We start from the raw sequence: 56790 nt of genomic DNA, 5'->3' as shown, positions 1-56790 counted from the left end.
GTAACCCCTTGGTCGCGTTGAGGAGCGCCGAAAGGGTCGACGGGCCGGTATCGGTCGCGACGATGTCGTTGAGTTGGTCGATGATCCGGGTCAGCTGCCCGGCCGCGTTCAGCAGCGTCGCGCGACGTCCCTCTGTCGCCGCGGCGATGACGGCGAAGATGCCCACCGAATCGTCATCACGGCCGCGCCCGTTGGCCAGCAGGATGTCACGCAGCTTGCTGATGGTTGTCTGGAACAACACCGTGGGCAGCTCGGTCTCTTCGGCGATGACGGTTCCGTCGGTGATCGCGGCACCGGGGCCGTGATCGACCAGCTCCACCGAGGAGACCGCGAAGACGTTACTGGGGACCACGCGGGCGGTGACCGACCGCGGAACCGTTTGCGCCAAACCGGGTTTCAGGTCGATATGAACGACGTTGGGCCTGCCCCGCTGGGACGGAGTCACATCGTCCACCGCGCCGACCAGTACGCCTTGATATTTGACGTCCGATTTGGCGGGGAGGCCATCGCCGACATTGGTGAGCTCGGCGACTACCCGCACATAGTTTTCGAACCTGCCGGTCGACTTGATCACCAGAGCGGTGCCGACCAGCGCGGCCACGACGGCCATCGCCACGCCGCACAGCAGGAGTTGCCGGTCCGACGGTCCCCGGCCATCCGTCTCAAAGGAATTGGGCACGCTGGCCTGCCCTGGTGTTCCCTACGCGCGCGCCGGCACGGCGCCACTGCAGGATGTGCAACACCACCCGATCCCTTTCGTCAGCAAACAAAACCCGCCATTCAAGCGGATTCGGTCACACCAGCCCCCCGATGTGATGGCAATTACAGGAATGTACAGTACTTCTAGTTTCACGTTTCGCTCTTGACTAAACTTTTCTGAATCCAGATTCATATTTGCTATTCGGCCACACCGAACTGCTGTCGGAGCTCCGTTTTGAGCACCTTGCCGGACGGGTTGCGCGGTAGCGCATCAACGACCACGAGGTGCTTGGGATGCTTGTACCGGGCTAGTCGCTCGGTGAGGAAGCCGTCGAGATCACCGATCGTCAGTGCCTCACCGTGTATGGCCGCCACGGCGACCGGCACTTCGCCCCACTTCTCGTGCGGCCTGCCGATCACCGCGACTTCGACGATTTGTTCATGCTCGGCGAGTGCGTTCTCCACTTCCGCGCAGTAGATGTTCTCGCCGCCGGAGATGATCATGTCCTTCTTGCGGTCCACGACCCATACGAAACCGTCCGCGTCCTGGCGGACCAGGTCGCCCGAGTGGAACCAGCCACCGGTGAACGCGTCTGCGGTAGCTTCGGGGTTGTTCCAGTAGCCCTGCATCAGGGTCGGCGCCCGGTAAACGATCTCTCCGACTTCGCCAACCGGCACATCATTCATGTTGTCGTCGACCACACGGGCCGCGACGGTGGGAATAACCCGGCCGACGGATCCCATCTTGCGAACCGCGTCCTCGCCCATGAGCATGCAGGTGACCGGCGACATCTCGGTCTGCCCGAACGCGGCCAGAATCCTCGCCTCGGGAAATGTCTCGGACATGGTCCGTAACAGGACATCGGTGGCCGGCGCGGCACCCCAGGAGAGGGTCTTGAGCTTCACCCTCCGTGGGTTTGCTTGCTGAGCCGCGCAAACCGCTTGCCATTGCGCCGGAACCAGGAAGATTCCGGTGACACCCTCGGCCTCCAGAACGTCCAGTAGGGCTCCAGGATCGAAAGCACCCAGCGGATGGATGACCGTCGGCAACCCCAGCAGCAACCCCGTGATCATGTTGCCCACACCAGCGATGTGGAACATGGGAACGCCGATGAACCCGACATCCGAGCTCAGGTCGACCGTAGTGCTCAGCAGATAGGTCATCGCTTGGCCGGACAGATTGAGGTGTGTCAGCACCGCGCCCTTGGGCCGGCCCGTCGTCCCCGAGGTGTACATGATGAGCGCGGGGGTATCGCCGGGGAGATCCGCCTCGTCGTGCGCTTCGCCCTGCTCGGCGATGACCTCTTCATATCCCAGAGCACCGTCCCCGGACTCCGAGCCCGCGACAATGACCGTCTCCAGTGCGGGCGTCTGCTGACGCACCGCGGCGGTCACCGGAGCCAGGACCGTCTCGGTGATCGCCACCTTGGCCCCGCTGTTCTCGACCAGGAACGCGACCTCTGGCGGCGTCATCCGGAAGTTCACCGGGATCGCGATGGCGCCGAGTTCATTGATGGCAAGCCATGATTCGACGTACTCGGGACGGTTGAGCATGAGAATGAGGACGCGATCCCCGAATCCGACGCCGCGCCGAGACAGCGCGTCGGCCAACGACTGCACACGCTGATTCAGCTCTCCCCACGAGATACTGCGCCCCAGGTATCGGATGGCGGTGGCGTTGGGTTGCATGAGCGCATGTCGGGACAGCTGGTTACACCAGTTCTGGCGCCGAGCGCGGTACGGCTGCTCGAGGCCTGCGGATTGGACGGTCGCATCGATCGTGTCGGTCACAAACTCTCCTACTAACTGAAGTTGGGGCGTCGGCCCTCGAGGAATGCGGCGAAGCCTTCCTGGGCATCGGGCGAAATCAGCAGCTCAATCTGCCCTTCGCGCTCGCGGGCGATGGCCTCGTCGAACAGCTTGAGCGAGACCGAGTTCATGGCCTCCTTGGTCAGCTGCATCGCACGGCGGGAACCGTGGGCCAGCCTGCGCGCCGTCTTGTCGACGCGCTCGCGCAACTGGTCTCCCGGCAACACGTCGTTGACCAGTCCCGCCGCGAAAGCGTCTGTGGCATTGAGGGGTTGGGCCAAAAGCGCCATCGCGTTGGCCTTGACACGGCCGATAGAGGCAGACACCAGCGCACTCGATCCGCCGTCGGGCATGAGCCCGATGTTCGCGAAGGCCAAGAGGAAGAAGGCCGTGTCGGCGGCGTAGATCAAATCGCACGCCAGACCCACCGAGGCGCCAATACCTGCCGCCGCACCCGTGACCTCCGCGATGGTGGGCACCGGGCAATTCAGCACCGCGCGCACCAATCGCTCGGCGTTGTCCATGGTGAGTTCGGCGGCCTGCAACGGGTTCAGATCCCCGGTTCCCGCAGCCAGCTCCGCGACATCGGCGCCTGCGGTGAAGGCACTGCCCGGGGCGCCACCGCTGATGACGACAACGCGCACATCATCGCGACCGGCCACCGAATCAAGAGCCTCGATCAGTCCGGCCGTGGCCGGCCCGTTGAGCGCATTCATTCGATCAGGCCTGGTGAACGTGATCCGCATGATGCCGCCATCGACGGTTACATCGGGTGCACCGACAGGTTCATCGGGACTCAAGTCACAGCCTCCTGGATTGTCGCTTCGTCGCGTCGGCTCAAATATATTTGATATGACTTTAGATGCAAGAGCGTCACCACAAGTGGAAATGGCAGGCAGATCGGATGAAAACTCCCCGGGCGCAGACCCGCGAAATCCGTAGGCCGCAGCTGTCCGAAGAAGTTGCTGGCCGACTTCGCGCAGCGATCATGACCGGCGAACTGCGGCCCGGTGAGTACATCCGGATGGATGAAACAGCCGCCCAGCTGGGCGTCAGTGTCACCCCGGTGCGGGAGGCGCTGCTGACGCTGCGCGGCGAGGGCATGGTGGACGCAGTTCCGCATCGCGGCTACGCGGTGGCCGCGCTCAGCCGCAACGACGTCGAGGACATCTTCGCCCTGCAGTCGCATCTGGCGGTCGAGCTTGCCAAGGCCGCCGCGGCACGGATCACGCCGGAACAGGCAGACGCCCTGGCCGAGCTCAACGATGCGCTGCGGAACGCGGCCTCACCCGAGGAGATAACCTGGGCCGAGTTCGAGTTCCACCGTCTTCTCAACCATGTGGCCGACCGCCCCAAGCTGGCCTGGTTTCTGCTGCAGGCGGTGCGGTACACACCGCATCAGCTATTCGCCGAGGACGCCTCGTGGATCGGGCCCACAGTGCAATCTCACGACAAGCTCATCGCGGCACTGCGCGCGGGAGACATCACCGAGGTGATCGCCCAGACCGAGGTTCAGTTCATCGACGGCGCACGCCGATTGATCGAGTACCTAGACCGCGCCGGGATGTGGTCCGGGGGGTAGGTGCGGATCGGCCGGCTGTAGCTGACCGGAAGCGACCGCTTCGGCACGGCCCTTCAGTCCCTCAGCCAGGTGCTCGAGCACCTGGTTGGCAAGCTTCTTCACCATCGGCTTGGGTATCGGCAGCTTGGTCTCGACATCCATGTCCACCGTGAGCAGGCAAATCTGCCCCATCGGGACGATCGAGAACGTCTGTTCCTGCTTCTCGAAGATGTCGCTCTCCAGCAGCCGCGTCGCCACCTGCGAGGCATTGAGGTAGGCGATCTCGGCGACGTTCGTCGAGGACATACCGGAGGTCTCCACCTTCAGCCGCACGATGTGTGGGCGACCGTCCGGGAGGCGCTGCAGAATCTCAACGCTGGCGATCTCCTTGTTCCACTCGGGGTAGGCCTCGTAGTTGGTAACGATGGAGACGATCACCTGCGGTGGCGCGGCCACCTCGACGGTCTGACTGACGACTGGCATTGGTTCACTCTACCTTTGCAGTTGGCGGGCCTAGGAACTCACGTACAAGTTCATAGACCACATCCGGGCATTCCAGATGCACGAAATGTCCACCGCCATTGATGATTTCAACGCTGCGATGAGGCAGATCCAGGCGCGCAGAATCTACCAGTCGCTGCGTCATGCATCCATCGTTACGACCATGGAGGTACAGCACCGGCGTACGCGCCCCGTCCAGGAGGGATCGCTGGGTCCGCCAGTACTTCCGCGACGGGAACAACGCCCTCCGAATGTTTGCGCGGTAGTAGCCGATGACCGCGCGGCGATTCCCCTTCTGAAGCATCGCCTCACCGGTGTACCGCAGATCCGCTCGCGCGTCGTATCCCGGCGACCACCGGCGCCAGTACAGACGAAGAAGCCAGGGCAACAACAATTCCGGTAGCACCGGCACCTGATGAAACAGCGTGTACCAGCTCATCAGCAGTTGCCGTCCGAGTACGCCCGGCCAGCCGGTGGGCCCCATCGAAGCCAGATTTGAGCCGATCACTTCAAACGGCGGCACGGCCATGGTGACCATGCGGGCGAACGGTGACCGGCTGCTGCGGGCGAGGGCATTGCCGACCAACGCTCCCCAGTCGTGGCCGATGTATACCGAGCGTTCGTCGCCATCCAACGCCGCATGAATGTCGAGAACATCTTGCATCAGGGCGCCCAGGCCGTATTCGGCGTCGGCCGGTATCTCGCTAGGTGAGTAGCCGCGGGTGAATGGGGCCACCACGCGCCATCCCTCGGCGGCCAACCTCGGCCCCAGCAGGCGCCAGGTGTGTGCGGAGTCGGGGAAGCCGTGCCCGCAGATCACCAGCGGGCCGTCGTGGGGTCCCCAGGACAGCGCCTGCAATCTGACGTTGGGCAAGTCCAATGTCAGGATGGAGTCAGCGGCCACTACCGGTCCGCCGCTACGGGGTGCCGTCAACGGATGTTGTGGACGCGACACCCAACGGATCGTTGATCCGCGTTGCCTCGTCCCGAATCAGCCCGCGCAGCAGCGTGGTGCTGAACTCCACCGCGATCTCCTGCGCGCTGCGGCGGCCACTCGGGTTGAGCCAGCGGTACGAGCCCAGCACCATTCCGATGTAGCCGAGCGCCATGACATGGGAGTCGCATTCGACGAACTCACCGCTGGAGATACCGCGCTCGATGATGTTCTGGACCCGTTCCTGGACCATGTCCTCGCGCTTGCGGATCTCAGCCACCTGCTCGGGCGAGAGCCACTCCGAGAGGAAAGGGTTCTCCTGGAAGTAGACGGCTCCCTGCTCACGGTTGGAGAAGATGAGTGCCAGCATGCGGCTCGTGCATTGATACAGCGACTCACGCGCCGTCCAGTTCGGATCGTCCTGCAGGCAGGCCAGAGTCTCCTCGGCAGCCTTGAAGTAGATCTCGTACAGGATGAGCGCCTTGGACGCGAAGTAGTGGTACACCGTGGCCTTGTTCAGGCCAGCGACATCGGCGATATCGTCCATTCGGGTGCCGTGATATCCACGGGCCGCGAACAACTTGGACGCCACCGCCACCAATTCCTCGCGGCGACCAGCACGGCGCTGCGAGGAGCCGCCTGCCTTAGTGTCGGTCACCGGTTGCATGGTGCCTCACTATATGCGTAGGGAATCTGTTCGCGGACGGAATCCCGATCAACTGGTTGGGTTAGGCGCCCAGGAGGTTCGCCAGCTTGAGGGCGTTCTGCACGTTAAGCTGCCCACGTCCGCCGCAGTCTCGAGACCAGTAGGTAACCACATGATCGGTGGCCTGAGGGCCATGGTGTCCCGCGATCCGGCACAACCGCACCGCGCGTCCACCCCGCTTGAATTGCTGTTCGACCTCGTCTTCGTGGTCGCGGTGTCCCGCGCTTCGGGCGCTCTGCACCATTTCTGGTCCGAAGGCCATTTTGTCGACGGGCTCGTCGGGTATGCGATCGGCTTCTTCGCCATCTGGTGGGCCTGGATGAACTTCACCTGGTTCGCCAGCGCCTTCGACACCGACGACTGGCTGTACCGGGTGACGACGTTCGTTCAGATGGCCGGGGCGCTCACCATCGCGGCGGGGGTCGAGCGCGCGATGACCGAGTCAGACTTCGGCATTGCGATCGCTGGGTATGTCCTGATGCGCATCGCGGCGGGGAGCCAGTGGGTGCGCGCGGCCATCAGCGATCCCGCGATGCGCCCCACCTGCCTGCGCTACGTGGCAGGCATCTCCATCGCCCAGGCGGCCTGGGTGTGCTGGGGGCTCTTCGCGCCGGCAGACCTACGCGTACCGCTGTTCGTGGTGATCGCTCTGGTGGACATCTCGGTGCCGTGGTTAGCCGAGCAGGTGGCGCCCACAACGTGGCATCCCCAACACATCGCCGAGCGCTACGGCTTGTTCACCCTGATCGTGCTTGGTGAATCCATTCTCGCGTCGGCGAATTCAATCATCGGCGGTGCCGACGAAGCCGAGAACTACACCACCATGATCGGCATCGCGGTCTCCGCGTTGGTCATTGTCGCCGCAGTCTGGTGGATCTACTTCGACCAAGAACAAGAGTGCAAGGACGCGTCACTGCGAGCCACCCTGTTGTGGGGATACAGCCACTACTTCATCTTCGCCGCCGTGGCTGCGCTCTCGGCGGGCTTCGAAATCGCCGTCGACGAGGGGCTCGGCAAGAGCCACCTGAACCCCACGATCGCAGCACTCACGATCACGATCCCATTCGCCATCTATCTCGTGCTGGCCTGGCTGGTGCTGCTGCTGCAGCGCCGCGATGCGATCTTGAACATCGGGCTACCTGCCATTGCCGTCGCCTCGGTGGCGATTTCTCCCCTACCGCACGCGCTCTACTGGCTGGCAGCGTTGGCGGCGCTGGCCGCGGCGCTGGTGACCTGGCGCCGGGTCGAGGACACCGAAGCCCATTAGCTCGGCGGCGGAACTTCTTGTGGTTCCGGAACTTCTTGTGGTTGCACGATCGGACAGATCTGCTCCAGGGTCGCCATCGCGTTGACAGCGCGAACCATCGCGTCGTTCTGGGAAGGCAATATCTCGGTTACCGACGTGACAGCGGAGAGCTGATCCGCATACTGGTCGGCGGCAGCCGCCGCATCGGTGGCGCGAGTGCGCACCAGGTCATCGGTCGTACCCGCTGCAGCATTGCGAAGTACCTCTGCAATCGCACGGTTCCGGGTGGCGCCGACCTGACTGGCCGACTGCCCTTGGGTGTACGTCATCTGTTGGATCTGTTGACGCGCCTTATCCACCGAAGAACAGTCATGCGGTTCGGCAGCCGCCGACACCGGCACAACCACGGCGACAGCCGACATGAGAACCACCACTAGCGCACTACGCGACACGAACAAATGCTACGACGTCAACGCCGACTACGCCGAGTGGGAACCTGGCACACGGTCGTTACCGCCAGGCGGCCGTGATCGAGATACTCCAAGCCCCCGTGTTCGCCAAGAAGCCCCATAAGGTTCTAGAACAAGCCCTCAACGACGAAGTGAGGTGATGGAGGAAGCCCTCCATCACGTCACCGTCGTTGACTTGCCCTGTCAGAGCAAGGGATTCCTTACAGCGCCTTCAGCTCCTCGATGACCGCGGACACCGACTTCTTGGCATCCCCGAATAGCATCGAGGTCTGCGGCTGGAAGAACAGCGGGTTCTCGATACCGGCGTAGCCCGAGCTCATCGAGCGCTTCAGCACGATCACCGAGCGCGACTCGTCGACGTTCAGAATCGGCATGCCGTGAATCGGGCTCGACGGGTCATTGCGAGCCGCCGGGTTGGTGACGTCGTTGGCGCCGATCACGATGGTGACATCGGTCCGGTTGAACTCGCCGTTGATGTCGTCCATTTCCTTCATGGCGTCGTACTCGACATCGGCCTCGGCCAGCAGCACGTTCATGTGGCCCGGCATGCGGCCCGCGACCGGGTGAATCGCGTACTTGACCTCAACACCCTTGCTCTCCAGCAGGTCCGCCATCTCCTTGACGGTGTGCTGGGCCTGCGCGACGGCCAGACCGTAACCGGGCACCACGATGACCTGGTTGGCGTAGGCCATCTGGATCGCGGCATCGGAAGCCGATGTGGCCTTGACCGTGCCCTGCTCGGCCGAGCCACCCGCAGCCGCGGTGTCACCGCCACCGAACGAGCCGAACACGATGGCCGGAATCGACCGGTTCATCGCGACAGCCATCAAGTTGGTCAGGATCGAACCGGACGCGCCGACGATCATGCCCGCGACGATCATGGCGGTGTTGTTCAGTGCCAAACCTGCTGCGGCGGCAGACAAACCGGTCATCGCGTTGAGCAGTGAGATGACCACCGGCATATCGGCGCCACCGATCGGGAACACCACGAACAGACCCATCACACCGGCGAATGCCAGCACCGCGACGATCCACCACACGGGCAGACCCGGGTGCAGCCCGATGTAAACGGCAGCACCGACGGCGGCCAGCAGCAGCACGATGTTGGAGGCCTGGAAGAGCTTGGCGGAGGCGACGAGCCGCTTCTCGACGTTTTTCGGAATGGACTCCTGCAGCTTGGCGAAGGCCACCAGCGAGCCCCAGAACGACACCGAGCCGATGACCGCGGCGAACAGCGACCCTACTACCAGCGCGACGGTCGGCGACTGGTCCGGCTTGAACTCCGAGAAACCCTTGGTTTCAATGAATTCCGACCAGGCGATAAGTGCCACGGTGCCGCCGCCGACGCCGTTGAACAGCGCCACCAGCTGCGGCATGGCCGTCATCTTGGTCTTCAGCGCGGGCGGGATACCCAGCGCGACACCGATTCCCAGACCGGCGCCGATAAGAATCCAGTCCAGCGTGGTGGCCGTCTCGCTGACCTTGATCAGCGTGGCGAGCACCGCGATACCCATACCGACGGCGGCGATCCAGTTACCGCGCACCGCGGTCTTGGGTCCGGTCAGCCCGGACAGGCCGTAGATGAAGAGGGCGAATGCGGCGATGTAGAGAACATCGACGATGTAGTTGAGGCTCTCAGAAGTCACTTGACTGCCTCTTTCTGCTGCTCAGACTGTGCTGGCTTCTTCGACTTGAACATGCCCAGCATGCGATCGGTCACCAGGAAGCCACCAATCACGTTCAGGGTTCCGAAGATCAGCGCGACGAACGCGATGATCCGGGTACCCCAGCTGGCATCAGCGGGCAGATTGCCCAGCACGATCAACGCACCCAGCACGACGATGCCGTGAATGGCGTTGGTGCCCGACATCAGCGGGGTGTGCAAGGTGTTGGGCACCTTGGAGATAACGGCGAACCCGACGAACCCGGCAAGCACCAGGATCGCGATGTTGGCCAGCAGCTGTCCATACATGACTAGGAGACCTCCCGGGTAACGCAGGAACCCGCGACGATCTCGTCATCGAAGTCCGGCGCCAGGGCACCGTCCTTGATGAGGAGTTCGAGGACGGACGTGATGTTCTTGGCATACAGCTCGCTGGCGTGTTCGGGCATGGTGGCCGGCAGGTTCAGGGGCGAGACGATGGTGACGCCGTGCTTGACGACGGTCTGGCCCGGCTCGGTGAGCTCACAGTTGCCGCCGGTCTCGCCGGCGAGGTCGACAACCACCGAACCCGGCTTCATCCCTTGAACGGCGGCGGCGGTCACCAGGCGCGGAGCGGGGCGTCCCGGCACCAGTGCGGTGGTGATGACGACATCGAATCCCTTGATGGCATCTTCGAGTGCCTGCTGCTGCTTCTGACGCTCCTCGTCGGTCAGCTCGCGGGCGTAACCGCCCTCGCCGGCCGCATCGATCCCGAGATCAAGCCACTGGGCGCCGACCGAACGAACCTGATCGGCCACCTCGGGGCGCACGTCGTAGCCGGTGGTGCGGGCACCGAGGCGCTTGGCGGTGGCCAGAGCCTGCAGGCCGGCCACACCGACGCCGAGGACCAACAACAGCGCGGGCTTCACGGTCCCGGCGGCGGTGGTGAGCATCGGGAAGAAGCGGGTCGATTCGGAAGCCGCTACGAGCACCGACTTGTAACCGGCGACATTGGCCTGCGACGACAGCGCGTCCATCACCTGTGCGCGAGAGATACGCGGAATGGCTTCCACCGCAAAGGCTTGCACGCCGGCACTCTTCAACGCGCCGATGCTGTTATCGGCATTGCGAGGCGCCAGGAAGCCGATGAGGGTCTGCCCCTCGCGCAGGCGAGCGACCTCGGCCTCCGATGGCGGTGCCACCTTCACCACGATGTCGGCGGACCAGGCGTCACCGACCGTCGCGCCGGCTTCGGTGTAAAGCTCGTCAGGCAGTAGCGCGCGCTCTCCGGCGCCACTTTCTATGACGATGTTCACACCCTTGCCAATCAGGCCGGCGATCGACTTCGGTACCAGCGCTACGCGGCGCTCATCCTCACCCGACTCTCGGACAACTCCGATAGTGACTGGTTGATCGGTCATCTACTCGCCCTTCACCCTGTGGTGCAGCATGCCGACGGATACTAAGGAAAGGCATGCTTGTTAACAAGTCTTCCGTTTTTGTAAATGCTGCAAAGGTAGTTAACCAGGGCAATGACCGTAATCTGGCACGCGTTCCGACTCGCTCGGCGGACCCGGCGGAGTGCCATCACCGAACGGGCGACCACCCAATGCCTCGCGGTCGTGGGCGGTGCTCCAGCCACGTAAATCCGGCCCCTTGGGGACGATGCGCGTGGGATTGATATCGGTGTGCACCACGTAGTAGTGCTCCTTGATCTGACCGAAGTCGACGGTGTCTCCGAAGCCCGGTGTCTGATACACATCGCGCGCGTAAGCCCACAGCACCGGCATCTCGGTCAGCTTCTCGCGATTGCATTTGAAGTGCCCGTGGTAGACCGGATCGAACCGGACCAGTGTGGTGAACAGCCGCACATCGGCTTCTGTGATGGTGTCACCTACGAGATAGCGTTGTCCGGCAAGCCTTTCCGATAACCAATCCAGTGCCACGAACAGCCGGTCATAGGCGGCGTCATAGGCATCCTGGTCTCCGGCGAAACCGCAGCGATAGACGCCGTTGTTGACCTCGGTGTAGACGCGGCGGTTCACCTCGTCGATTTCGGAGCGCAGCGCCTCCGGGTACAGCTCAGGTGCGCCGGGCCGGTGGTATTCCGTCCATTCTGTGGAGAAGTCCAGCGTCATCTGCGCGTAGTCGTTGGTGACCACCGCGCCCGTGGCCTCTTCAACTATCGCGGGCACGGTGATACCGCGCGGATAGTCCGGGTACCGCTTGAGGTAGGCATCGCGCAAGAAATGGATGCCCAAGACGGGATCGAGCCCACCCGGGTCAAGATCGAAGGTCCAGCTGCGCTTGTCGTGCGTGGGCCCGCAGAGTCCAAGCGATAGCGCACTTTCCAGCCCAAGCAGCCGGCGGACAATGAGCGTCCGGTTGGCCCAGGGACAGGCACGTGCCGCAACAAGTCGGTATCTGCCGGGCTCTACGGAGTAGCCATCGCGGCCGTCTGCCGTGATCCGGGTGTCGATGTAGTTGGTGTCCCGCTTGAACTCGCCGGGCTCGACGTACTTGGTGTTCTCCGGGTTCTGGCTCACACACCCCAGTCTGGCACTGTCAGCGTTTGAGGCAACGTGCGTCAGCGCGCCGATCCGTCAGGTTCGCCCTTCTCGTTCAGCGGCTGTCCGAGCGACAGTCCTTCTGCAATACCGCGCGGGAAGGCCGAGGAGGTGTTCTGGCCCAATGGAGGCGCACCCGGAGTCACAAGGCACGTTGCGTCAATCGGTACATTCTGTAGATCCGGCCATCCTTTGTCCGAATGAAATTGACTGACTGCATTAATCGCGACTTCAAGTTCGTCGCTCTTGCCGCCAGAGCCATAGACAGATAGCTGTGCGAACGCCGCACGTTCAGGATCGGTCGGCGAACGCTCTAAATTGACCTCTACCCCGTCAAGTTTTGCATCTTCGGCGCTGGAGGCCATCGGCTGCGGGATCATTCCGCACTTCACGTATGTCAGACTCCAACCGCTATCAATAGCCTTACGCGCTTCTCGGGCGGCTACATCTGCCGGGTTACCACCTGCTAGAGAATACTTGCGCGACACTGACATTCGAGTGACGAAGGCCAGTCCGTTGTAGTTCTGTGCAGCAACTTTCGCGGGAGCCAACCAGTGATCGTTCGCGAGTCGCTCTGCTCGTTGGTTGTCAGAATCGTTTGCCTTATAGACCGTTGCATCACTCGGACATGCTGCGGCAACGGCGAAGATAAGAGCCAACGCGGGCACAGCGTTCATGTATTTCATTTCGGAGTCACCGCGCCCCAGACTCGCCAGCTCTTGTCCCACAAGGGGATGTTGCCGTTCACAAACTGATCCTTCGTGAACTTTGTAGTTGTTCCCGAGCCGGGGTCATAAATCTCAAGGGTCTCCCCGCTCATTCCTGTAACCAGGACAATGTGGTTCGGGTACGCACCGTCGCCTATGTAGATCGGTACGACCTGGCCAGACTGCACCGCCGCACTCACGGACTGGTATTCGCCTGCCCCGTTGAACGGCAGTCCCATGTTCCATTGGTAGGTACTGCCCGGCACACCCGCTCCATTCCCCATCTCGTCAGCGACGCCCCAAGGCGGCGTACCCGCCGACTCCGGCCAGTTCGTCCCCCAACCGGGAATCACCGCGTTATTGGTCAGGTCGTGCATCTTCTTCGCCTCGTCCCCGAACCTCGCGTGGACAGCATCCGTGTTATCACCGCCAGGCAGACTTTCTCCTGTGCGCGGGTCGTACCCCGTCAGAACCTTCATGGCGTACATCGGGTCATTGATCATCTTTGCGGTGACCAACGTCCCCGAACCGCATGTCGTGTCGTCGGGTTGCTTCAGTACCTTCGGATGGTCCGCCGCGTACACCGTCGGATCAAGTTCCTGCAGTTGCTTATCGGTCAGGCCCCCCTGCTCGGGAGGAAGGTTCAGTCGGTCAGCGAACCGCTGCAACGACTCGATATCCCCACCCCGCGCGAGAGCCGCGATGATCCAGTTCCGCCGGGCGTCGTCCTTCGCACCGTCCAACATCGCCTGCGCCTTCGCGCGATCCTCGGGACTCATCGCCGCCAGATTGGCATCGGCACGTTCTTGCACGCCCGGCCGCAAACCGGTTCCGTCCTTGTGCCCATCCGGATCGTTCTTGACGTCCGACCAATTGTTGACCGAACCGATGGCACCCGCCGCGACAGAGGTGTGGTCGGGCAATGTGATGCCCTCCAACGCCTTTCCGAGCTCACCCTTGGCGGTGTTGACCGCCTTATCGGCGTCTCCATACGCACCGGCGAGCTCCTCCACCCCATGCACGACGTCGCCCACGAGCTTGCGCACATACGGGATCGCATCGAACGCGTTCTTCGGAATGTTGTTCCAGTCGACGTCGTCCTTCAGTGAATTGAACGCGTTGTGCCACCGATCGCGCGCCTTCTCCATCGACCCACCGAAGGTATCCAGAGAACTCGCGACCCCGGTCGCGGCCGGACCGATCGTGGTGGATCGCGTCTTGAAGTTCGCGATGCTGGTGCGGGCCTTGTCCCCGGTTGTTTCACCGTACGAATCACCTGACGTCCGCCCCCACACCGTGTCGGGGATGGTGTTCTGGGCCTGTTGCACGTCGTTGGCATGCCACTCCCCCATGGCGGGCGCCATTTCCCGCCAGCGCGCCGCCACCTCCCGCACCGTTTCCGGGTCGGGCGGAGGGGGTTCGGTGGCCACGGAGATGACCTTGCGGACCGCCGCAACAACCTTTCTGGCAATCGGCCAGACGGTGCTCACACTGATCTCACCGATCTGTCGCAGATCGGCGATTACCTGCTCCAACTGTTTTTGTGTGTCACCCAGCGTCATCAGGCAGCGGCCCTAGTTGAGCACCGGGAACTTGATACCGGCGTCGCTGAGATTTCCGGCGTTACGCTGATCCATCTCGACAAGCGCCTTGGTGCACGTGCGGATGTTCTGCGAAATCTCCTTCTGCACAGCCGAAACCGTGCCCAACGCACCCGATATCCGGTTGCGCGCGGCATTCATAGCGTCGGTCAGATCACCGAGATCCTTGCCCTCGGTGGCACGTAGCTTCGCCTTGGCGAACTCGACATGTGTATCCGTCGCGTCCAGTTGTGCCGCGCATTTTTCCGTCGCTACCGGGTCGATTTTCATGCGTTCCCCCTCTGAACATGCCCCTCCCGCATGTTAGCCCGGAACATCGCACCCAGCCAGTCCCTGGGGATAAGCCTCTTAGCTCGGCAAAACGGCGGTGACGTAGTTGCCCTGCTTGACCAATTCGAGGACCTCCTCGGGGAGCTCCGGGATATCGACGCCATACTCGGCAGCCAACTCCAGAACATGTGCACCCTGGACCGTCCATCCACGCGCGGCAAACCACTCCGCAACATCGGCCCGCTCTTCGTCGTAGAACAGCGTGGTGATGTCCACCTTGGACATGGGATGGTTGTCATCCGCGTACTTCTTCTGGACCTCGCCCCATTTGGCGATGTTGGGCCTGCCCCGGGTGGCTTCCACCGCGACCTGACTACCCGGCGCCGAAAGCGCCACGACCCTCTCGAACAACAGATCCTGTGCCGCCGAAGGCAAATACACAATCAGGCCTTCGGCCGACCATGCCGTAGGAACCTCCGGATCGAATCCGGCAGCAAGCAAGGCGGCGGGCCAATCCTCACGAAGATCGATAGCGACCTCGCGCCGATCACTCGTGACTGTGGCGCCCTGCTCATCGAGCACGCGATCCTTGAACCCCAGCACCTGGGGCTGATCCAGTTCGAAGACCTTGGTGCCCTCGGGCCACGGCAACCGGTGCGCACGCACATCCAGTCCGGCAGCGAGTATCACCGCCTGCCGGCAACCGGAATTCGTCGCACGCACAAAGAACTCATCGAAGAACTTGCTGCGCAATCCGATCTGCCGCAGCGCCGTGGTGGGGTTGAGATTCTGCGTCTCCGGATTGTCCAGCAACCCGATCAGGTGCGGTTCACCCGCGGCACGCACAAAATGCTCCGCGTAGCTGTCCCGCACCAACGGGTCAGGCTGTGTGTTCTCCAGCGCCCGTGCCGCAGCCACGCCCAGCGCCGTGAACCCGACGCTCGACACGATGTCCCATGAGTCGCCGTCGCTGCGCGACCAATCCTTGTCGGCAATATCGGTCATTGATGAATCCTTTCAGGCAGGCAGGGAGCAAGTCAGGTAGTGCATGGCGCCGGCCAACTCCCGGATGTCCTCTGGGATTTCCGGATGTTCGACGCCGTAGCGGTCAGCCAGATCAAACATGTCCAGCCCCTCGGTGTTCCATCCGCGCACCGAGAACCACTCGATGGGTGGCGTCTTCTCCTCGTCATAGAACAGTCCGGTGATGTCGATCTTGCCGAAGGTGTCCTTTTCGGACCGGTACTTCTGCTCCACCTTCGCGAACTGACTCATCCCGAGCGTGCCCGTCGGGCCCTCGATGGCGGCGCGGCTACCGGGAGCGGACAGTTCAACGATCCGCTCGAACAGCAGGTCTTGCGCCGTCGCAGGCAGGTACGGCAGCAGCCCTTCGGCCGACCACGCGGTGGGCTGGCCGGGATCGAATCCGGCCTCCTTGAGTGCGGCCGGCCAGTCATCGCGCAGGTCGACGGCGACGGCACGGCGATTACAGGTCGGTGCGGCGCCCTGCTCGGCATACACGCCGTCCTTGAAGGCCAGCACCTGTGGCTGATCGAGCTCGTACACCGTGACACCGTCGGGCCAAGCAAGCCGATGTGCCCGCGAGTCCAGCCCCGCGGCCAAGATGACCGCCTGCTTGATCCCGGCGGCCGCCGCGTCGAGGAAGAACTCATCGAAGAATCGGCTGCGCATACCCATGCCGCGCAGATACTCGAACGGGGATGCCTGCGGCGCATCACGTTTGGTAATCGTCTCGATCAAATGCGGTTCGCCCGCCGCGAGCACGAAATGCTTGGCGAACGGGTCCACGATCAGCGCGTCGGGGCGCTCGCTCTCCACGGCACGCTGCGCGCTGACGCCGAGCGCGGTGTACCCCACGCTGGACACGATGTCCCAGGAGTCTCCATCGCTGCGGGTCCAGCTTCCTTGGTCGGTGCTTGTCATCTCAGCCTCTCGGATGGTCTCGGATTGCGGTAAAGAACTTGGTGCTCAGGAACTTTTCAAATGCTTGTGGCAGATCGTGCAGTGGCCGGCCGTAGGTCACCGCGGCGTCTATCAGGTTGGCATCGGTAACCGTCCAACCGCGCTCGGCCAACCAGGCCTTGGTGTCCACCCGCGGATCGTCGAACCACAGGTCACGCAGATTCGGTTGTGCCTCACCGTCACTGGTGTCGTCAACAACCGTCGCGATGGAAGCCGCAAGACGCTCCAGTTCTCCAGGGTTGGGACCCAGTTCGGCGGCCACCCGGCTGCCAGGGGCCGACAACTCATTCAGCCTTTCGAACAAAGCATCCTGCGCCGCACCCGGTAGATAGGGCAACAGCCCCTCGAGAATCCATCCCGTCGGCTGACCGGTGTCAAAACCCGCCTCGCGTAAGGCGGTCGGCCAATCGTCCCGCAGGTCGACGGCCACCGTCACCCGAATAGCACTCGGCTGCGCACCGGATCGCCGCAAGACCTCATCCTTGAACTGCAACACCTTCGGCTGATCCAACTCGAAAACGGTCGTCACGGCGGGCCACGGCAATCGGTATGCGCGCGAATCCAACCCGGCGGCCAAAATCACGTGCTGACGCACTCCGGCACCTGCCGCGTCGGCGAAGAAGTTGTCGAAAAATCGCGTCCGGACGCCGACCCACTGTGCGTTGAAGGCCGCAGCGCTTGTCATATCTCCACTGGCCACCGCCGCGGCAAGCTTCGGTGCGCCCGCCGCCGCCACGAAACCGGCGGCGTGCTCGTCATATGCCAGCGGCGGATCCAACTTGGCGTCGAGCGCGCGTCCCGCCGCCACCGCGAGCGCCGTGTAGCCGACGCTCGTCACGATGTCCCAGGAGTCCCCCTCGGTGCGCACCATGCCTACGCGCCGAGCACCGCGGTGAAGTACCGACTTTGTCCCATGGCGTCGGTGAGTTCGTGCTGGCCCGCCAGCGGAGCCCGGTTGTATCGCTTCAGAAGTTCGCCGGCGGTGGTCGCCTCGACGGTCCATCCGTGGTTGGTCAGCCACTGCGCCGGATCCTCGCGCTCATCGCCGAACCACAGGCTCGACGGGGCGGCATCTTCCTCGGTAATGCTCTTGAAGATCCGCTGTAGCGCGCCATCCTCGTTCTCCATCGCGTTCGACATCCGATCCGCCTGATTCCCGGGAGCGCCGAAATCCTCTACGGAAACTCGGCTTCCGGGCGCAGAAAGGTCGACAATCCGCTGGAACAGCAAGTCCTGGGCGGCTCCGGGCAGGAAGGGCAGCAGTCCCTCGGCAAGCCACGCCGTCGGCAATGAAGGATCGAATCCCGCGGCCTTGAGCGCCAGCGGCCAATCGTCGCGCAGATCTACATGCAGTTCGTGCACGGTCGCCGTGGCCCGTGCACCCTGCTCGTCGAGAACCTGCTTCTTGAACTCAAGCACCTTCGGGAGGTCTAGCTCGTAGACCGTGGTGCCCGCCGCCCAGGGCAGACGGTATCCCCGCACATCGAGGCCCGCCGCCAGGATCACTGCCTGCCGAATGCCCGCCTCCCCGGCGGCCAGGAAGAACTCATCGAAGTACTTGGTCCGCGCGCCGAGGTAGCTCGAGAACAGTTGCACGTCGGGCTCCGCCGCGACGGCGGAATCCTCGAGTAGCTCGGAGAAGATCGGCGCCTCGACCTTGGTCGCGGCGACGAAATGCTGCGCGTACTCGTCCCGTGCAAGCGGATCGGGCTTGCGTGCCTCCACCGCACGCATCGCCGAGACAATGAGCGCGGTCGCTCCCACGCTCGTCACGATGTCCCAGGTGTCACCTTCGGTTCTGGCCACAGCAGGTCTCCCATCAAACGTGCATGTCAGGTGTACGTACATTTAAAAATGCAGGTCAAGGCGTTTTACCTATGACAAGTTCGCACAACTAACTACAGTACGCCGATTGGCTGGGAGCGCCACTGGCCCTTTCGGCGGCCACCAGCGCCCCGCTGCGAGCAGACGGAGGGAGAAGCTACTTGCCCTGCCAGACCGCGGGGCGCTTCTCGGCGAACGCCTTCGCGCCCTCCTTGGCGTCCTCGGACACGAAGATCGGCATGAGGATCTCGCCCTGCTTGACGAAGGCCTCCTCGGGCGCCCAGCTCGCGGACTCGATGATGATGCGCTTGGTGGCCGCGACGGCCAACGGACCGTTCGCGGTGATCTTGGTGGCCAGCTCCAGCGCGGTATCCAGAGCCTGCCCGTCGTCGACGAGCCGGTTGATGAACCCGTACTTGGCAGCGTCCTCCGCGGTGAACGAGTCACCGGTGAGCGCCAGCTCCATGGCGACCTGATACGGGATCCGGTTCGGCAGACGCAGCAGGCCGCCGGCACCGGCCACCAGCCCACGCTTGACCTCGGGGATGCCGAACTTGGCGCTGCGCCCCGCCACCACCAGATCGCAGGACAGCACCAGCTCGGTACCGCCGGCCAGCGCGAAACCCTCCACCGCGGCGATGATCGGCTTACGAGGCGGCACGTTGGTGAAGCCGAGGCCGCGCTCGGACAGCACCGCCTCACCGCTCACAAATGCCTTGAGATCCATTCCGGCGCAGAAGTTTCCGCCCGCACCGGTGATGATGGCGACGGACAGGTCATCGGAGCTGTCCAGCTGATCCGCGGCGGCGGCCAGCCCTTGGCTGACGGCCCGGTTGACCGCGTTACGCGCGTCCGGACGGTTGATGGTGATCAATAGGACACGGTCACGCTGTTCGATCAGGACTTCGTCGGCCATGGCATTCCTCTGCGTAGTGAGTGAGTCGGTGAATGTGTAGTTGATGCTAACCAGCGGTCGGAATCAGGCTGCGGGCCACCGAAAGCAATCGGGGAACACCCTGTTCCAGCTCCGCGAAGAAGGGATCATCGGTGGTGCCGGCCAGATGCCGTTGATAGGACACTTCCAGGAGCGTGGCGAGCTTCCATCCTCCCAGCACCTGGTAGTAGATCAAATCCTCTGGCGTCCAATAGCTTTGATCACCCGTGCGAGCCGCGCGATAGGCCTCGGCGATCTCGGCGTGCGAGGGGCACCCCTCCTGCGCGGTCACCGACCCGGTGAGCTCGGACATGGCGACCTCACCGCCCGGCTCGGGGGTCATGTACAGCAGGTACCCCAGGTCGGCCAGGGGATCACCGACGGTCGCCATCTCCCAGTCCAGCACCGCGGTGATCCGCGACGTCTTCGGGTCGACGAGCACGTTGTCCAGTTTGTAGTCACCGTGCACCACGGCCGCCGGGCGGTCCCCGGGGTAATTCTCGGTGAGCCATGCGGTAATCGCCGTGTGATCCTCAAGATCACGACCGGTGGGCAGCTCTTTGATGGATTCCCATTGCCCACCCCATGTCTTCAATTGCCGTGCCAGGTAACCGGATTCACGACCCAGCTTGGCCTCGACCAACCGCATCGGATCCGCATTGTGAATCTCGGCGAGCGCGACCGCCAGGTCCAGGATCAGCGTGCTCCGGACGGGGCCCACGAACCATTCGGGCGAGACGTCCCGGATCACCTCACCTTCCTGCCGCTCCATCAGATAGAACGGAGCGCCAAAGATCTCGGCATCGGTGCTGGCCAGCGTCACGCGCGGCACCCGCACCTGCGCGGTACTGAGCGCGTCAAGCACCCGATACTCACGCATCACATCGTGCGCGCCCGCCTGCAGGCGCCCAAACGGGGGACGCCGCATAATCCACTGCGTACCAGAGGTTCCGGTGACCACATAGGTCAGGTTCGAATGCCCGGCCGAGAGCCTGCGGACGCTGACTTCCTCCCCCAGCTCACGGTTGAGGTACTCCAGCAGACTCGCGGGAATAGCATCGGCATCGGGTGTCACGTCATCGTGCATGGGTCATGTTTACCTGACGACACAAACCGCAAGCGAGGGGCCGGGGCATTCTTTGCCTATTCGCACACCAGTTGCGCTGCCAACTGGGCCGATGTCCCCCAGTATTGGTGTCCAATGAACCTCTCGACCCGCCTTGTCGTCATGAACTTCCTGCAGTTCTTCGTGTGGGGAGCATGGCTGCTCACACTTGGGGCGTACTGGTTCAACAACAAACACTGGTCCGGGACGCACTTCGGCGCCGCCTTCTCCACCATGGGGATTGCCGCGATCATCACGCCGCCGATCATGGGGATAATCGCCGATAAGTGGGTCAATGCCGAAAGGCTTTATGGGATATTGCATTTGGGTGGCGCGGCAGCGCTATTCAGTCTCCCCCTGGTGTCCAGCCCCACACTCTTCTTCTGGGTGCTGCTCATCAACATGCTCTGTTACATGCCCACGCTGTCGCTGGCCATCACTGTCGCCTTCAACGCACTCAAGGACGCGGGCAAGGACACCGTCATCAACTTCCCGCCGATCCGCGTATGGGGCACCATCGGATTCATCGCCGCACTGCACACGGTGAGTCTGCTGAACCTGGAAACCTCGGCGGGCCAGTTCTACGTGGCCGGCACGGCGGCCATCATCCTCGGTCTGTACGCGTTCACCCTGCCCGCATGCCCTCCGAAGCTGGATCGTACGCACAGCGGCACCTTCGCCGACAGATTCGGGCTCACCGCCTTCACGCTGTTTCGTCACCGCACGATGGCGGTGTTCTTTCTCTTCGCAATGCTGCTCGGTGGTGCCCTGCAACTCACCAACGCCTACGGCGACACGTTCCTCCACGATTTCGCCAATGTCGCGGAGTACAAGAACCTCTTCGCGGTCGAGCATCCGGCCATCATCATGTCCATCTCGCAGATATCCGAGACACTATTCATTTTGGCCATCCCATTCTTCTTGCGCCGCTTCGGAATCAAGACGGTCATGCTCATGAGCATGGTGGCGTGGACCTTGCGTTTTGGTCTGTTCGCCTACGGCAACCCCGGAGACGGGCTGTGGATGATCGTGCTGTCCTGCATCGTCTACGGCATGGCCTTCGACTTCTTCAACGTCTCAGGCCAGCTGTTCGTCGAGGACCAATGCGGCCCCGCGATCCGGGCCAGCGCACAGGGCCTGTTCATGCTCATGACCAACGGACTCGGTGCCATGCTGGGCAGCCTCATCAGCGGAGCAGTCATCGAGCACTTCTTCACCTATCCCGACGACAGCAAGGATTGGCACGGCATCTGGCTGAGCTTCGCCGGATACGCGTTGGTGGTCGCGGTCGCGTTCTTCGTGCTGTTCCGCCATAAACCGGGTGAGAGCGTCGGCGAAAAGGCGCCCGCTACCGTGGGGGTGTGACGATCTCCAGCGCCGAGTCGAAGGCGTCCTCCGCAGACAATCCCGTCGAGGGTATTTGGAACTTCCGGGACGTCGGTGGAGCGGATTCCCCCGTCACCATCCGGCCCGGGGTGCTCTTCCGCTCCTCCGAGCTCAGCGGTCTGACCCCGGCCGGCGCCCAGACGCTACGCGCCTTCGGCGTCACCGATCTGTACGACCTGCGCAGCCCCACCGAGATCGCCCGCACGGGATCCGACAGGGTCGACGACGGAATCCGGGTGCACGAGGTTCCGTTCGCCACCCCAGCAGCCGGAGAGGAGCGCGCCCCGCACGAGATCGCCTACCGGCAGATGATGCTCGAGAGCATGACCTCGGGCCGCGGCCCCGACCCGGCATCGCAGGTGGAGTTCATGCTGGCCGAGTACCGCCGGTTCGTCGAACTCCCCGGCACCCTGGTCGCCCTCCAATCGGTGGCGACTCAACTCGCCAGCGGCGCAACGGCGTTGGTGCACTGTGCGGCGGGCAAGGACCGAACCGGAATCCTCGTAGGGCTGGTGCTGCACTCGGTCGGCATCGACTACGGGGATATTGCCGCCGACTACTTGCGCAGCAACGCGGCGATCGGTGCGATGCGGGCCCACATCTCCGCGCAGATGGATGCGGCCGAACCCGAGCTCGCACAGACCATGGCCGCGATGCTCTCCGACGAGGTGCTCGGAGTCCGCGAGGAGTACCTCGAAACCGGATTCAGCCAAGTCGCAAACGTTTTCGGGTCACCCGAGGCAATGCTCAGGGCCGCCGGGATCGATGACGAACGGCTGACCGCGCTGCGCGCCGCGCTGACCTGATCCTGTCGGGCAGCTCAGACCAGAACGGCGCCGAGCCAAATTCCCGCCGACACCATGGCGCCTACCATCTCGATACCGATCGAGGTGGCCACCGCCTTCACCGCTGTCACGGTCGCAGCCCATGCCTGTCGCTGGCTGCTGCGCCGGATGAACTCCGCAAGGTAGATACCCAGCACGAAGCCGATAACCAAACCCACCACCGGGATCACAAAGAAGCCGACGACCGCCGCGATCCCACCCAGCACCAGGCTGAGCGCGGGCACCCCCGCCTCACGCATCCGCGCCGCCGGCCACACATATTTCGTCACCGTCGTTGCGACAGCCAGTGCCACCACAATTCCCAGGACCACCCAGGCCTTCGTGGTGGATTCGACAAGCGCCCACGCCCCGATGGAAAGCACCACCAGCCCCGTGCCGGGAACCATCGGCACCACGATGCCGACCATGCCGATGGCGATCCCCAGGGCGACCAGCAGCAGCCCACCGACACTCATCGGGGTGGAGCTCTTAGGTCAGCTCGACATCGCTGGCAAGCCAGCGGCCGTCGATCTTCTCCATCGTTATCTGAACGCGGCTGCGGTCCATGCGTGCATCCGGAATCGCCACATTGGATACCGCTTGATCGATGAATAGCAGCACCTCGACCTTGTTCGGTGTCGCCGACTTCACCGCGGAATCCACAACGACGCCTGTCGCTTTGGCCTTGTTCTCGATCATGACCTGTCGCAGCGTGGTGCTGGACTCCGAGTACTTCTTCTTGAAATCGCCGGTCGACCGGTCCAAGGTCTTGGTCGCGCTGTCATCGAGTTTGGTGCTGTCCACGTTGATCATGACGTTGGCGAATTCCTGTGCCGCTGTCAGTGCCTCGCGTGACGACCGCTCCTCAATGCGCTGCTCCTCGTAGAGACGCCCGATGATGGCCGCCTGAGCGAGGATCGCGATGGCCACCACACCGGCTGCGGTCCATAACCAGTGGCGCCGCTGCATGCGCTTCGGGTCCTTTTCCTCTTCATCCGGTTCGAGGCTGATGTCCTCGTCATCGGAATCGTCGGCGTCCTTCGCGTCCTTGGAGTCCTTCGTGTCCTTGGAATCTTCTGATTCCTTGGCATCCGTCGCAGACGCCTCCGCGTCGAAGTCGGCGACCTCATCTGGGGCAGGTTCGGTTGCCTCGTCCGCCGCCGATTCAACCTCCGAAGAAACGGCAGCCGAAGATTCGGCCTTCTCCGCGTCCGAGGTCACCGCGGACTCATCCGCGTTCTTGGCGTCCTTAGCGGCAGCGTCGTCTGCCATGGTTGTGCTCCTTGCGCGTCTTGCCGGTGCCTATCCGGGCGTTTTCTAGCGTCCGGTAGGTGGAGTATTACCGAAACCAGGCGGTGGCGCAGGCGCCTCGGGAGGCAAGGGTGCATCGCCAGGAATCGGGAGGGGCCACTGCGGTCCACCATACGGCGTGGGAATGCTCCACTTACCCCGAGGCGTTGGGTCGGACACCTTGGCCAGGTCCGCGTTGGGCGGTGGGCCGGCGGTGTCGTCGTCTCCGGGACGCGGTGCGTTGCGCGCACCGCGAACCAGCATCGCCGGATCGGGGTTGGCGCAGTACGTGGAGTACAGCGCCGGTTCGTAGAAGCTCGCGTCCGAAACGGGCGCACGTGGCGTCGCGTAATCACATGTGGGCCTTGGGTACAGCAGGTCGGCGAGCGCCCAGACCGCACCGTCGTGGAAGATCGTCGCCGCGCTCTCCAGCGTCGATCCACGGACCTCGGGCCCGGGGAACAGCGCGTTGAGCGCAGGTACGCGCACGTAGTTCAGCTGCGCGACGGTGGCGAGGTTGCCCAGCAGTTGCACCATCGTGTCGGAGTTGTCGGTAAAGAGGTTGTCCACGCTGTGCAACGTCTGCGGGGCCCTCTGGAGCAGTGTCCGGAAACCGCCGTCCATCTTCTTCAGCCCGGCGAAGGTGCTGCCCAGCTGCTGACCGGTCGCGTCCAAGCCCGAGTTGAGGTCAACGAGCGTCGAGAAGGTCACCTTGCTGGACTTGAGCAGGGTCACCGTTTCCGGCAGCACGCCGTCTAGCGTGGTGATGAGGAAGGTGCCACCGTCGAAGATGTTGGCTAGCTTCTCCGGGCCCTGGGCGCTGACACCAAGTTCCTTACGCAGGATGCTCAGCTTCTTGGTATCCAGCTGCGCCAGCAGGCCATCGGAATCCGCCAACACCTGCGCGAGAGTCATCGGGGTGGTCGCCTTGCCCAACGCGACGACACTGTTGTTCCCCAGGAACGGGCCGTTGTTCGTCGTCGGCCGGAAATCGAGGTACTGCTCACCGGCGGGCGACAGTCCGGACACCCGGACCTCGCTGTCAGCCGGTAGCTTCACCGAACCATTGATCGCCGCGGTCGCGACCACGCCACCCTTGTCCAGGTTCACGGACTCCACGCGGCCGATCGGAACCCCACGCAGCGTGACTTCCTGATTCGGCAGCAGCCCACCGGATTCGTGAAGCTGCACCTTCACCTGGTACTCGGACTCGATCGGGTTGACCTTCAAGGTCCCGAACATCACGTAACCAACACAGATGACGAGGATGGCCACCAGACCCACAACCGACAGCCATTTCCAGCTGCGCTTGAAGACGTCGCCCACCGCCAACAGGCCGCGGGAAATCGATTCCAGCAGGCCGCCGGACTGTACGGGGGCGGTCATCGGCCGGGTCCTGGTTCTGGTGCGGGGGCAGGTGCGGGCGCCGGGGCCGGTTGAGGTTCCGGGGCGGGCGGGTTCGGTCCCTGACCCACGACGCGTTCCTGCAACCTGTACAGCGAGTACTTGAAGCTGCCCACGAGGTAGCCCCAGTCAGCCTGCTTGGGACCATGGAATGTCGGATCGCCCTTGTACCCGGCGTCGGGCCAGTTACCCAATGCCAGCTTGGCCATGTTGACGTCGACGGCCAGTGCGCTACCGGCGTTGGCCTTGATCAAAATGGGGAGCAGCCGGTTCAGGGCGACCAGGCTGGTGTCCGGGCTCACCGTGACGTCATTGAACCCGCGGGCGATCGTGTTGAAATCGGTGATCATGCTGCGGGTGTCGGTGCCCTGGATCGACGGGAATTTCGCCAGCTGATCGGAGATGTGACCGGCAGTATTGGCGAGGTCAGTGACCTGGTGGGGATCGATCGCCTTCAACCCGGGTGCGCCGGCCTCCAATAGGTCGTTGATCGTCTTTTCCCGCGCCGACAGCGTCGAGGCCAACTGCGAGGTCTTGTCCAACGAGTTCTGGATCTGCGACGACCGACCGTTGAGAGTGCCCATCAACTGATCGGACTGCTTCACGATGTCACCGAACACGATGCCGTTACTGCCCTGGCCGCCCGACGACTTTCCGAGTCCGTTCACCACATGCGTCAAGTTCCGGATGACACCACCGTTGACGAGCACGGCCGCCGAGGCGAGCACACCTTCGACCGTCGCGGCCGACGAGGTGTTGTCCAGATCCAGCGTGCCGCCGTCCTTGAGGAGCTGACCGCTGGGGTTCGCCGGCGGGGTGACGGCGACGAACACATCACCCAGCGGGGTGGCGGTACGCAGCTGCGCGGTGGTTCCAACGGGCAACCGCACACCCTCACGGATGCGCAGCTGGACAACCGCCACATAGTCGACGGCATCCATCGACTCGACCTCACCGACGTCGGCACCACCGAGGCGCACCTTCGCCTTCGCGGGAAGGTTCAGAGCGTTGGCGAAACGTGCGGTCAGCTGGTAAGACTGCGAACCCATGTTGGGGGCCGGCAGCGGCAGGCTGTCGAGTCCTGGTGGGGTGCAAGCAGATATGGCAAGCGCACCGACCGCGGCCAGTGCGGCGCCCCTCAGCGTGGAAACCTTCAAGCGGCTCATCACTGCCCCATCCTGGCCATGCCGTCGAGCATGTAAGTCAGGCCGAAGTCCGGACCGTAATCGGCCATCGTTCCGGTGCTGCACCCGAGCTGCCGCAGACCCATCATGTTGCAGATTTCCTTGGTGAACTGACTCTCGAAGAGCAGCTTGTCCAGCATCGGATGCAGGCGCAGCGATCCGTTGACCGGATCGATCGCGCGGTCGACGTTGTCGAGTAGCAGCGGCAGCAGATCCAGAGTTTCCTTGAGCTCGCGCTGCTGGTCGGACAACGACTGCAGGGTGACGTTGCTGTTACTGAGCAGGCCCTTGATCACGTCGCGGTTCTTGTCGAGGAGCTCGGCGGTGTTCTTGAGGACCTCGTTGGCCTGGCGACCGGTGTTCCCGGTGCCGAATCGTTCGGCGGCCAGCACGTCGGCGGTGCCATGGACCGCGGAGCCGAACTGCCGAATTGCCTTGTCGTTCTCCCCCATCGCATTCACCAGCGAGCTCACGCTCTTGATGATCGTGCTGAGCTGATCCTTGGTCTCGGCGCCGTCCGTGGTCATCTTCAATGCCTTCGACAGCTCGTCCAGGGCCGACTTGACCTGCTCGCCGTTACCCGCCGCGGCCTGCGCACCGATGTTGACCAAGTCGGCGGCCGGACCGCCGCCCTTGCCGTCACCCTTCATCGCCGAGGCGAGTTTGTCGACGGTCGCCAGCACTCGGTCGAATCCGACGGGGGTGCGGGTGCGGTCCAGCGGAATGATGTCGCCGTCTTTGAGCACCGGGCCCTCGGTGTAGGCCGGGCTCAACGCGACGTGCCGGTCGGTGAGCACCGAGCTCGTGAAGGCGGCGGCGATGACGTTCGCCGGGACCTTCACGTCCTTGTCGACGTTGAACTTGACCTCGACGTAGGTGCCCCTCGCCTCGACCGATTCGATGGCACCCACGGGCAGACCGAGCACCTCGACCACATTGCCCACGAAAAGGCCCGAGCCTTCGTCGAATTGGGCGGTGACGGAGATCTTGTTGTCCACCACACCGGCCTTGCGCAGGCCCAGGTAACCGCCGATCGCGGCCACGACCACCAGCACCGAAACCACGCCGATCATGAATACGCGGCGGGCGGTGGACCCCTGCTGTGTCACGTTGATGCTCATGCGCAGTCCTTGAAGTACTCGAGCATGCCCCACTGCTGTGCGCGGCTACTGATGGCGCACATCCAGTTGTCCACGATCAATCCGTTGGTCAGGTTGATGCCCATCGAGTATCCGGAGCCGGTCGCGTTGGTCAGGTTCCGCAGCGGGACGGGCAGGATCTGCAACAGGTTTCGCACGTAGTCGTCGTGATCGCTGGCCATTGCCGTGACATCCCGCAGCTGCTGCAACAGCTTCTCGAAAGCGGGCCGGTCCTTGACCACGACCTTGCTCAGCAGATCGACGACCTTGGTAATCGACACCATCAAACGCTGGAACGATGCCTTACGGGATACGAACTCTCCCAGCAGATCCCGGCCCTGGAAAACCAGGTGTCCGAGATTGGCCTGCTGCCGGTGCAGCGTCGCGGTGACGGTTGAGGCACTCTTGAGCAGCTCACCGATCTGCGTCCGCCGCGTGGAGACGATCCCCGACAGCTCCTTCAGATTCTTCATGGCGTCGGGCAGCGCCTCGGGCAGGCCATCGAGCTGTTTGGCCAGGATGTCGATGGACTGGGCCAGCTTCGCCGTATCGACTTGCTCATAGGTGGCGGCGGTATCCGCAAGCAGCGCCTGCAGGTCGTATGGCACCTCTGTGTGCGACAACGGGATTCGCTTGTTCGGGATGACGCCCGCGCCACGCGGCCGCAGCTCGACGTACCGGGAACCCAGCAGCGTGGTGGTCTTGATCGCGGCTTGCGTATCGGCGCCCAGCTTCACCTCATCGCGCACTCGCATGTCGACGAGCACCCGAGTGCCGTCGAGCACAACGCTTTTCACCTCACCGACGTCCACACCCGCGACGCTGACGTAGTCGCCCTTCTTGAGCTGCGCTGCCTGCGCGAATTCCGCCTTGTATCGGGTGTATCCGAAACCGATCTGGCGGAACAGCAGCATCGACGCGATGAGGGCCACGACGACACCGACGGCGATCATGCCGATCCAGAACTTGCTGCGGTCCTCTAGCGTGCGTTCACGGGGGCTCATTCGATCCCTCGGCATTTCGGTGTGTACTTGGCGACACCGCCGTTGGTGGCGTGCCGGACGATGGAGGGCACCAAGTCGTTCAGACCCGGGAAGAATCCGTTGATGTTCAGCTGGCAGGCATACGAGTTGCCGTAGGCCCCGTCCTGCATTGTGCGGGCCAAACCCTTGAGCAGCAGCGGCAGGTTGGAACCGAGGAAGGCGAACTGATCCTTGTTGGCAAGGATGTGCGCGGCGGTACCGGGCTCGCGGTAGACGAGTTCCTGCATCTGCGGATAGACGTTGTCTCCGATGGTCTGGATCCGGCTGACCACGTGGGTCGCCGAACCAATCGACGAGACCAGACTCTGGCGCCGGTTGTCCAGCTCACCGACGACGTTCTGGCTCTGGAGCACGAGCTGGTCGAGGTTGTCGTTCTGCTTGGCGACGTTGTCCAGGACCGTATTGAGGTTGTCGATCAGCTCTCCCAACGATTGATCACGTCCGGCAAAGGATTTCGTGATCTCGGTGGTCTGCGCGACGACATGGGCCAGTGCACCTCTGTCACCGGCGAACGCATCGATGAGCCCGTTGGACAGGTTATCGACCTGCTTGGGGTCCAAGAGAGTGAAAAGCGGCTCGAATCCGTTGAGCAGCGCGCCGACGTCGAAGGACGGTTCGGTGCGCTCCACCGGGATGACGCTGCCTTCGGGCAAACGCTCCGGACTGCCTTCCACACCGCGAGACAGCGAGATGTATCGCTGTCCGATGATGTTCTGGTAGGTCACCGAGACAATCGAATTGCCGTACAGATTCTGGTTGCTCTTGACCCGGAACTTGAGCTTGGCAAGCGAACCATCCAACTCGATCGAGTCAACACGGCCCACCCGTACACCCGCGATGCGCACGTCGTCACCGGCCCGAACACCGGTGACGTCGGTGAAGATCGCGGTGTAGCTCTTGGTCGAGCCCGTGGTGTCGCGACGCAGGGTGCCGTAGACCAGGGTGGTCACAGCGATGGCGAACACGACGAACAGCGACAGTCCGATCGCCGCAGCCCGGAAGTTCTTCATCGCCCGCCTCCCTGAGCCGAATTGGCTTGGCCGGCATCAGCGGCCGACTCATCACGACTCACCGAGATGGTCGTTCCGCGTGCCACCGGGCCGAGCAGCAGCTGCTGCGCGGTGCTCGCGTCGCCACCCAGCGCCTTGCCGAGCTGCTGGCGCTCGACGGCGCTCCCTACCGGTCCGACATTTCCGCCGAACGCGGCAGGTGCCACTCCAGCGGCAGGTGCCGGGTTGGGCGGCGGACCGAACGGCGGCAGCACCGGGTTCGCGGCCCTGTCGACTTCCTGCGGGTTGGGGCCCGCGCCATGCAGCATGATGTCGGCGGCGGGCGGCGGGAAGAGCGTTCCCGCAGGCGGGGCAATATCCGGCGGCGGTTTGTAGCTGCCGGGCTGCAGCACCTCGGGAATGTCGATCCACTGGCGCGTCTCGGGCGCAGTGGTGCAGCTCGGTCCGGCCAGCTCGCCGTACCGCGGGCAGTCATCACGGACGTAGGTCCAGGCCGGGCTGAACGACAGAATGAGGTTCAGGCCGATGACCTGGCGGCCGGGGTCCCATCCGTTGGCGAACGCCGCATCCGACAGCACCTTGATGCGCGATGCGATCGGCACGAACTTGTCCGCGTTCTGGGCGAGGACACCGACAACCGGGGTCAGGTGGGTGCCGATACCGATCATCTGGTCGATGTGGTTGTCGATAGCGGTCGACGCGGTCCCGGTGGTGTGCAAACCGGCCGAAAGTAACCCGCGCACATCGGCTTGCTTCTGGGCCAGGGTGCGCAGGGGCACCAAGGCGTTCTCCAGGTTGTCCAGCAGACGCGGCGACGTGGTGCTCAGCGCGTCGGACACCTTCTCCAGCGCCGCGATCGTCGAGGGATCGTTGGGGCTGGCGGTGACCATGGCATTGAACTCGGTGAGGATTGCCTGCAGTTGCGCCCCGGAGGTCAGCAGCTTGTTACCGCGGCCCTGCGTGGCCTCGCCGAACACGCCGATCAGACCGACCGGCGGGTCGCCGCGTTGGCGTTCGGTGGCGGCGAGTACCTGGCGCAGCTTGTTGGTGGTGGTCTGGAAAAGCACCGTCGGCAGCTTGGTGTCCTCGGTGATCACCGCGCCGTTGCGGAGCCCGGCGCCGTCACCGTTGTCGACCAGCTGCACCGACGACACCGCGAACACATTGCTGGGGACCACTCGCGCGGTGACCGTGCTCGGAATCCCGCTGGCGTGCTCCGGCTTGATGTCGATATGCACGATGTTCGGCTTGCCGTCTTCGGCGGGTGTCACCGACGTGACTGCGCCGACGAGCATGCCGCGGAACTTCACGTCGGCACGTTCGGGAAGACCGTCACCGACGTTCGTGAGCTGTGCGTCGACCTTGACGGTGTCTTCGAGATAGCCCTTGGACTTGGCGAGCAGGAGCCCGGTCACCAAGCCCAAGATGGCCAGCACCGCGAGGCCCGCCACGAGCAGGCCCCGATCGGACCAGCCGCGACCGCTCGCCGAGAACGAACCACCACTCACGTCAACCACCGAACCTTGCGCCGGCATCGACTCCCCACAAGGCCATGGTGAGGAGCATGTTCACGATGATCACGACGGTGATGGCCGCGCGCATCGCGTGTCCGGCGGCCACACCCACGCCCTCGGGACCGCCCGAGGCGTTGAATCCGAAGTAGCACTGGATGGTTGAGGCGATCCACACAAAGATGACGGCCTTGATCACGGAGTAGACGACATCCGTGCCGCTCAGCATCATCGTGAAGTAGTGGTTGTAGGCACCGCCGATCGATCCGCCGCTGGAGATCCCGACGAGCAGACGGCAGGTGATGTAGCTGATCACCAGGCACAGCAGGTACAGCGGCACGACGGCGACCGTGGAAGCCAGCAGTCGGGTGGTGACCAGGTACGGGATGGGCCGGATGGCGAGCGCGTCCAGCGCGTCGATCTCCTCGTTGATGCGCTGGGCACCCAGCTGCGCGGTGAAGCGGCAGCCGGCTTGCATCGCGAAGGCGAGGGCGGCCATGACCGGCGCCAACTCGCGCGTCGAGACCAGCGAGGAGATGAATCCGGTGGCAGGGCCCAGACCGATGATGTTCAGCAGGTTGTAGGCCTCGATGCCGATCAGGGCACCAATGGTGGCTCCCAGCACCGCGGCCACACCCACGGTGCCACCGCCCGTAACCAACGACCCGTTTCCCCAGGTGACGTCGGCCAGTAGCCGGAAGAACTCCTTGGAGTAGTAGCGCAGGGAGGTCGGGATGGACGCCATGGCCTCGACGAAGAACGCCAGCATGTGTCCGAGCCGCCGAATCGACTGGGCGATCCGATGTCCGGCGTCGATGATCGGCTGAACGCCCTTGGGGCGGTATGTGGAGATAGTCATGGCGGGCCCTTATATCCCGTGCCTGGGGAAGACCATGACGTATACCTGGCTGACAAGCACGTTGATCAGCATCAGCACCAGGATCGACTCGACGACCGCGGCGTTGACCGAGTTGGCCACACCGGCCGGGCCGCCCTTGGTGGTCAGCCCCTTATCGCAGGCGACGATCGCGACGATGAGTCCATAGAGGATCGCCTTGAGTAGCGCCAGCACAAGGTCGTCGACACGAGTGAACGAGGCGAAGGTCGCCACGAAGCTTCCGGGTGCGCCGTGCTGGAAGTAGACGTTGAACAGATAACTCGCGAGGAAGCCGACGAAGCACGTTGTACCCGTGAGACCGACACCGACCAGCACAGCGGCGGCGACGCGCGGGACGACGAGGCGTCGAATCACCGACACACCCATCACTTCCATGGCATCGATCTCTTCGCGCATGGTTCGTGAGCCCAGGTCGGCGGTGATGGCCGAACCGACCGCGGAGGCCATCAGCACGGCGGCCACCAGAGAGGCACCCTGACGCACGATCGCGACACCACTTGCGGCGCCCGCCAGTGAGGCGGCACCGACCTGGCCCGCCAACAGAGCGAACTGGATGGACAGCGTGACACCGATCGGGATGGCCACTAGCAGTGTCGGCACCACAGCGCTGCCGGCCATGAACGCACCCTGATGGACGAATTCCCGCCACGGGAAGGCGCGGTGGACGATGTCCGAGAACATGTACTGCATCGCCCGCACACCGAGGACGATCTGGCTGCCGGCGGTTTCCACCGCCTGCACGGGGTGCTTGCGTACGTATTCTTTAAGGGCGCCGGAAACCGCGTCACGAGACGGTGTGGCGGGCCGTACCGGGCTTGTTCCCTCGAATGTGGTCATCGTGCGCTCACGATCCAACACGCCGAATACCCAAGGGCAACACGTCCGCGTGCTGGCTGACCCACGTGATGCCCTCTCGTCCCAAACCTCTCGGGCCCACTATCTTCGCTGGTCACAGAGAAAGCAGGGCCCGAACTGAGCAGTAACATAACACCTGACTGACGTGATCTACACATCGTCGTAGATCACGGTGAGATTTTCGACACGCTGCTATGTGGGGTGTCCAACTTCTTGACAAGGGACGACAAACCGGCAGGTCACGATTCCATTGAGCGAGAATGGGTATCAAGCCCCGCAACCGTGCTGTCTTTCGTCCCGAAGAGCGAGTTACGCGTAGAACACCTCGCCCCGGACCTCAGATCTGTTCCCAGAACGTCAGGCGATGTAGCGCGAAATCGATTCGGCCACACAGGCTGGCTTGTCGGCACCTTCGATCTCGACAGTGGTCACGATCGTCACGTCCACCGAGCCGGGCTTCTGTTCGATGTTGGTCACCTCGGCACGCGCCCGCAATCTCGATCCGACCTTCACCGGATTGATGAATCGAACCTTGTTGTAGCCGTAGTTGATTCCCATGGCGATGTTGTCGACACGAATCAGCTCGAACTGAAAGTGCGGCAGCAGCGACAAGGTCAGCAGTCCGTGCGCGATGGTGCCCCCGAACGGACCGGCAGCGGCTCGTTCGGGGTCGACGTGAATCCACTGGTGATCACCGGTGGCGTCGGCGAAGGTGTTGACGCGCTCCTGGTCAACCAGCAGCCAATCGCTGGTGCCCAGATCGCCGGTGGTGATTTCGTCAATTCCGTTGAAGATCTTGGTCATTACGGCACCAGAACCATCTTCCCGTACACCTTCCCGTCGGCGAAGTCCTGCAACGCCTGACGGCCCTCCGACAGTGGGATACGCGCGCTTACGGGCGGGCGCATGCCCTCCGTAACGAGCTTGGCCAGCCCCGCCTGGGTCTCGTACAGATAGTCAGCGTGCGTGCGCAGGAACTCGCCCCAGGCCACACCGACCAACGACGCATTACGCAGCAGCAACCGATTCACCTTGATGGTCGGTATCCCGCCTGCGGCGAATCCAACGACCAGCAAGCGCCCTTCGGGGGCCAACGTGCGTACCGCGTCGTCGAATGCGGGGCCACCGATCGGGTCGACCACCATGTCCACACCCACGCCGCCGGTGGCCTCGCGTACGGCCTTGGCCCAGCCCTCTTCCAGCGGCAACACGACATCCGCACCCACGCTGGAGACGAATTCCGTTGCGGCCGTCCGGTTGACCACGGCGATGACCCTCGCGCCCATGCCCTTGGCAATCTGGATCGCCGCGGTACCGATACCACCGGCGGCACCCAGGACCAGCACCGTCTCGCCGGCACGCAAGTGTCCACGACGGGCATAGGCGAAGTACATCGTGTGGTAGTTCGCGATGAGCGCCACGGCCTCCGCATCATCCAGCTCGGGAGGCGTGGGAAGCACATTGGAAGGCCCCACTGCGACGCGTTCGGCATATCCGCCGATGAAATTGAACGCCATCACCCGGTCACCGGGTTTCACCCCGGCGCCCTCGGGAGCCGAGCGCACCACGCCGGCGGTCTCGATCCCCGGAACGAAGGGGGGCTCCATCTTCAGTTGGTATTCGCCCTTGGTCATCAAATAGTCGGGGAAGCACACCCCCGCGGCCTTGACGTCGACGATGACGACGTTGTCGCCGCGCGGTTCCTCGACATCGGTGTACACCAGGCCTTCCGGGCCCGATAACGACTGCGCCTGTATCGCTTTCATGCGAGCGACGGGGGGCCGGCTTTGGTGACGGTGGAGAGATCCTCGATCTGACCCCAGCGCGCGGCTACCTCGTCGACCGTGGGCGGAGAGGCGAAGGTGGCACCGGCGTTCTCAAAGAGCGCCACGCGCTGCACCTTGCCGCCGCCCACCACGAAAACCGAACCGTTGTCGGCGCTTTCCTCCGTGCACAGGTATCCGACGACCGGCGCCACGAAGGACGGCGGCAGTTGTTCCAGCACTGCTTCGGAGGCGATGTCGGCGGTCATGCGGGTGGCGGCGATCGGAGCGATCGCGTTGGAGTGAATGTTGTACTTGGCCCCCTCCAACGCGAGGGTGTTGATGAGTCCGACGAGGCCGAGCTTGGCCGCGCCGTAGTTGGCCTGACCGAAGTTTCCGAACAGACCACTGGTCGAGGTGGCGACCACGATCCGGCCGTAGCCCTGCTCACGGAAATGCGGCCACGCCGCGCGGGTGATGTTGTATCCGCCGTACAGGTGAACCTGTTGCACCGCATGCCAATTGTCGTAGGTCATCTTGTGGAACGTGCCGTCCCGCAGGATGCCCGCATTGCTCACCACACCGTGAATGGCCCCGAACTCGTCGAGCGCGGTCTTCACGATGTTGGCCGCACCTTCTTCGGTGGCGACGCTGTCATAGTTGGCGACCGCCCGGCCACCGGCCGCCTTGATCTCGTCGACCACGCCGTCCGCCATCGCAGACCCCGCGCCCGATCCGTCCCGGGCACCGCCCAAGTCGTTGACTACGACCTGAGCGCCCTCGCCGGCAAGGGTGAGCGCGTACTCGCGGCCCAGCCCCCCTCCGGCTCCGGTCACGACAATTACCCGGTCTTGCACTCCCGGCATGCAGAACTCCTATTCACTTGACACTTCATTGGGTTGAGTGAAACTAAAAGCTTTGTTACATAAGCTTTTTCATCAGCTTCAGGTTCTTCTCCAGATACGGAGGGTAGGGAAGCTTGAGATCCATCTTGGTGCTCTTGTACAGAGTCGACTTGAGGTGGCTGAACTCGTCGAAGCCGGCCTTGCCGTGGTAGGCACCCATGCCGCTGGCACCGACGCCACCGAACGGCAGGTTCGGGATGACGGCGTGATACAGCAGGTGGTTGATCACGGTGCCGCCCGCGGGAACGTCGTCGATGAACCGGTTACCGGTCTTCTTGGACTCGGTGAAGGCATAGGCCGCCAACGGCTTTGGCCGCGAGTTGATGAAGTCAATGGCGTCGTCCAGCGAGTCGGCGGTCAGCACCGGCAGGATGGGCCCGAAGATCTCGTTCTGCATGAGCGGCTCGTCGGCGCTGGGGTCGACCACTATCGTCGGCTCGATGGTGAGCGCCGATGCGTCGGAGCCACCACCCGTCGCGACCTCTCCTTCGGTCGCCGCCAGGTACCCGACCAGACGATCGAACTGGCGCTGGTTGACTACCCGCAGTCCCTTGGATTCCTTGTCGGCCTGGAACTCTGCCCACGCTGCCGTGATCTTCTCCACCAGCTCGTCGCGCACCGCCGAATCGACGAGGACGTAGTCGGGAGCCAAACACACCTGACCGGAGTTGAGCCCCTTCATGTATCCGATGCGGCGGGCCGCCACCTCGATGTTGGCATCGGCGGCCACGTACACCGGCGACTTGCCGCCAAGCTCCAGCGCGACCGGAGTCAGATGTGCGGCAGCACCTTCCAAGATGCGCTTGCCGATCTCGGTACCGCCGGTGAACAGCGCCTTGTCGAAACCTTGGGCCAGCAGTTCCTGGGTGACCAATCCGTCGCCCTCCACGACGACCACCGCATGCGGGTCCAGGTACTGCGGAATGAGCTTGGCCATCAATGCCGATGAGGCCGGCGCGATCTCCGATGGCTTGATGGCCACCGTGTTGCCCGCCGCCAGCGCGCCGACCACCGGCCCGAGCGTGAGGTACAGCGGGAAGTTCCACGCACCGATGACCAGCACCGTGCCATAGGGCTCGGGTACCGACCACGCCTTCGCCGGCTGCTGCGCCAGCGGAAGACCGCGCACGCGCTTGCGTCGCATCCAGCGGCGCAGGTTCTTACGCGCGTAGACGACCTCTACAACCGAACCGACAACGTCGGCGATCCAGGCCTCGGCCGACGAACGGCCCAAATCCTCGTGCAGGGCGGTTGCGATGGCGGCTTCGTTCTCGGAGAAGAGCCGCTCCAAACCGACGAGCTGCGCCTTGCGCCAGTGGTAGTCGCGTGTCCGGCCTGTCGCGAACGTCTCCCGCAGGCCCCGAACGATCCCCGGAATGCGTGAGGGCTCGGCCGCAGCGTGCTGGTCGGCGGGCGTAGAGATCTCGGTGGTCATATCCGTTCCTCTCGATGGCAGGCTCATAGTGAGCGCATCTCCGCAGGTCACACACGTGCACACGGACTCGCGATGGCAGCTAAGTGAGCTGTATCACCGATGGTAACCAACCAGTTGGGACCTGAGAACCCCGCACCCCTGGGGGCAGTGCTCCGTCAGCCCTTGAGTTCGGCCTCGATCAAGACGTTCCCGCGTAGATCCTCTTCAACGTAGGCCCGTCGACCCGCATCCGCCATCTCCACTTCGGCGGGTATCGCCCGAACAGTCCAGCCACGGCCCGCAAGCCATTGGGAGACATCGGTGCGGTTCTCGTCGTGGTACATCAGCGATCCGACATCGAGCGACTCGCCATCCATCCCGGCCAGCTTGCGAGCCCGGTCGAAGTGTTCGCGCATCTTGCTGCGGAACTCTTGGCGCTTGTCGTTGTCAGGCCCGACGGCTTCCACGGCGATCCTGCTACCCGGCGCGCTCTGGTCCACGATCAGCTCGAAGAGGTGGTCTTGCGCCTCGGTCGGCAGATACATCAGCAGTCCCTCGGCCAGCCACGCCGTCGGCTTCGCGACGTCAAATCCCTCGTCTTGCAATGCGGCCGGCCAGTCCTGCCGAAGGTCGACGGGCACCTCCCGGCGCAGACAAGCGGAACGTACGTCGTGCTCATCGAGCGTTTGCCGCTTGTACTGCAGCACCAGCGGCTGATCGATCTCGTAGACGGTGGTATCCACCGGCCAGTCCAGTCGATACGCGCGAGAATCGAGCCCGGCGGCAAGAATCACCACCTGGGTGATTCCCGCACGCGATGCCCGCTCAAAAAACCCGTCGAAGAATCTGGTGCGGACCGCCTGATAATCCACCGCGTATTGCATGATGCGTTCGGCCTCCGGGTCGAGCTCGGCCAGCTGCTGTCGCAGCCCGTCGCTCGCGATCACCGACCAGGCACCGGACCCGGCACGCTCCACGAGGAGTTGCGCAAAGGGATCCTTGATGAGCGGCGTCTCACTGCGGGTTTCGGCCGCCCGCGCGGCCGCCACCATCACCGCGGTGGCACCCACGCTGCTGGCGATGTCCCAGCTGTCGTCATCGGACCGTGCGGTGGTCGTATCGGTCACCGAAGTTCTCCCTGGATCAGCTGGCCGCGGAACGTTCCCTGCTGGATATCCTCAGGCACCGGGCGGCCCAGGCGCGCCATTTCGTCGTGTGCGTCGGTCTTGGTCACCGACCATCCGTGCGCCTCAAGCCATTCCGCGGGGTCGGCCCGGTTCTCGTCTTCGTAGATCAGGTTCTCGATGGTGACGTCGACGTCGACGGCTGTCTTGAAGGCCGCGCGCACCTGTTCCCGGCGCGCTGCCTCCTCCTCGCTCTCGTCCAGGATCAGCTTCCCGTCGTACCCCTCCACGGCGATACGGCTTCCCAGCGCGCTCAAGGCACCGACGTTGATGAAGAGGCTGTCCTGGGCATCGGCGGGGAGATACGGCAGCAGGCCCTCGGCAAGCCATGCCGTGGGTTGTGCGGAATCGAACCCGGCGGCGCGCAGCGCAGCCAGCCAGTCCTCGCGCAGATCGACGGCCACACCCTGCCGCTGGGCCGTGGGCTGGTGGGCGGCAAGGGCGGCGGCCTTGAACTCCAGAACCTGGGGCTGGTCGATCTCGTAGACGGTGGTGCCGGCCGGCCAGTCGAGCCGGTATGCGCGCGAGTCCAGGCCCGACGCGAGGATCACGATCTGCCGGATACCCGCCGCGGCCGCGGCCAGGAAGTAGCTGTCGAAGAAGTGGGTGCGCGTGGCCTGGTAGTCGACCATTCGGCCGTAGATCCGGCCGGCCTCCGGGTCGGGCCAGTCGATATCTCCGGCGACAAAGCGCTCCCAGCCCGTCGCCTTACCGGTCGCCTCGACGAGTATCCGGGCGAAGGGATCGCTGATGAGCGGGTCGGCCCGCAGTGTCTCGGTGGCCCGTGCGGCCGCCACACCGAGGGCGGTTGCCCCCACACTGGAGGTGATGTCCCAGGTGTCGCCATCGACGCGCATTCCGGTCCTCTCTAGGCAAACTAGACCCAATAGTGAGCAATGCTACCGATCTGCGTCCGTGGCGGGCATTGTGCAACAGGTCACATTCGCCCAGCTGAGGCCCAGGTAACTCAACCCTTCATTCATTTGCCCGTCATCTTTGTTACCCATCGCACAAGAACGTCAACCATCAGGACACACTTGGCCAATTTGTGCAGTTCCTCCACAAATTTCGCATAGGGTTCATGAGCGAATCCGTCTGGCAACCTACCCGGCCGGAGTTCGCTAGCAGACAACTCACTAAAATTCGGGCTAGCAGATAGCTCAGAGCAGAGTTCGAAAGGGGATAGAACGTGCGTGCCACGTACATGTCCATGGGGGGATGTCGACAGTGACCAAACCATCTACCGCAAATGGCGGCTTTCCGAACATCGTCGTGACCGGCATGGCCATGACGACGTCAATCGCACCCGATGTCGAGGGCACCTGGAAGGGGCTACTCGCCGGCGAGAGCGGCATTCGCGTACTCGACGACGATTTCGTCGCTCAGTACGACCTGCCGGTGAAGATCGGCGGGCACCTCAAGGTCCGCGACTTCGACAAGGACATGACGAAGATCGAGCTTCGCCGCCTGTCCTATGTTCAGCGCCTGGCCGCGATCCTGGGCCGTCAGGTCTGGGAAGACGCGGGTGCACCCGAGGACATCGATCTGGAGCGCCTGACGGTTTCCGTGGGCACCGGCCTGGGCGGCGGCGAGAAGTTGGTCGAGGCCTACGACGAGATGCGCGCCCGGGGCACGAAAGCCGTTTCGCCTCTTACCGTTCAGATGTTCATGCCCAACGGTCCGGCCGCCGTCATCGGGCTGGAGCGCAAGGCGCGCGGTGGTGTCATCACCCCGGTGTCGGCGTGTGCCTCCGGTAACGAGGGCATCGCGCACGCCTGGCGTCAGATCGCTTACGGCGACGCCGATATCGCCATCTGCGGTGGTATCGAGGCCGCCATCGAGGCCGCACCCATTGCCGCATTCGCCAACATGCGCATCGTGATGTCCACCGACAACGACAACCCTGCCGGGGCATCGCGGCCGTTCGACAAGAACCGCACCGGCTTCGTGTTCGGCGAGGGTGGCGCGCTCATGGTCATCGAGACCGAGGAGCACGCCAAGGCGCGCGGCGCGCGCATCTACGCGCGGCTTCTCGGTGCGGGTATCACGTCGGACGGATACCACGTGGTGGCACCGCATCCGGACGGTATCGGCGCCGCGAAGGCCATGAACCGGGCTCTGGAGACCGCCGGGCTCGACGCCAAGGACATCGACCACGTCAACGCGCACGCCACCGCCACCAGTGTCGGTGACGTCGCCGAGGGCAGGGCCATTCACAAGTCCGGCCTGCAGCACGCCGCGGTCTACGCCCCCAAGGGTGCCCTCGGGCACTCCGTCGGCGCGGTCGGTGCCGTCGAGGCCATCATCACGGTGAAGTCGTTGCAGGAAGGCATCATTCCGCCCACCCTCAACTACGAGACGCCGGATCCGGAGATCGATCTCGACATCGTCAGCAAGGAGCCCCGCAAGGGCGACTACAAGTACGCGGTCAACAACTCGTTCGGGTTCGGTGGCCACAACGTGGCGATCGCCCTCGGCAAGTACTGATCCACTTCTCTTCCCCGACACGCCGTCTGGCGGCGGATTCGTATCGCACGATTCCGCAACTAGGCGGCGTGTCGGCGTTCGGGTGAGTGACTACCGGAACGCTGCGATCCCGGTCAGTGCCTGGCCGATCACCAGCGTGTGCATCTCACTGGTGCCCTCGTAGGTCAGCACCGATTCCAGGTTGTTGGCATGTCGCATCACCGGATACTCGCCCGAAATGCCGTTGGCACCAAGGATTGTCCGGGCCGTTCGGGCGATCTCGATGGCCTCGCGCACATTGTTGAGCTTGCCCAGGCTGACCTGCGGGGTGACCAGCGTGCCGGTGTCCTTACGACGGCCCAGATGCAACGCCAGCAGCAATCCCTTGCCATACTCGAGCGTCATATTGGCCAGCTTCTCCTGGGTCAGCTGAAAGCCTGCGATCGGGCGGTCGAATTGCTCCCGGGTCAGCGCGTATTCCAGTGCGGTGCGCAGACATTCACGGGCAGCGCCCATGGAGCCAAAGATGATGCCGAAGCGCGCTTCGTTCAGGCACGACAGCGGGGCCTTGAGCCCGATCGCCAGCGGCAGCCGGTTCTTCTCCGGCACCCGTACATCAACGAGACTGAGTTCGGCAGTCACCGACGCACGCAGCGACATCTTGGAGTGGATGGTCTGGGCATTGAATCCCGCCGAATCGGTCGAGACCAGGAAGCCGCGGACGCCCTCGTCGGTCTGCGCCCAGATGACCGCGACATCGGCGATGGACCCGTTGGTGATCCACATCTTGGTGCCGTTGAGAATCCAGTCGTTGCCGTCACGCCGGGCATGGGTGCGCATGCCGCCGGGGTTGGATCCGAAGTCGGGCTCGGTCAGGCCAAAGCATCCCAGCTCCTCGCCGGTCGCCATCCGGGGCAGCCACTTCTGTTTCTGAGCGTCACTCCCGTAGGCGTAGATGGCGTACATCGCCAAAGACCCCTGCACGCTGACCAGCGAACGGATCCCCGAGTCTCCGGCTTCCAGCTCCATGCACGCCAATCCATATGCAAGAGAGGATGTTCCAGAACATCCATAGCCCTGCAGGTGCATGCCGAGCACACCGATCTTGCCCAGCTCCAACGCAAGTTTGCGCACCGGTAGGTCACCGTGCTCGTACCAGCGCTGCACGTTCGGCACCACACGCGCCTGAACCAGTGCACGCACGCTGTCGCGGATGGCGCGCTCCTCATCGCTGAGCAACGCGTCGATACCGAATAGCTCGTCGGGGTCAGTGCGATCAACGTCAACAGCCATGTCGCAGACCCTAGCGCCCTGGGGCCCGGTGTCGGCTAGAAACTGAAGCGGTACAGCCGTTCGACGCCCCAGAAGCAGGCAAGACTAGCCATAGCCCCATTGCGCACACCCGAAATGGGCCTACCCTCGGAAACATGTCCACCCTCGACAGGCCGCATTTGGTTCCCGGCCCGGACCATCCGATCGACATCGCACCCTCGGACACACACGTCGTCGTCACCGCGGGCGATGTCTCTGTCGCCGACTCCACCAACGCCCTGCGGCTGCAGGAGTCCACTTACCCGGCGGTGTACTACCTCCCACCGGACGCGGCGAATTGGGAGGTGCTGCAGCGCACCGATACCCATACCTACTGCCCGTACAAGGGCGAGGCCTCCTACTACTCGGTGCGCACACCCGGTGGAACGATCGAAGACGCCATCTGGACGTATGAGGACCCATTCCCGGCAGTCGCCCAGATCGCCCGCCATCTGGCGTTCTACCCGGACCGGGTCACCATCACCGCAGAGTGAATGCACCCACCTGGCGACCCCCTGGTTGCTGGCGTACCTTGTGCCCATGACGACTGCTGATGGCCTTCACTCGAACGGCCCATCCCCCGTCCAACGGCGTGCCTTCAACGACCAGGTGACGCGGTTCTGGGGTCGCGCCGCCAGAGCGTACGACTGGGCGCCGCTACAACAATGGGTGTACCGCCCCGCACAGGACGAGATGATTGCGCAGCTGCGTCAGCACCAATCCCAGCGGATTGTGGATATCGCTTGCGGTACCGGCATTCTGGCGACGCGGATTCAGCAGGAACTCGAGCCCGAACAGGTGCACGGGGTCGACATGTCTGAAGGGATGCTGGCCCAGGCAAAGGTCCGCTCGTCGCTGGTCGACTGGCAATTCGCCCCGGCCGAGAAGCTGCCCTTCGGCGACGGCTCATTGGACGCAGTGGTCTCGACGTCTGCTTTCCATTTCTTTGACCAGCCCGCAGCTCTCGCCGAGTTCCATCGCGTGCTGGCTCCCGGCGGGTTCACGGCGATCACGACGTTCACACCGGACCACGCGTCGGCACCCATCCTGCGGCGGGTATTCGGTGATCGCGTGCCCGCGAGCGTGCCGTCCAAGGCCGAGATGCGCCAGATGTTCGAGGACGCGGGATTCGAGGTCGCCGTGCAGCGACCCGTGCATCATCCCTTCACCCTTCCCTTCGTGGAGTTCGACCGCCTCACTGTGGGCATCAAACGATGACACGGTGGCTGCTGCTGCGCGGCCTGAGCCGCGAGAAGCGCCACTGGGAACAATTCCCTCAGATTTTCGCCGAATCCCTTGGGATACAGGTGGAATGTCTCGACGCGCCGGGATTCGGTACCGAGTTCAACCGCATCTCTCCGACATCTATCTCGGCGATCACGGACGACATCCGCTCACGCCTCGACCGCCGCGAGGAAAAGTGGTCACTGCTCGCCATATCCCTCGGCGGCATGATCGGACTCGATTGGTGTTCACGCTACCCAGAGGATTTCGAGCGCGCCGTCATTATCAATTCGAGCACCGCCTCGACGCCGGTATGGCAGCGATTCCTGCCGTCGTCGATACCCAACCTGCTACTCGGACGGTTCCGCGCCGACGCGCCACGTGAGCGCGCCATCCTGGCGCAGTCGGCCAACAACCCCGATCTCGATCTCGACCTACTCTCCCGACGCTGGGCGGGCTACCTACAGACCCAGCGTCCGTCGAGCGCCAGCATCGCCCGTCAGATTTGGGCCGCCATCACCTTCCCGATGCCCAGGCGCATCGACACACCGCTGCTGGTGCTGACCTCCACACACGACCGGATCGTCAGCTCCGCTGCATCACGCACCATCGCCGACACGCACCGCGCCCTCATCGCGACGCATCCCAGCGCCGGGCACGACATTCCCCTCGACGACGGGGCCTGGATCGCCGAGCAGGTCAAGCAATGGATCGGCTAAATTCACCGGCTGTGCCACAACGTTTTTCAGCTTGGCGATTCGTCACCACCTTCGGCGTCATCAGCATGCTCGCCGATATCGTCTATGAGGGCGCACGCTCCATCACCGGACCACTCTTGGCATCGCTCGGGGCCAGTGCGCTCGTCGTCGGCGTGGTGACCGGAATCGGGGAGGCAGCGGCACTCGCACTGCGTCTGGTATCGGGTCCGCTCACGGACCGCACCCGGATGTTCTGGACGTGGACCATCGCCGGTTATGCACTGACGGTGATCACCGTGCCGTTCCTCGGTGTGTCCAGCGTGCTGTGGGTGACCGCCACATTGGTGATCGCCGAACGTGTCGGCAAGGCGGTACGCAGCCCGGCCAAGGACACCTTGCTGTCACATGCCACCTCAGTTACCGGCCGCGGCAAGGGATTCGCGGTACATGAGGCCATGGACCAGGTGGGCGCCATCACCGGCCCGCTCCTCGTCGCGGGCATGCTCGCTCTCACCCACGTGAACTATCTGCCCACGTTCGCCGTGTTGGCCATCCCCGGAGTCGCGACACTTGTCCTGCTGTTCTGGCTGCGCCGACGGGTACCGCACCCCGAGCGATACGAAGACGCCGGCCACACCGACGACGCAACCACCCCGGCCCGAAAGCTTGCGCTCCCACTTCCCTTTTGGCTGTATGCCGGTTTCACCGCGATCACCATGATCGGGTTCGCGACCTTCGGGGTGTTGTCCTTCCACATGGTGGAGCGTGGGGTTCTGCCGGTAGCGGCGGTACCGATTGTGTACGCCGCTGCCATGGCCGCCGATGCGATCGCCGCCCTGATATCCGGATGGGCGTACGACCGTGTCGGACCGAAATCCCTCGTGGCTCTTCCCCTTGTCGGAGCAGCCGTGCCGATGTTGGCATTCACCGATTCCCTACTGGGCATAGTCCTGGGTGCACTGCTGTGGGGCGCGGCCGTGGGTATCCAGGAATCGACCCTGCGTGCGGTGGTCGCCGATCTGGTACCGGCTCCGCGACGCGCCACCGCATACGGCGTGTACGCGGCCGTGCTCGGCACGGCGACCGCCATCGGTGGTGCGCTGACCGGCTACCTGTACGGCGTATCGATCCCCATGCTCGTCGCCGTCGTCGGCGTCATCCAGCTGGTCGCGTTGATCGCCGCCGCGCCGACGATCCTGCGGCACAACCGTCAGGTGTAAGGCAGGCGACTGCTGGCGTCCTCGTCGACGTGAACACTGCGGCCGATGTAAGGAAAGGCTCGCTGGGCACACGATTCACGCACACACACCTTGCAGCCCGGGCCGATCGGCACAGCGGTCGACGGATCGTCGATCGCGATTCCCGTCGAGTAGACCAGCCGGTGCGCGTGGGCGATATCGCAACCCAAGCCGATGGCGAATGATTTTGGGGTGCTGAGGAACCCGCCCGTGGACGTGCTGCTCGTGCGCGCGACCCAGAAGTAGGTGCGGCCATCGGGCATCTCGGCCACCTGGGTGACAAACTGCCCAGGACTCGAGAACGCTTCGTGTACCACCCACAGTGGGCAGTTTCCGCCCACCCTGGAGAAGTGAAATGCCGTGGCGGATTGACGTTTCGAAATGTTCCCGGCGCGATCGGTACGCACCAGGATGAACGGGACCCCCCGCATGGAGGGACGTTGCAGGGTGGACAGACGGTGGCATACCGTCTCGTGCCCGACCTCGAACTGGCGGGCCAGAATATCGACGTCATACCGACTGGATTCGGCCGCATGATGAAATTGCTTGTACGGCAGGAGAAAAGCACCGGCGAAGTAGTTGGCCAGCCCGATGCGGGCCACGCCGATGGCCTCCGGACTCAGCTGCTCGGCACCCGAGAGGATCGCCGCCATGGTTTCGGTCTGGGTCAGCAATGCGAGCTGCGTAGCCATTTGGAAGGCGCGCTGACCGGGAGTGAGCCAATGCGCGATGCGCAGCACCCCAGCGTCCCCATCGAATCGACGTTTCGACGAATCCGACAGTGACCCACCCTTATCCACCGCGACGGCGATGCCGTGATCTTGTTTCAAGACCGTCGCCAGCTGGACATCGAGCCCGCCGATATGCAGCCCGTAATGCTCGAATAGGTCTTCCGCGGCGGTATCGAGTTCGCCCAGATAGTTCTTGTGGTCGTAGAAGAAGTCACGCACCTCTTCAAAAGGCATGGGGCGCATGGGCTCCCGTATCGAGTCGCCGATCGTTGCGGCATTCTCGGTGGCCCGATAGCTCTCCAGCTCCGCGGTGGCATCCCGCAGCCTGCGATGCATACCAACCAGGGTCTGCCCCACCGACGGCATACGCGCCACCAGCTCTTCGAGCTGCAGGTCGCTGACCTCACCGACCGCCGCCTCGGTGAATATCTCGCCAAGATCCGCCACGAGCCGGGCATCGGAGTCCGGCGAGAAGTAGTGCGGCGACAGATCGAAGCGCTCGGTGAGCCGCAGCAGGACCGCGACCGTCACCGGGCGGGCGTCGTTCTCCAGCTGATTGACGTAACTCGTCGAGAGGTCCAGGACACGTGCGAGCGCCGCTTGCGTCAGGCCACGCTCCTCGCGCAACCTCCGCAACCGCACTCCGGCGAACGGTCTGGACATAGCGTCAGGATAACTCCACGCACATTCGCAATGTTTGCAAGATGTGCGAACTAAGGATACAGAAATACACATTTACATGGTCTTTTGATCATTCAAAACCGTGCGTAATGTGCGGATCATGCACGTTCACTCCGTACGCACCCGCCGCAGCGCCGACGAATTCCCCCGCGACCAACACCTCGCCTGGAAGATCGCCGAGGTCGCCGCAGACCCCGTCGCCGTCTCCGCCGACACCGAGGCCATGGTGATCAACCGGGTCATCGACAACGCCGCCGTCAGCGCCGCCTCCGTCATCCGTCGTCCCGTTACCGTGGCGCGGCGCCAGGCTCAGGCACATGCGGTATCGACCGGCGCCAACGTCTTCGGCATCGGTGGTGGGTACTCCGCCGAGTGGGCCGCCTGGGCCAACGGCGTAGCGGTACGTGAGCTCGACTTCCACGACACCTTCCTGGCCGCCGATTACTCCCACCCCGGGGACAACATTCCCCCACTGGTGGCCGTCGCGCAGCAGCTCGGCATCGGCGGCAACGACCTGATTCGCGGCCTGGCCACGGCCTACGAGACGCAGATCAACCTGACCCGCGGAATCTGCCTGCACGAACACAAGATTGACCACGTCGCACACCTGGGTCCCTCCGTGGCCGCCGGTTTGGGCACCATGCTGAAGCTCGACACCGAGACGATTTACCAGGCCATCGGACAGGCGCTGCATCTCACGACCGCGACCCGGCAGTCCCGCAAGGGGCTCATCTCCAGCTGGAAGGCGTACGCCCCGGCATGGGCCGGCAAGGTCGCGATCGAAGCCGTCGACCGCGCGATGCGTGGCGAGGGTGCGCCCTCCCCCATCTGGGAAGGCGAGGACGGCGTCATCGCCTGGCTACTCGGTGGTCCCGAGAAGGTCTACGAGGTGCCGCTACCCGGTCCCGGCGAGGAGAAGCGCGCCATCCTGGACAGCTACACCAAGGAACACTCCGCCGAGTACCAAAGCCAGGCACCCATCGACTTGGCCCGCAGGCTCCGTGACCGCATCGGTGACCTTTCACAGATCGCCACCGTCGTGCTGCACACCAGTCACCACACCCACGTGGTGATCGGTACCGGATCCAACGACCCGCAGAAGTTCGATCCCGATGCCTCGCGCGAGACGCTGGATCACTCGGTGATGTACATCTTCGCCGTCGCGCTCGAGGACGGCACCTGGCATCACGAGCGCTCGTACGCCCCGGAGCGTGCTCACCGTCCCGAGACCATCGAGTTGTGGAACAAGATCAGCACGGTCGAGGACCCCGAGTGGACCCGGCGCTACCACTCGAGCAACCCCGACGACAAGGCGTTCGGTTGTAAGGCCGTCGTCACCCTCAAGAACGGTGAGGTGATCACCGACGAACTGGCGATCGCCGATGCGCACCCGCTGGGGGCCCGTCCCTTCGCCCGTGACAACTACGTCAACAAGTTCACGGTGCTCTCCGATGGCGTCATCGAGCCGCAAGAGCAGGAGCGATTCCTCTCGGTGGCACAGGGATTGGCCAATCTCAAGCCCGGATCGCTCAGCGAGCTCAACCCACTTGTGGACGCCGTGGTTCTGGACAAGGCACCGACGACCCCGGACGGGATTTTCCAGTGAGTTCACTTCTTGCCTCCGCCACGGACGCGGCCACCAAGCGTGCCGCGTTCCGGGCGGGCTTGTCCTCCGGTGAGCTGCTTCGCTTCCCCGGCGCCTTCTCACCGTTGGTGGCCAAGCTGATTCAAGAGATCGGCTTCGAGGGCATCTACGTCTCGGGCGCGGTACTCTCCGCCGACCTCGGGCTTCCCGATATCGGTCTGACGACGCTCACCGAGGTGTCGGCCCGTGGCCGTCAAATCGCCACGGTCAGCGATCTGCCCACACTCATCGACGCCGACACCGGCTTCGGAGAGCCGATGAGCGCGGCCCGCACGGTGACCGTCCTCGAAGATGCCGGACTGTCCGGATGCCACTTCGAAGATCAGGTAAATCCGAAGCGCTGCGGGCATCTTGACGGTAAGGCCGTCGTGGAGACCGCCGAGATGGTGCGGCGGCTGCGCGCGGCGGTTTCGGCCCGGCGCGACCCCAATTTCGTGATCTGCGCCCGCACCGATGCTGCGGGCATCGAGGGGTTGCCCGCAGCCATCGACCGCGCCAAGGCCTATGCCGATGCGGGTGCAGATCTCATCTTCACTGAGGCACTCAGCACTATCGACGAGTTCGAGAAGTTCCGTGCCGCAGTGGATGTTCCGCTGCTCGCCAACATGACCGAGTTCGGGAAGTCCGACCTCGTGACGGCCGGGCAACTACGTGAGGTCGGATACAACGTCGTCATCTATCCCGTCACGACCCTGCGCCTGGCGATGTTCGCAGTCGAGCAGGGACTGCGTGAAATCGATACCGCCGGAACACAGTCGGGGCTGCTGGACCAGATGCAGCACCGCAGCCGTCTCTACGAGCTGCTCCGGTACTCCGAATACAACCAGTTCGACACCGAGATCTTCAACTTCAGTCTCAATGGAGGTCAATGATGACTACCGCAACACCGACCATTCACAAGGGTCTTGCCGGCGTCGTGGTGGACACCACCGCGATTTCCAAGGTCGTCCCCGAGACAAACTCGCTGACCTACCGGGGATATCCGGTGCAGGAGCTCGCCGCCAACTGCAGCTTCGAGCAGGTCGCCTACCTGCTGTGGCACGGCGAGCTGCCGAGTGACGGCGAACTCGCGCTCTTCAATCAACGCGAACGCGCACAGCGTCGCGTGGACCGCTCATTGATGGCGCTGCTGGCCAAATTGCCAGAGACCTGCCACCCCATGGACGTCGTGCGTACCGCCATCAGTTTCCTGGGCGCCGAGGATCCTTCGGAGGACGACAGCTCACCGGATGCCAACTACGCCAAGTCGCTTCGCATGTTCGCGGTGTTGCCAACGATCGTCGCGGCCGATATGCGCCGCCGTCGCGGGCTGGGCCCGATTCAGCCACACAGCCATCTGGGCTACTCGGCGAACTTCTTGCGGATGTGCTTCGGTGAGGTGCCCGACCCGGTCATCGTCACGGCGTTCGAACAGTCCATGATCCTGTACGCCGAGCACAGCTTCAACGCATCGACGTTCGCCGCACGGGTGGTCACCTCGACTCAGTCGGATATCTACAGTGCGGTCACCGCGGCCATCGGCGCACTGAAGGGCTCCTTGCACGGCGGCGCGAACGAGGCCGTGATGCATGACATGATCGAGATCGACGACGCCTCCAAGGCTTCGGAGTGGTTGCAGGGCAAGCGCGCCCGCAAAGAGAAGATCATGGGCTTCGGTCACCGGGTGTACAAGAACGGCGATTCCCGGGTGCCGACGATGCGTGCGGCCCTCGGCGACGTCGCCCGAGTCCGCGACGGTCGTAAGTGGTTGGAGATCTACAAGGTGCTGGAGGCCGAGATGAACGCGGCCACCGGAATCAAGCCCAACCTGGACTTCCCCACCGGTCCCGCGTACTACCTGATGGGTTTCGATATCCCCAGTTTCACACCGATTTTCGTGATGAGCCGGATCACGGGATGGACCGCTCACATCATGGAGCAGTCCGCGGCCAACGCACTGATCCGTCCTTTGAGCGACTATTCCGGCAAGCCCCAGCGCTCACTGGCCTCCTGAATCAGCCCGCGAGTGTGCGGTTTGTGTCGATAACTCACTGGTTTTCGACACAAACCGCACACTCGTCATGGTTGAGGCGATGCCTCCGCGTCACTGTCTGTTGGCTCTGTCACCGACATCACGCGCAGCCCCACTACACACCCCGAGATGACACGACGACCCGGTTCTCCGCACCAGGATTCTTCCGGCCACCGCGTAGCGAGTTCCACTGACCTGTATTGGAATGACGACGGCCGACAACGCACGCAGCCGGACTCGTCCAGGAACGTCACGGCCGACACGTCGTACACCTCTTCCACGACACCGACCAGACGAGGCCAGCTCGTACTCTCATGCCATGTGGCCCAAAGGGTTACCAGTCTCTGAGCAGGATCACCGAACTGAGGATCCCAACCGGCGCAACCGTACGGGAACCTGATGATCGCGCGATCTTTGTCCCAGATGACGGCCGATGCCGCCGCAAGTAAGTAGCCGTTCCGCTCAGGAGCGGCTTGTACCTGCCAATCGACAGACTGACCTATTTCGGGAGTCCTGCCGCAGCACTGATACTCCCAGTTTGAAATGCCAAGGTAAACAAGAGATTCGTTCCGAATGGGAACTTTGTTGATCACGTAACGCACCGGGTGTTAGACGGACGGAGCACGAAGGCGCCGGACCCGGTGTACCGAGCGCAAGGTTAGCCAGCATCACGCCAAGCGTCAACACCCTCACTCAAGCGGCGGCAGTAGCCCGCCCACCCACCAGTCGGCAGGCTCGCCCCGCCGATACGAACGGCGGCGCAGCAGCCCTTCCATCTCGAAACCCGCCGCTTCGGCCACCGCCCGTGATCCATCGTTGCCGACGACGGCCCACCACTCGATGCGATGGGCGCCCAGTGCCTCAAACCCCCACTGGCACAGTCGCCGAACGGCCTCGGCGGTAAGCCCCTTGCGGCGATGCGGCTCGGCGGACCAGTATCCGACTTCCAACACGCCGGGCGTTACAGACTTCAGCGCACAGGTACCGGCGAGTTCATCCGTCTCCCCGAGAAAGAATCCGAAGCCATATCGGGTGCCTTCGACCCACTCCCGCGCCGACTTGGCGATGAAATTCTTCGCGTCATCGACGGTGTACGGCACTGGTAACGATAGGTAGTACGCAACCTCTGCGTCATTGCACGCTTCGACAATCGCCGCCTCGTCGGAGGCGGCGACGGCTCGCAACACCAGCCGGTCCGTCTGCAATTCAACGGGTTCCATGCGATCAGTCTCAGACAGCCCTACCGCACGGTCAACGGAATTACCCGCGACCGCGCCTGACTTAGGAGGCGACAGGCGCCGGTGACCAGTACCCGAGCATCTCCGCGAACGTCTCGAAGGCGGGCCGGGCAAGTCCGTACGGTGCTTCGAAGTGCACGCTCAATGGGAAGCCCAGCTCGGCGACGCCGTCGATGACTCGTTTGTAGAGGTCCACGAGCTGCGGCCGTCGGGCATCGGGTTCACAGGCGGCCAGCGACTTCACGAAGTCCTGTTCGCGGGCGACAGCCTCGTTGCCGGGGTCCTGGATCAACCAATCGATGAGCCCTACCTTGGTTTCCAGCTTCGGCACGAAGCCGAACGACAGCAAGACCTCCGGCCGGTGATCACAGGTCCGCGCGAACTCTTGCAAGAAGCCGACTACCGCGTCGGAGTACAGCAGCTGCGTCATGGCGAAGGTCGCGCCCTTATCGCATTTGAACGAGAACCGTCCCTGCTCCCCGGCCCGGGTCGGGATCAGAATGACTCCGCGATTCTCGACGATGTCATCGAACTTCGAGAGTGCGTCGGTCGGCGGAATGCCCTCGCCGTCGCCGTCGCTCATGGTGCGCGGCACCCCGACGAAGATCACCCCGTCCATGCCGGCGCCGGTCAGGTCGGTCAGCCGGCCACGCAGCGACGTCTCGTCCGAGAACGACGTGACCTGCGTGCACAGCCCTCGCATGGTGGGGACCTCTGACCGGATGATCGACCAGTAGTCGACGACGTCCAGCTTGGGCTTCATCTCCAGCGGCCGGTCGCTGTCTTCGACGATCATCGAGGGAATCATGACGTGATCGATCCGCTCGTCAATGCCGAATTCCGCCGAGAACTGGCGCAGCTTCCGCAGTTCTTCCGCTGCCCGCTCGAGGCCGCCCTCGACGTTGGGAGGCACCAGCTCCAACGCAACGGTATTCATGGACACCAGGGGACCTCCGATTAGTCTCGCTAATGGTTTATACACCGATTAAATTCACGCGCGAGCAGTCCCCTGCGAAGGGGACTGCTCGCGCGCTCGTAGGGAACTAGACGCCCGCACGCACCTCGGTCGCTGCGGCCACCAGGTTGGCCAGCGAGGCAGTTACCTCGTCAGCCTTCCGGGTCTTCAGACCGCAGTCGGGATTAACCCAAAGGCGCTGAGCCGGGACGGCCTTCAGCGCCTCACGCAGCGAAGTCGCCATCTCTTCGGTCGACGGAACACGCGGCGAGTGGATGTCATAGACACCCGGTCCGACGCTGTTCGAGAACCCGATCGCGTTGAGATCGTCGAGTACCTCCATGTGCGAACGTGCCGCCTCGATCGAGGTGACATCGGCATCCAGATCAGCGATCGCACCGATCACTTCACCGAACTCCGAGTAGCACAGGTGCGTGTGGATCTGCGTCGCATCGGACACACCCGAGGTGGACAGACGGAATGCACCGACGGCCCAATCCAGGTACGCCTGCTTCTTGGAATCACGCAGCGGGAGCAGTTCGCGCAGTGCGGGCTCATCCACCTGGATGATGGCGATGCCTGCGTTCTGCAGGTCCACCGTCTCGTCCCGGATCGCCAGGGCAATCTGATTTGCGGTGTCTCCCAAGGACTGATCGTCACGCACGAACGACCAGGCAAGGATCGTCACCGGGCCGGTCAGCATGCCCTTGACATGCTTCGGGGTCAACGACTGCGCATAGGTGGCCCACTCGACGGTCATCGGATTTTGCCGCGCCACATCGCCGTACAGGATCGGCGGACGAACGCAACGGCTGCCGTACGACTGCACCCAGCCGTTCTGGGTGGCGAAGAAGCCGTCCAGCTGCTCGGCGAAGTACTGCACCATGTCGTTGCGTTCCGGCTCGCCGTGCACCAGCACGTCCAAGCCCAGCTTCTCCTGCAGCGCAATGACATCGGCGACCTCGGCACGCATCTGCCGCACGTACTCCGCGTCGTCGATCTCGCCCTTGGTCAAGGCCTGACGGGCCTTACGGATCTCAACGGTCTGCGGGAAGGATCCGATGGTCGTCGTCGGCAGCTCGGGCAGCTTGAGCCGCTCGTCCTGACTGCGACGGCGTTCGGCAGCATCACCACGCGAAATACCTTCCGCCAGAATCGAATCCAACCGGGCACGAATCTGACCATTGTTCAGACGCGGGTCGGTCTTGCGTGACTCCACGGCAGCGTTCGACTCGGCGATCTCATCGGCGACCGCCTCGCGGCCCTCGCTCAGCGCCCGCGCCAATACGACGACTTCCTTGACCTTCTCGTCGGCGAAAGCCAGCCAGCTGCGCAGCTGGTCGTCGAGCTCGGTTTCCGGCTCCAGCGAGTAAGGCACATGCAGTGTGGAGCAGGACGTGGATACCGCGACCGACTCCGCACTTCCCAGCAGCGAGGCAAGCGTGCTCAACGCCGACTGCAGGTTGGTGCGCCAGATGTTGCGGCCATCGACAATGCCCGCCACCAGAGTCTTACCGGCCAGTTCCGGCACCGATGCCACAGCGGAGGCTGACCCGTAGACCAGATCCACGGCAATCGCCTCAATCGGGGTACGCGCCAGTGCGGGCAGAGCCGCCCCCAGGTCACCAAAGTAGGTGGCCACCAGGATCGCGGGGCGATCGGCCACCGTCCCGAGACGGCCATACACCCGCTCGGCCAGTTCAGGGCCATTCGGAAGGATGTCGGTAACAAGGACCGGCTCGTCGATCTGAACCCAGGTGACGCCGGCCTCGGCAAGCTGCACCAGCAGCTGCTCGTACAACGCCACAACATCGTCGAGACGTTCGATGGGCGCACCGGCGCCATCGACCGACTTGCTCAGCGCAAGGAAGGTGATCGGCCCAACGACGACCGGACGCGCCGGAATATCGAGTGCCTGAGCCTCTTTCAGCTCGCCAAACAACTTGGCCGGGTTGAGCTCAAACTTCGTGTCCGGCCCGATCTCCGGCACCAGGTAGTGGTAGTTGGTGTCGAACCACTTCGTCATTTCCAGCGGGGTCACCTCGGCGTTGCCCCGTGCGGCGGCGAAGTACCGATCGAGATCGTCGGCGATACCGGCGACACGGGGCGGGAGTGCGCCCAGCAGCACCGCGGTGTCCAGCACCTGGTCGTAGTACGAGAAAGTATTCACCGGAACCGAGTCGAGCCCGGCGGCCGCCAGGGCGGTCCAGTTGTCGCGCCGAAGCCCGGCGGCGACATTCTCCAGCTCTTCACGACTGGTGCGTCCGGCCCAGTAGCTTTCGGTAGCCCGTTTGAGCTCACGACGCGGGCCGATGCGCGCCGAACCGAGCGTGGTTGCCTTCAATGGTTGAGTGGTCATGCTGTCCTCTGTCTACGGCGTTGTGGCCACCGCCCAGGACAAGCAAGCCGAGCCCGAGTAACCAGCACGCATTGTGCTGGTTGAAACCGATTCGGCCATACGCCCATTCCGCGAGGCGATGATCCGCCGGATGCGGCGCACCCGACACAACTGGCAGGTCTTCGGACTTACAGGCATTACCCGGGCTCAGGTTTTCCTACGGGCCGTCGCTTCCCAGGCTTCCTCGGTGATTGGCCGAGTGCATACCCCAGTGCGTAAGACGGCGATCGTTCCTGCATACCGCTGCGGGACAGTCCCGGATTCTCACCGGGTTCCCTCTCATGCCAGACCCCGAAGGGCCCGCCACTCGATGCTGACACCGGTCCGGATTAACCCGGGCCACCATCAGCAGACCAGCTGCGCCTTACATCATATGCACGCTCGCCCATGCAGTTATTAGCGGCTATTCTCTAATATTGTGATCACTCTTGACCAGGCACAACAGGTTCTCGATGCACAGCCGTTCAGCCGTCTCCTCGGGGCATCGATCACCCGGCTCGACGACTCCGGAATCCAGCTCTCGCTCGACATCCGGGACGAGCTGCGCCAGCAGAGCGGATTCATCCACGGCGGAGTGTTGAGCTATCTCGCCGACAACGCCATCACCTATGCATGCGGCCTCGGACTCGGCGCCGACATAGTGACCAGCGGCTACACCATCGAATACGTGTCACCGGCACGTGATGGCGCGCGCCTTCTCGCCGATGCCTCCCTGGTCAGCGCGGGGCGCACCAAGGCCCTCGGCCGCTGCGAGATCTCCATCGAGGACCACGACGGGACCACCAAGCTGGTCGCTGTCGCGCAGGGCACGAGCATGGTCCGACAGCGTGGGGCGTAAGCCGCAGTACACCGCGGACGACATTTTGGACGCGGCGCTGGGCTTGGTGGCCGCCGGCGGACCGTCGGCCGCCACCGCCACGGCCATCGGGCGGGCTCTCGGTGCCCCGTCGGGTTCGATCTATCACCGGTTCTCCAGCCGCGATGAGCTCATGGCCCGCCTCTGGCTGCGCTCGATCGCGCGCTATCAAGACGGGATACTCGCGGCGCTGGGCCTGCCCGATCCCGACGACGCCCTCGCCGCGACGATCGACCACGCCTTCGAATGGACAAAGACACATCGCAACGAGGCGCTGCTGCTGTTGCAGTACGAAAAGGCCGATTTGGTCGCGCACTGGCCCGACACTCTGGCCGCCGAGCTCACCTCGTTGAATTCCCGTGTACGAAAGGCGCTGCGCGAGTACACCGAGCGTCGGTGCGGCGAAGTCACTGTCGAATCAATCGACAAGGTGATGTTCGCGTTGATCGACATGCCTTATGCCGCGGTGCGCCGCCATCTCCCCGATAAGGGCGAGCCGGCACCGTGGCTGCGCGAATTCATCCACACCAGTGCCCGAGCGCTCCTGGCATGAGCGAAAGACTCAGACCGTGGCGTACTTCTGGCGCAGGGCCTTCTTGTCGAGCTTGCCCAGCGCCGTCAACGGCAATGAGTCGGCGACGATCACATGTTTGGGCGACTGCACCGAGCCCTTGCGTTCCTTGACCGCGGACTGGATCTCGGACGTCATCTTGGAGACCGCCGCCTCATCGGATGAAGCATCGGCACGCAGCACCACGATCGCGGTCACCGCTTCGCCCCATTTCTCGTCGGGCACCCCGATGACGCCGACCTGCGCCACTGAGGGATGCTCTGCGACAACGTCTTCCACCTCACGTGGGAAGACGTTGAAGCCACCGGTGACGATCATGTCTTTGGTGCGGTCGACGATGAACCAGAAGCCGTCCTCGTCCTCGCGTGCGATATCGCCGGTGCGCAACCAGCCGTTCT

Annotated in this window: 56 protein-coding genes, 1 pseudogene and 1 riboswitch (2 of these 58 running past the window's edge); of the genes and pseudogenes, 14 read left to right on the top strand and 43 right to left on the bottom strand. The window is 63.7% G+C overall.

Annotated elements, in window-relative coordinates:
* The 3 genes from BKG76_RS12710 to BKG76_RS12700 all read right to left on the bottom strand — a co-directional run.
* Positions 1-679 carry the beginning of an MlaD family protein gene (locus tag BKG76_RS12710; RefSeq protein ID WP_070937956.1) on the bottom strand. 857 nt of this gene lie to the left of the window's left edge, so 679 of the gene's 1536 nt are visible here — the first part of the coding sequence; its start codon is at positions 677-679; the stop codon falls past the left edge of the window.
* 218 nt (positions 680-897) lie between these two features.
* Positions 898-2490 carry a fatty-acid--CoA ligase FadD5 gene (gene fadD5 / locus BKG76_RS12705; protein WP_070937955.1) on the bottom strand — a complete coding sequence of 531 codons (1593 nt, stop codon included), beginning with the start codon at positions 2488-2490 and terminating at the stop codon, positions 898-900.
* A gap of 11 nt (positions 2491-2501) precedes the next feature.
* On the bottom strand, positions 2502-3308 hold the full coding sequence (locus tag BKG76_RS12700) for an enoyl-CoA hydratase-related protein (RefSeq protein ID WP_070937954.1): 807 nt from the start codon (positions 3306-3308) through the stop codon (positions 2502-2504).
* 104 nt (positions 3309-3412) lie between these two features.
* Between BKG76_RS12700 and BKG76_RS12695 the strand changes: the two genes are divergently transcribed.
* Positions 3413-4090 carry a GntR family transcriptional regulator gene (locus tag BKG76_RS12695; RefSeq protein WP_070939182.1) on the top strand — a complete coding sequence of 226 codons (678 nt, stop codon included), beginning with the start codon at positions 3413-3415 and terminating at the stop codon, positions 4088-4090.
* Here the strand turns inward: BKG76_RS12695 and BKG76_RS12690 are convergent.
* From BKG76_RS12690 to BKG76_RS12680, 3 genes are read right to left on the bottom strand one after another with little or no spacing between them, the layout of a single operon-like run.
* Positions 4058-4552: an SRPBCC family protein gene (locus BKG76_RS12690; protein ID WP_070937953.1), complete on the bottom strand. Its 495-nt coding sequence runs from the start codon at positions 4550-4552 to the stop codon at positions 4058-4060. The two genes, BKG76_RS12695 and BKG76_RS12690, sit on opposite strands and share 33 nt — an antisense overlap.
* Before the next feature lie 4 nt (positions 4553-4556).
* Positions 4557-5474 carry an alpha/beta fold hydrolase gene (locus BKG76_RS12685; RefSeq protein ID WP_070937952.1) on the bottom strand — a complete coding sequence of 306 codons (918 nt, stop codon included), beginning with the start codon at positions 5472-5474 and terminating at the stop codon, positions 4557-4559.
* Between the two features lie 13 nt (positions 5475-5487).
* A complete protein-coding gene (locus BKG76_RS12680; protein ID WP_070937951.1) occupies positions 5488-6171 on the bottom strand; it encodes a TetR/AcrR family transcriptional regulator in 684 nt (227 codons plus the stop codon).
* Positions 6172-6322: 151 nt separating this feature from the next.
* Between BKG76_RS12680 and BKG76_RS12675 the strand changes: the two genes are divergently transcribed.
* A complete protein-coding gene (locus tag BKG76_RS12675; RefSeq protein ID WP_070937950.1) occupies positions 6323-7477 on the top strand; it encodes a low temperature requirement protein A in 1155 nt (384 codons plus the stop codon).
* On the opposite strand, the gene BKG76_RS12670 is transcribed toward BKG76_RS12675, so the two are convergent.
* The 14 genes from BKG76_RS12670 to BKG76_RS12605 form a co-directional block, all read right to left on the bottom strand.
* Positions 7474-7908: a hypothetical protein gene (locus BKG76_RS12670; RefSeq protein ID WP_407937649.1), complete on the bottom strand. Its 435-nt coding sequence runs from the start codon at positions 7906-7908 to the stop codon at positions 7474-7476. The genes BKG76_RS12675 and BKG76_RS12670 overlap by 4 nt on opposite strands.
* A gap of 218 nt (positions 7909-8126) precedes the next feature.
* Complete coding sequence (locus tag BKG76_RS12665; protein WP_070937949.1) at positions 8127-9572, bottom strand: NAD(P)(+) transhydrogenase (Re/Si-specific) subunit beta; 1446 nt, start codon at positions 9570-9572, stop codon at positions 8127-8129.
* Positions 9569-9898 (bottom strand): NAD(P) transhydrogenase subunit alpha, encoded by a 330-nt coding sequence (locus BKG76_RS12660; protein WP_070937948.1) that lies wholly within the window; start codon positions 9896-9898, stop codon positions 9569-9571. Before BKG76_RS12660 ends, BKG76_RS12665 begins: the two co-directional genes overlap by 4 nt.
* A gap of 2 nt (positions 9899-9900) precedes the next feature.
* Positions 9901-10989, bottom strand: coding sequence for a Re/Si-specific NAD(P)(+) transhydrogenase subunit alpha (locus BKG76_RS12655; protein WP_070937947.1), 1089 nt, complete (start codon positions 10987-10989; stop codon positions 9901-9903).
* A 99-nt stretch (positions 10990-11088) separates the two neighbouring features.
* On the bottom strand, positions 11089-12114 hold the full coding sequence (locus BKG76_RS12650; RefSeq protein ID WP_070937946.1) for a glutathione S-transferase family protein: 1026 nt from the start codon (positions 12112-12114) through the stop codon (positions 11089-11091).
* A 41-nt stretch (positions 12115-12155) separates the two neighbouring features.
* Entirely contained in the window at positions 12156-12821 is a 666-nt protein-coding gene (locus BKG76_RS12645; protein ID WP_070937945.1) for a hypothetical protein, read from the bottom strand.
* A complete protein-coding gene (locus BKG76_RS12640) occupies positions 12818-14404 on the bottom strand; it encodes a hypothetical protein (RefSeq protein ID WP_070937944.1) in 1587 nt (528 codons plus the stop codon). Before BKG76_RS12640 ends, BKG76_RS12645 begins: the two co-directional genes overlap by 4 nt.
* Positions 14405-14416: 12 nt before the next feature.
* Positions 14417-14713, bottom strand: coding sequence for a hypothetical protein (locus BKG76_RS12635; protein WP_070937943.1), 297 nt, complete (start codon positions 14711-14713; stop codon positions 14417-14419).
* A 78-nt stretch (positions 14714-14791) separates the two neighbouring features.
* Entirely contained in the window at positions 14792-15718 is a 927-nt protein-coding gene (locus BKG76_RS12630; protein ID WP_070937942.1) for a class I SAM-dependent methyltransferase, read from the bottom strand.
* Positions 15719-15730: 12 nt separating this feature from the next.
* A complete protein-coding gene (locus BKG76_RS12625; protein WP_070937941.1) occupies positions 15731-16657 on the bottom strand; it encodes a class I SAM-dependent methyltransferase in 927 nt (308 codons plus the stop codon).
* 1 nt (position 16658) lies between these two features.
* Positions 16659-17567 carry an SAM-dependent methyltransferase gene (locus tag BKG76_RS12620; protein WP_070937940.1) on the bottom strand — a complete coding sequence of 303 codons (909 nt, stop codon included), beginning with the start codon at positions 17565-17567 and terminating at the stop codon, positions 16659-16661.
* 2 nt (positions 17568-17569) lie between these two features.
* The gene (locus tag BKG76_RS12615) at positions 17570-18502 is read right to left on the bottom strand and encodes a class I SAM-dependent methyltransferase (protein WP_070937939.1); all 933 of its coding nucleotides are present in this window, start codon (positions 18500-18502) and stop codon (positions 17570-17572) included.
* 175 nt (positions 18503-18677) lie between these two features.
* Positions 18678-19436, bottom strand: coding sequence for a crotonase/enoyl-CoA hydratase family protein (locus BKG76_RS12610; protein ID WP_070937938.1), 759 nt, complete (start codon positions 19434-19436; stop codon positions 18678-18680).
* 46 nt (positions 19437-19482) lie between these two features.
* The gene (locus tag BKG76_RS12605) at positions 19483-20541 is read right to left on the bottom strand and encodes a phosphotransferase family protein (RefSeq protein ID WP_070937937.1); all 1059 of its coding nucleotides are present in this window, start codon (positions 20539-20541) and stop codon (positions 19483-19485) included.
* Between the two features lie 114 nt (positions 20542-20655).
* Between BKG76_RS12605 and BKG76_RS12600 the strand changes: the two genes are divergently transcribed.
* Positions 20656-21924, top strand: a complete 1269-nt coding sequence (locus BKG76_RS12600; RefSeq protein ID WP_070937936.1) for a nucleoside permease — start codon at positions 20656-20658, stop codon at positions 21922-21924.
* On the top strand, positions 21921-22751 hold the full coding sequence (locus BKG76_RS12595; protein WP_070937935.1) for a tyrosine-protein phosphatase: 831 nt from the start codon (positions 21921-21923) through the stop codon (positions 22749-22751). Before BKG76_RS12600 ends, BKG76_RS12595 begins: the two co-directional genes overlap by 4 nt.
* A 14-nt stretch (positions 22752-22765) precedes the next feature.
* Here the strand turns inward: BKG76_RS12595 and BKG76_RS12590 are convergent, their stop codons facing one another.
* From BKG76_RS12590 to BKG76_RS12515, 16 genes are all read right to left on the bottom strand, one after another.
* Complete coding sequence (locus BKG76_RS12590) at positions 22766-23245, bottom strand: DUF456 domain-containing protein (protein ID WP_070937934.1); 480 nt, start codon at positions 23243-23245, stop codon at positions 22766-22768.
* Between the two features lie 13 nt (positions 23246-23258).
* A complete protein-coding gene (locus BKG76_RS12585) occupies positions 23259-24041 on the bottom strand; it encodes a hypothetical protein (protein ID WP_070937933.1) in 783 nt (260 codons plus the stop codon).
* Positions 24042-24086: 45 nt separating this feature from the next.
* Positions 24087-25445: an MlaD family protein gene (locus tag BKG76_RS12580; protein WP_070937932.1), complete on the bottom strand. Its 1359-nt coding sequence runs from the start codon at positions 25443-25445 to the stop codon at positions 24087-24089.
* Positions 25442-26629, bottom strand: coding sequence for an MlaD family protein (locus BKG76_RS12575; protein ID WP_070937931.1), 1188 nt, complete (start codon positions 26627-26629; stop codon positions 25442-25444). The genes BKG76_RS12580 and BKG76_RS12575 overlap by 4 nt, the downstream gene beginning before the upstream one ends.
* On the bottom strand, positions 26629-27768 hold the full coding sequence (locus tag BKG76_RS12570; protein ID WP_070937930.1) for an MCE family protein: 1140 nt from the start codon (positions 27766-27768) through the stop codon (positions 26629-26631). Before BKG76_RS12570 ends, BKG76_RS12575 begins: the two co-directional genes overlap by 1 nt.
* Complete coding sequence (locus BKG76_RS12565) at positions 27765-28790, bottom strand: MCE family protein (RefSeq protein ID WP_070937929.1); 1026 nt, start codon at positions 28788-28790, stop codon at positions 27765-27767. Before BKG76_RS12565 ends, BKG76_RS12570 begins: the two co-directional genes overlap by 4 nt.
* Positions 28787-29839 carry an MCE family protein gene (locus BKG76_RS12560; RefSeq protein ID WP_070937928.1) on the bottom strand — a complete coding sequence of 351 codons (1053 nt, stop codon included), beginning with the start codon at positions 29837-29839 and terminating at the stop codon, positions 28787-28789. The genes BKG76_RS12565 and BKG76_RS12560 overlap by 4 nt, the downstream gene beginning before the upstream one ends.
* Positions 29836-31347 carry an MlaD family protein gene (locus BKG76_RS12555; RefSeq protein ID WP_070939180.1) on the bottom strand — a complete coding sequence of 504 codons (1512 nt, stop codon included), beginning with the start codon at positions 31345-31347 and terminating at the stop codon, positions 29836-29838. The genes BKG76_RS12560 and BKG76_RS12555 overlap by 4 nt, the downstream gene beginning before the upstream one ends.
* 1 nt (position 31348) lies before the next feature.
* A complete protein-coding gene (locus BKG76_RS12550; protein WP_070937927.1) occupies positions 31349-32209 on the bottom strand; it encodes an MlaE family ABC transporter permease in 861 nt (286 codons plus the stop codon).
* 9 nt (positions 32210-32218) lie between these two features.
* On the bottom strand, positions 32219-33085 hold the full coding sequence (locus BKG76_RS12545; protein WP_070939179.1) for an MlaE family ABC transporter permease: 867 nt from the start codon (positions 33083-33085) through the stop codon (positions 32219-32221).
* A 375-nt stretch (positions 33086-33460) separates the two neighbouring features.
* Positions 33461-33907, bottom strand: a complete 447-nt coding sequence (locus BKG76_RS12540; protein ID WP_070937926.1) for a MaoC family dehydratase — start codon at positions 33905-33907, stop codon at positions 33461-33463.
* A complete protein-coding gene (locus BKG76_RS12535; protein ID WP_070937925.1) occupies positions 33907-34869 on the bottom strand; it encodes an NADPH:quinone oxidoreductase family protein in 963 nt (320 codons plus the stop codon). The genes BKG76_RS12540 and BKG76_RS12535 overlap by 1 nt, the downstream gene beginning before the upstream one ends.
* Positions 34866-35732, bottom strand: a complete 867-nt coding sequence (locus BKG76_RS12530; protein WP_070937924.1) for an SDR family oxidoreductase — start codon at positions 35730-35732, stop codon at positions 34866-34868. The genes BKG76_RS12535 and BKG76_RS12530 overlap by 4 nt, the downstream gene beginning before the upstream one ends.
* A gap of 55 nt (positions 35733-35787) precedes the next feature.
* Positions 35788-37206, bottom strand: a complete 1419-nt coding sequence (locus BKG76_RS12525) for an aldehyde dehydrogenase family protein (protein ID WP_070937923.1) — start codon at positions 37204-37206, stop codon at positions 35788-35790.
* Positions 37207-37361: 155 nt separating this feature from the next.
* Positions 37362-38312: an SAM-dependent methyltransferase gene (locus tag BKG76_RS12520; RefSeq protein ID WP_070937922.1), complete on the bottom strand. Its 951-nt coding sequence runs from the start codon at positions 38310-38312 to the stop codon at positions 37362-37364.
* A complete protein-coding gene (locus BKG76_RS12515; RefSeq protein WP_070937921.1) occupies positions 38309-39226 on the bottom strand; it encodes a class I SAM-dependent methyltransferase in 918 nt (305 codons plus the stop codon). Before BKG76_RS12515 ends, BKG76_RS12520 begins: the two co-directional genes overlap by 4 nt.
* A 370-nt stretch (positions 39227-39596) precedes the next feature.
* Here BKG76_RS12515 and BKG76_RS12510 point away from each other — a divergent pair, with 370 nt between their 5' ends.
* Complete coding sequence (locus tag BKG76_RS12510) at positions 39597-40856, top strand: KasA/KasB family beta-ketoacyl-ACP synthase (RefSeq protein ID WP_070937920.1); 1260 nt, start codon at positions 39597-39599, stop codon at positions 40854-40856.
* Between the two features lie 90 nt (positions 40857-40946).
* Here the strand turns inward: BKG76_RS12510 and BKG76_RS12505 are convergent, their stop codons facing one another.
* The gene (locus BKG76_RS12505) at positions 40947-42128 is read right to left on the bottom strand and encodes an acyl-CoA dehydrogenase family protein (RefSeq protein ID WP_070937919.1); all 1182 of its coding nucleotides are present in this window, start codon (positions 42126-42128) and stop codon (positions 40947-40949) included.
* A 134-nt stretch (positions 42129-42262) separates the two neighbouring features.
* Between BKG76_RS12505 and BKG76_RS12500 the strand changes: the two genes are divergently transcribed.
* The 4 genes from BKG76_RS12500 to BKG76_RS12485 are packed head-to-tail and all read left to right on the top strand — an operon-like array spanning position 42263 to position 45288.
* Complete coding sequence (locus BKG76_RS12500; protein WP_070937918.1) at positions 42263-42640, top strand: DUF427 domain-containing protein; 378 nt, start codon at positions 42263-42265, stop codon at positions 42638-42640.
* Between the two features lie 46 nt (positions 42641-42686).
* A complete protein-coding gene (locus BKG76_RS12495; RefSeq protein WP_070937917.1) occupies positions 42687-43364 on the top strand; it encodes a class I SAM-dependent methyltransferase in 678 nt (225 codons plus the stop codon).
* A complete protein-coding gene (locus BKG76_RS12490; RefSeq protein ID WP_070937916.1) occupies positions 43361-44089 on the top strand; it encodes an alpha/beta fold hydrolase in 729 nt (242 codons plus the stop codon). Before BKG76_RS12495 ends, BKG76_RS12490 begins: the two co-directional genes overlap by 4 nt.
* Positions 44077-45288, top strand: a complete 1212-nt coding sequence (locus BKG76_RS12485) for an MFS transporter (protein WP_070937915.1) — start codon at positions 44077-44079, stop codon at positions 45286-45288. The genes BKG76_RS12490 and BKG76_RS12485 overlap by 13 nt, the downstream gene beginning before the upstream one ends.
* Here the strand turns inward: BKG76_RS12485 and BKG76_RS12480 are convergent.
* Complete coding sequence (locus tag BKG76_RS12480) at positions 45279-46700, bottom strand: short-chain fatty acyl-CoA regulator family protein (RefSeq protein WP_070937914.1); 1422 nt, start codon at positions 46698-46700, stop codon at positions 45279-45281. The two genes, BKG76_RS12485 and BKG76_RS12480, sit on opposite strands and share 10 nt — an antisense overlap.
* Positions 46701-46818: 118 nt before the next feature.
* Here BKG76_RS12480 and prpD point away from each other — a divergent pair, with 118 nt between their 5' ends.
* Genes prpD through BKG76_RS12465 form a run of 3 tightly spaced genes read left to right on the top strand, consistent with a single transcriptional unit; the run spans position 46819 to position 50356 of the window.
* Positions 46819-48324: a 2-methylcitrate dehydratase PrpD gene (prpD, locus tag BKG76_RS12475; protein ID WP_070939178.1), complete on the top strand. Its 1506-nt coding sequence runs from the start codon at positions 46819-46821 to the stop codon at positions 48322-48324.
* Complete coding sequence (gene prpB / locus BKG76_RS12470; protein WP_070937913.1) at positions 48321-49235, top strand: methylisocitrate lyase; 915 nt, start codon at positions 48321-48323, stop codon at positions 49233-49235. The genes prpD and prpB overlap by 4 nt, the downstream gene beginning before the upstream one ends.
* The gene (locus tag BKG76_RS12465; protein WP_070937912.1) at positions 49235-50356 is read left to right on the top strand and encodes a bifunctional 2-methylcitrate synthase/citrate synthase; all 1122 of its coding nucleotides are present in this window, start codon (positions 49235-49237) and stop codon (positions 50354-50356) included. Before prpB ends, BKG76_RS12465 begins: the two co-directional genes overlap by 1 nt.
* 80 nt (positions 50357-50436) lie before the next feature.
* Here BKG76_RS12465 and BKG76_RS24440 read toward each other — a convergent pair.
* The 4 genes and pseudogenes from BKG76_RS24440 to metE form a co-directional block, all read right to left on the bottom strand.
* Positions 50437-50976, bottom strand: a pseudogene (locus BKG76_RS24440) (DUF6578 domain-containing protein); the annotation flags it as partial.
* Positions 50977-51063: 87 nt separating this feature from the next.
* A complete protein-coding gene (locus BKG76_RS12460) occupies positions 51064-51594 on the bottom strand; it encodes a GNAT family N-acetyltransferase (protein ID WP_070937911.1) in 531 nt (176 codons plus the stop codon).
* Between the two features lie 61 nt (positions 51595-51655).
* A complete protein-coding gene (locus BKG76_RS12455; RefSeq protein ID WP_070937910.1) occupies positions 51656-52555 on the bottom strand; it encodes a mycobacterial-type methylenetetrahydrofolate reductase in 900 nt (299 codons plus the stop codon).
* Between the two features lie 100 nt (positions 52556-52655).
* Entirely contained in the window at positions 52656-54926 is a 2271-nt protein-coding gene (gene metE, locus BKG76_RS12450; protein WP_070937909.1) for a 5-methyltetrahydropteroyltriglutamate--homocysteine S-methyltransferase, read from the bottom strand.
* 135 nt (positions 54927-55061) lie between these two features.
* Positions 55062-55288, bottom strand: a riboswitch (cobalamin riboswitch).
* Between the two features lie 95 nt (positions 55289-55383).
* Between metE and BKG76_RS12445 the strand changes: the two genes are divergently transcribed.
* On the top strand, positions 55384-55803 hold the full coding sequence (locus BKG76_RS12445; RefSeq protein ID WP_070937908.1) for a PaaI family thioesterase: 420 nt from the start codon (positions 55384-55386) through the stop codon (positions 55801-55803).
* Positions 55793-56374, top strand: coding sequence for a TetR/AcrR family transcriptional regulator (locus BKG76_RS12440; protein WP_070937907.1), 582 nt, complete (start codon positions 55793-55795; stop codon positions 56372-56374). The genes BKG76_RS12445 and BKG76_RS12440 overlap by 11 nt, the downstream gene beginning before the upstream one ends.
* 9 nt (positions 56375-56383) lie before the next feature.
* Here the strand turns inward: BKG76_RS12440 and fadD8 are convergent, their stop codons facing one another.
* Positions 56384-56790: the end of a fatty-acid--CoA ligase FadD8 gene (gene fadD8, locus BKG76_RS12435; protein ID WP_070937906.1), read on the bottom strand. The gene runs 1195 nt beyond the window's last position; the window shows 407 of its 1602 coding nt (coding positions 1196-1602); the start codon falls outside the window, past its right edge; the stop codon is at positions 56384-56386.

The organism is Mycobacteroides franklinii (genome assembly GCF_001853795.1).
GTDB lineage: Bacteria > Actinomycetota > Actinomycetes > Mycobacteriales > Mycobacteriaceae > Mycobacterium > Mycobacterium franklinii.
Note: the sequence above shows the minus strand (reverse complement) of the source record. Positions and strands in the feature narration are given on the sequence as shown.

Bases quoted from the DNA above. Each gene is read 5' to 3' on its own strand.
- BKG76_RS12695 (WP_070939182.1), top strand. From the start codon at position 3,413: ATGAAAACTCCCCGGGCGCAGACCCGCGAAATCCGTAGGCCGCAGCTG.
- BKG76_RS12690 (WP_070937953.1), bottom strand. From the start codon at position 4,552: ATGCCAGTCGTCAGTCAGACCGTCGAGGTGGCCGCGCCACCGCAGGTG.
- BKG76_RS12680 (WP_070937951.1), bottom strand. From the start codon at position 6,171: ATGCAACCGGTGACCGACACTAAGGCAGGCGGCTCCTCGCAGCGCCGT.
- BKG76_RS12675 (WP_070937950.1), top strand. From the start codon at position 6,323: ATGATCGGTGGCCTGAGGGCCATGGTGTCCCGCGATCCGGCACAACCG.
- BKG76_RS12660 (WP_070937948.1), bottom strand. From the start codon at position 9,898: ATGTATGGACAGCTGCTGGCCAACATCGCGATCCTGGTGCTTGCCGGG.
- BKG76_RS12655 (WP_070937947.1), bottom strand. From the start codon at position 10,989: ATGACCGATCAACCAGTCACTATCGGAGTTGTCCGAGAGTCGGGTGAG.
- BKG76_RS12645 (WP_070937945.1), bottom strand. From the start codon at position 12,821: ATGAAATACATGAACGCTGTGCCCGCGTTGGCTCTTATCTTCGCCGTT.
- BKG76_RS12640 (WP_070937944.1), bottom strand. From the start codon at position 14,404: ATGACGCTGGGTGACACACAAAAACAGTTGGAGCAGGTAATCGCCGAT.
- BKG76_RS12635 (WP_070937943.1), bottom strand. From the start codon at position 14,713: ATGAAAATCGACCCGGTAGCGACGGAAAAATGCGCGGCACAACTGGAC.
- BKG76_RS12630 (WP_070937942.1), bottom strand. From the start codon at position 15,718: ATGACCGATATTGCCGACAAGGATTGGTCGCGCAGCGACGGCGACTCA.
- BKG76_RS12625 (WP_070937941.1), bottom strand. From the start codon at position 16,657: ATGACAAGCACCGACCAAGGAAGCTGGACCCGCAGCGATGGAGACTCC.
- BKG76_RS12620 (WP_070937940.1), bottom strand. From the start codon at position 17,567: ATGGTGCGCACCGAGGGGGACTCCTGGGACATCGTGACGAGCGTCGGC.
- BKG76_RS12610 (WP_070937938.1), bottom strand. From the start codon at position 19,436: ATGGCCGACGAAGTCCTGATCGAACAGCGTGACCGTGTCCTATTGATC.
- BKG76_RS12605 (WP_070937937.1), bottom strand. From the start codon at position 20,541: ATGCACGATGACGTGACACCCGATGCCGATGCTATTCCCGCGAGTCTG.
- BKG76_RS12600 (WP_070937936.1), top strand. From the start codon at position 20,656: ATGAACCTCTCGACCCGCCTTGTCGTCATGAACTTCCTGCAGTTCTTC.
- BKG76_RS12590 (WP_070937934.1), bottom strand. From the start codon at position 23,245: ATGAGTGTCGGTGGGCTGCTGCTGGTCGCCCTGGGGATCGCCATCGGC.
- BKG76_RS12585 (WP_070937933.1), bottom strand. From the start codon at position 24,041: ATGGCAGACGACGCTGCCGCTAAGGACGCCAAGAACGCGGATGAGTCC.
- BKG76_RS12580 (WP_070937932.1), bottom strand. From the start codon at position 25,445: ATGACCGCCCCCGTACAGTCCGGCGGCCTGCTGGAATCGATTTCCCGC.
- BKG76_RS12575 (WP_070937931.1), bottom strand. From the start codon at position 26,629: ATGAGCCGCTTGAAGGTTTCCACGCTGAGGGGCGCCGCACTGGCCGCG.
- BKG76_RS12570 (WP_070937930.1), bottom strand. From the start codon at position 27,768: ATGAGCATCAACGTGACACAGCAGGGGTCCACCGCCCGCCGCGTATTC.
- BKG76_RS12565 (WP_070937929.1), bottom strand. From the start codon at position 28,790: ATGAGCCCCCGTGAACGCACGCTAGAGGACCGCAGCAAGTTCTGGATC.
- BKG76_RS12560 (WP_070937928.1), bottom strand. From the start codon at position 29,839: ATGAAGAACTTCCGGGCTGCGGCGATCGGACTGTCGCTGTTCGTCGTG.
- BKG76_RS12550 (WP_070937927.1), bottom strand. From the start codon at position 32,209: ATGACTATCTCCACATACCGCCCCAAGGGCGTTCAGCCGATCATCGAC.
- BKG76_RS12545 (WP_070939179.1), bottom strand. From the start codon at position 33,085: ATGACCACATTCGAGGGAACAAGCCCGGTACGGCCCGCCACACCGTCT.
- BKG76_RS12540 (WP_070937926.1), bottom strand. From the start codon at position 33,907: ATGACCAAGATCTTCAACGGAATTGACGAAATCACCACCGGCGATCTG.
- BKG76_RS12535 (WP_070937925.1), bottom strand. From the start codon at position 34,869: ATGAAAGCGATACAGGCGCAGTCGTTATCGGGCCCGGAAGGCCTGGTG.
- BKG76_RS12530 (WP_070937924.1), bottom strand. From the start codon at position 35,732: ATGCCGGGAGTGCAAGACCGGGTAATTGTCGTGACCGGAGCCGGAGGG.
- BKG76_RS12525 (WP_070937923.1), bottom strand. From the start codon at position 37,206: ATGACCACCGAGATCTCTACGCCCGCCGACCAGCACGCTGCGGCCGAG.
- BKG76_RS12515 (WP_070937921.1), bottom strand. From the start codon at position 39,226: ATGCGCGTCGATGGCGACACCTGGGACATCACCTCCAGTGTGGGGGCA.
- BKG76_RS12505 (WP_070937919.1), bottom strand. From the start codon at position 42,128: ATGGCTGTTGACGTTGATCGCACTGACCCCGACGAGCTATTCGGTATC.
- BKG76_RS12500 (WP_070937918.1), top strand. From the start codon at position 42,263: ATGTCCACCCTCGACAGGCCGCATTTGGTTCCCGGCCCGGACCATCCG.
- BKG76_RS12495 (WP_070937917.1), top strand. From the start codon at position 42,687: ATGACGACTGCTGATGGCCTTCACTCGAACGGCCCATCCCCCGTCCAA.
- BKG76_RS12490 (WP_070937916.1), top strand. From the start codon at position 43,361: ATGACACGGTGGCTGCTGCTGCGCGGCCTGAGCCGCGAGAAGCGCCAC.
- BKG76_RS12485 (WP_070937915.1), top strand. From the start codon at position 44,077: ATGGATCGGCTAAATTCACCGGCTGTGCCACAACGTTTTTCAGCTTGG.
- BKG76_RS12480 (WP_070937914.1), bottom strand. From the start codon at position 46,700: ATGTCCAGACCGTTCGCCGGAGTGCGGTTGCGGAGGTTGCGCGAGGAG.
- prpD (WP_070939178.1), top strand. From the start codon at position 46,819: ATGCACGTTCACTCCGTACGCACCCGCCGCAGCGCCGACGAATTCCCC.
- BKG76_RS12465 (WP_070937912.1), top strand. From the start codon at position 49,235: ATGACTACCGCAACACCGACCATTCACAAGGGTCTTGCCGGCGTCGTG.
- BKG76_RS12460 (WP_070937911.1), bottom strand. From the start codon at position 51,594: ATGGAACCCGTTGAATTGCAGACGGACCGGCTGGTGTTGCGAGCCGTC.
- metE (WP_070937909.1), bottom strand. From the start codon at position 54,926: ATGACCACTCAACCATTGAAGGCAACCACGCTCGGTTCGGCGCGCATC.